At 66.1% G+C, this 55,802-nt stretch carries 54 protein-coding genes, 1 tRNA gene and 1 pseudogene; 22 read left to right on the top strand and 34 right to left on the bottom strand.

Annotated features, from left to right (window positions below; translation table 11 throughout):
• The first annotated feature begins 422 nt into the window (after positions 1–422).
• The 5 genes from recQ (at position 423) to AC5P5V_RS14565 (ending at position 6,243) form a co-directional block, all read left to right on the top strand.
• Positions 423–2,225, top strand: coding sequence for a DNA helicase RecQ (recQ, locus tag AC5P5V_RS14585; RefSeq protein ID WP_134969486.1), 1,803 nt, complete (start codon positions 423–425; stop codon positions 2,223–2,225).
• A gap of 170 nt (positions 2,226–2,395) precedes the next feature.
• The gene (locus tag AC5P5V_RS14580) at positions 2,396–2,776 is read left to right on the top strand and encodes a CopL family metal-binding regulatory protein (protein ID WP_231352260.1); all 381 of its coding nucleotides are present in this window, start codon (positions 2,396–2,398) and stop codon (positions 2,774–2,776) included.
• A gap of 75 nt (positions 2,777–2,851) precedes the next feature.
• Complete coding sequence (locus AC5P5V_RS14575; protein ID WP_061480341.1) at positions 2,852–4,663, top strand: copper resistance system multicopper oxidase; 1,812 nt, start codon at positions 2,852–2,854, stop codon at positions 4,661–4,663.
• Complete coding sequence (locus AC5P5V_RS14570; RefSeq protein ID WP_134968742.1) at positions 4,660–5,649, top strand: copper resistance protein B; 990 nt, start codon at positions 4,660–4,662, stop codon at positions 5,647–5,649. The genes AC5P5V_RS14575 and AC5P5V_RS14570 overlap by 4 nt, the downstream gene beginning before the upstream one ends.
• Positions 5,650–5,730: 81 nt before the next feature.
• Complete coding sequence (locus tag AC5P5V_RS14565) at positions 5,731–6,243, top strand: GNAT family N-acetyltransferase (RefSeq protein ID WP_134968743.1); 513 nt, start codon at positions 5,731–5,733, stop codon at positions 6,241–6,243.
• Positions 6,244–6,332: 89 nt separating this feature from the next.
• Here the strand turns inward: AC5P5V_RS14565 and AC5P5V_RS14560 are convergent, their stop codons facing one another.
• Positions 6,333–6,638 carry a TFIIB-type zinc ribbon-containing protein gene (locus AC5P5V_RS14560; RefSeq protein ID WP_134968744.1) on the bottom strand — a complete coding sequence of 102 codons (306 nt, stop codon included), beginning with the start codon at positions 6,636–6,638 and terminating at the stop codon, positions 6,333–6,335.
• Positions 6,639–6,787: 149 nt separating this feature from the next.
• Here AC5P5V_RS14560 and AC5P5V_RS14555 point away from each other — a divergent pair, with 149 nt between their 5' ends.
• Together AC5P5V_RS14555 and AC5P5V_RS14550 are read left to right on the top strand one after the other, a co-directional pair.
• Positions 6,788–7,555, top strand: coding sequence for a CPBP family intramembrane glutamic endopeptidase (locus AC5P5V_RS14555; protein ID WP_134968745.1), 768 nt, complete (start codon positions 6,788–6,790; stop codon positions 7,553–7,555).
• 93 nt (positions 7,556–7,648) lie between these two features.
• Positions 7,649–8,074: a response regulator gene (locus AC5P5V_RS14550; protein ID WP_061480336.1), complete on the top strand. Its 426-nt coding sequence runs from the start codon at positions 7,649–7,651 to the stop codon at positions 8,072–8,074.
• A gap of 37 nt (positions 8,075–8,111) precedes the next feature.
• On the opposite strand, the gene AC5P5V_RS14545 is transcribed toward AC5P5V_RS14550, so the two are convergent.
• Together AC5P5V_RS14545 and AC5P5V_RS14540 are read right to left on the bottom strand one after the other, a co-directional pair.
• On the bottom strand, positions 8,112–9,050 hold the full coding sequence (locus tag AC5P5V_RS14545; protein ID WP_134968746.1) for an alpha/beta hydrolase: 939 nt from the start codon (positions 9,048–9,050) through the stop codon (positions 8,112–8,114).
• Positions 9,051–9,132: 82 nt separating this feature from the next.
• Positions 9,133–9,981: an alpha/beta hydrolase gene (locus AC5P5V_RS14540; protein WP_134968747.1), complete on the bottom strand. Its 849-nt coding sequence runs from the start codon at positions 9,979–9,981 to the stop codon at positions 9,133–9,135.
• 1,033 nt (positions 9,982–11,014) lie between these two features.
• Between AC5P5V_RS14540 and AC5P5V_RS14535 the strand changes: the two genes are divergently transcribed.
• The 4 genes from AC5P5V_RS14535 (at position 11,015) to AC5P5V_RS14520 (ending at position 15,154) form a co-directional block, all read left to right on the top strand.
• Positions 11,015–11,371 carry a hypothetical protein gene (locus AC5P5V_RS14535; protein ID WP_134968748.1) on the top strand — a complete coding sequence of 119 codons (357 nt, stop codon included), beginning with the start codon at positions 11,015–11,017 and terminating at the stop codon, positions 11,369–11,371.
• Positions 11,372–11,802: 431 nt separating this feature from the next.
• On the top strand, positions 11,803–13,023 hold the full coding sequence (locus AC5P5V_RS14530; RefSeq protein WP_134968749.1) for a chymotrypsin family serine protease: 1,221 nt from the start codon (positions 11,803–11,805) through the stop codon (positions 13,021–13,023).
• A 410-nt stretch (positions 13,024–13,433) separates the two neighbouring features.
• On the top strand, positions 13,434–13,994 hold the full coding sequence (locus tag AC5P5V_RS14525) for a hypothetical protein (RefSeq protein WP_134968750.1): 561 nt from the start codon (positions 13,434–13,436) through the stop codon (positions 13,992–13,994).
• Positions 13,995–14,227: 233 nt separating this feature from the next.
• Positions 14,228–15,154, top strand: coding sequence for a 2OG-Fe(II) oxygenase (locus tag AC5P5V_RS14520; protein ID WP_134968751.1), 927 nt, complete (start codon positions 14,228–14,230; stop codon positions 15,152–15,154).
• Positions 15,155–15,883: 729 nt separating this feature from the next.
• On the opposite strand, the gene AC5P5V_RS14515 is transcribed toward AC5P5V_RS14520, so the two are convergent.
• On the bottom strand, positions 15,884–16,147 hold the full coding sequence (locus AC5P5V_RS14515) for a hypothetical protein (protein ID WP_134968752.1): 264 nt from the start codon (positions 16,145–16,147) through the stop codon (positions 15,884–15,886).
• 325 nt (positions 16,148–16,472) lie between these two features.
• Between AC5P5V_RS14515 and AC5P5V_RS14510 the strand changes: the two genes are divergently transcribed.
• A complete protein-coding gene (locus AC5P5V_RS14510) occupies positions 16,473–16,742 on the top strand; it encodes a hypothetical protein (RefSeq protein WP_134968753.1) in 270 nt (89 codons plus the stop codon).
• Between the two features lie 128 nt (positions 16,743–16,870).
• Here AC5P5V_RS14510 and AC5P5V_RS14505 read toward each other — a convergent pair whose 3' ends face one another.
• The 3 genes and pseudogenes from AC5P5V_RS14505 to AC5P5V_RS14495 all read right to left on the bottom strand — a co-directional run.
• Entirely contained in the window at positions 16,871–17,185 is a 315-nt protein-coding gene (locus AC5P5V_RS14505) for a HigA family addiction module antitoxin (RefSeq protein WP_111175729.1), read from the bottom strand.
• Between the two features lie 143 nt (positions 17,186–17,328).
• Positions 17,329–17,607 carry a type II toxin-antitoxin system RelE/ParE family toxin gene (locus tag AC5P5V_RS14500; RefSeq protein WP_111175727.1) on the bottom strand — a complete coding sequence of 93 codons (279 nt, stop codon included), beginning with the start codon at positions 17,605–17,607 and terminating at the stop codon, positions 17,329–17,331.
• A 196-nt stretch (positions 17,608–17,803) separates the two neighbouring features.
• Positions 17,804–18,172: pseudogene (locus AC5P5V_RS14495) on the bottom strand (DNA methyltransferase); the annotation flags it as partial.
• A gap of 83 nt (positions 18,173–18,255) precedes the next feature.
• On the opposite strand from AC5P5V_RS14495, the gene AC5P5V_RS14490 reads away from it, so the two are divergent.
• On the top strand, positions 18,256–18,468 hold the full coding sequence (locus tag AC5P5V_RS14490; RefSeq protein ID WP_369333468.1) for a DUF4224 domain-containing protein: 213 nt from the start codon (positions 18,256–18,258) through the stop codon (positions 18,466–18,468).
• Positions 18,468–19,520, top strand: a complete 1,053-nt coding sequence (locus AC5P5V_RS14485; protein WP_134968755.1) for a tyrosine-type recombinase/integrase — start codon at positions 18,468–18,470, stop codon at positions 19,518–19,520. Before AC5P5V_RS14490 ends, AC5P5V_RS14485 begins: the two co-directional genes overlap by 1 nt.
• Before the next feature lie 60 nt (positions 19,521–19,580).
• Here the strand turns inward: AC5P5V_RS14485 and AC5P5V_RS14480 are convergent.
• Positions 19,581–19,656 (bottom strand) — tRNA-Lys (locus AC5P5V_RS14480).
• A gap of 168 nt (positions 19,657–19,824) precedes the next feature.
• Here AC5P5V_RS14480 and AC5P5V_RS14475 point away from each other — a divergent pair.
• A complete protein-coding gene (locus AC5P5V_RS14475) occupies positions 19,825–20,778 on the top strand; it encodes a DUF2268 domain-containing putative Zn-dependent protease (protein WP_134968754.1) in 954 nt (317 codons plus the stop codon).
• 97 nt (positions 20,779–20,875) lie between these two features.
• Here AC5P5V_RS14475 and queC read toward each other — a convergent pair whose 3' ends face one another.
• The 18 genes from queC to aspS all read right to left on the bottom strand — a co-directional run bounded on the left by queC (position 20,876) and on the right by aspS (position 37,043).
• Entirely contained in the window at positions 20,876–21,541 is a 666-nt protein-coding gene (gene queC / locus AC5P5V_RS14470) for a 7-cyano-7-deazaguanine synthase QueC (RefSeq protein ID WP_061480332.1), read from the bottom strand.
• A gap of 77 nt (positions 21,542–21,618) precedes the next feature.
• Positions 21,619–22,320, bottom strand: a complete 702-nt coding sequence (gene queE / locus AC5P5V_RS14465) for a 7-carboxy-7-deazaguanine synthase QueE (RefSeq protein ID WP_111175715.1) — start codon at positions 22,318–22,320, stop codon at positions 21,619–21,621.
• A gap of 176 nt (positions 22,321–22,496) precedes the next feature.
• On the bottom strand, positions 22,497–23,315 hold the full coding sequence (gene ybgF, locus AC5P5V_RS14460; protein WP_180867541.1) for a tol-pal system protein YbgF: 819 nt from the start codon (positions 23,313–23,315) through the stop codon (positions 22,497–22,499).
• A gap of 3 nt (positions 23,316–23,318) precedes the next feature.
• A complete protein-coding gene (gene pal / locus AC5P5V_RS14455) occupies positions 23,319–23,837 on the bottom strand; it encodes a peptidoglycan-associated lipoprotein Pal (RefSeq protein WP_005418510.1) in 519 nt (172 codons plus the stop codon).
• A 64-nt stretch (positions 23,838–23,901) separates the two neighbouring features.
• On the bottom strand, positions 23,902–25,221 hold the full coding sequence (gene tolB / locus AC5P5V_RS14450) for a Tol-Pal system beta propeller repeat protein TolB (protein WP_005418511.1): 1,320 nt from the start codon (positions 25,219–25,221) through the stop codon (positions 23,902–23,904).
• A 283-nt stretch (positions 25,222–25,504) separates the two neighbouring features.
• The gene (gene tolA / locus AC5P5V_RS14445) at positions 25,505–26,566 is read right to left on the bottom strand and encodes a cell envelope integrity protein TolA (RefSeq protein WP_495215920.1); all 1,062 of its coding nucleotides are present in this window, start codon (positions 26,564–26,566) and stop codon (positions 25,505–25,507) included.
• Complete coding sequence (gene tolR, locus AC5P5V_RS14440) at positions 26,556–26,984, bottom strand: protein TolR (RefSeq protein WP_005410751.1); 429 nt, start codon at positions 26,982–26,984, stop codon at positions 26,556–26,558. The genes tolA and tolR overlap by 11 nt, the downstream gene beginning before the upstream one ends.
• Positions 26,985–27,008: 24 nt before the next feature.
• Complete coding sequence (tolQ, locus tag AC5P5V_RS14435; RefSeq protein ID WP_005410752.1) at positions 27,009–27,788, bottom strand: protein TolQ; 780 nt, start codon at positions 27,786–27,788, stop codon at positions 27,009–27,011.
• A 10-nt stretch (positions 27,789–27,798) separates the two neighbouring features.
• Positions 27,799–28,230: a tol-pal system-associated acyl-CoA thioesterase gene (gene ybgC, locus AC5P5V_RS14430; RefSeq protein WP_134969345.1), complete on the bottom strand. Its 432-nt coding sequence runs from the start codon at positions 28,228–28,230 to the stop codon at positions 27,799–27,801.
• Complete coding sequence (gene ruvB / locus AC5P5V_RS14425; RefSeq protein ID WP_061480412.1) at positions 28,220–29,260, bottom strand: Holliday junction branch migration DNA helicase RuvB; 1,041 nt, start codon at positions 29,258–29,260, stop codon at positions 28,220–28,222. The genes ybgC and ruvB overlap by 11 nt, the downstream gene beginning before the upstream one ends.
• 331 nt (positions 29,261–29,591) lie before the next feature.
• A complete protein-coding gene (locus tag AC5P5V_RS14420; RefSeq protein WP_171953504.1) occupies positions 29,592–31,442 on the bottom strand; it encodes a potassium transporter Kup in 1,851 nt (616 codons plus the stop codon).
• Between the two features lie 118 nt (positions 31,443–31,560).
• Positions 31,561–32,154 (bottom strand): Holliday junction branch migration protein RuvA, encoded by a 594-nt coding sequence (ruvA, locus tag AC5P5V_RS14415; protein ID WP_005418517.1) that lies wholly within the window; start codon positions 32,152–32,154, stop codon positions 31,561–31,563.
• A gap of 13 nt (positions 32,155–32,167) precedes the next feature.
• Positions 32,168–32,689, bottom strand: a complete 522-nt coding sequence (gene ruvC / locus AC5P5V_RS14410; protein ID WP_005418518.1) for a crossover junction endodeoxyribonuclease RuvC — start codon at positions 32,687–32,689, stop codon at positions 32,168–32,170.
• 105 nt (positions 32,690–32,794) lie between these two features.
• Positions 32,795–33,526, bottom strand: coding sequence for a YebC/PmpR family DNA-binding transcriptional regulator (locus AC5P5V_RS14405; protein ID WP_005418519.1), 732 nt, complete (start codon positions 33,524–33,526; stop codon positions 32,795–32,797).
• A gap of 176 nt (positions 33,527–33,702) precedes the next feature.
• The gene (locus AC5P5V_RS14400; protein ID WP_032954421.1) at positions 33,703–34,335 is read right to left on the bottom strand and encodes an esterase/lipase family protein; all 633 of its coding nucleotides are present in this window, start codon (positions 34,333–34,335) and stop codon (positions 33,703–33,705) included.
• Between the two features lie 75 nt (positions 34,336–34,410).
• Positions 34,411–34,932 (bottom strand): GNAT family N-acetyltransferase, encoded by a 522-nt coding sequence (locus AC5P5V_RS14395; RefSeq protein ID WP_134968908.1) that lies wholly within the window; start codon positions 34,930–34,932, stop codon positions 34,411–34,413.
• 31 nt (positions 34,933–34,963) lie between these two features.
• Complete coding sequence (locus AC5P5V_RS14390) at positions 34,964–35,275, bottom strand: hypothetical protein (RefSeq protein ID WP_061480409.1); 312 nt, start codon at positions 35,273–35,275, stop codon at positions 34,964–34,966.
• 16 nt (positions 35,276–35,291) lie between these two features.
• Positions 35,292–37,043 carry an aspartate--tRNA ligase gene (gene aspS, locus AC5P5V_RS14385; RefSeq protein WP_088497145.1) on the bottom strand — a complete coding sequence of 584 codons (1,752 nt, stop codon included), beginning with the start codon at positions 37,041–37,043 and terminating at the stop codon, positions 35,292–35,294.
• Between the two features lie 158 nt (positions 37,044–37,201).
• On the opposite strand from aspS, the gene AC5P5V_RS14380 reads away from it, so the two are divergent.
• Positions 37,202–37,945 carry a DUF3011 domain-containing protein gene (locus tag AC5P5V_RS14380; protein WP_061480407.1) on the top strand — a complete coding sequence of 248 codons (744 nt, stop codon included), beginning with the start codon at positions 37,202–37,204 and terminating at the stop codon, positions 37,943–37,945.
• Between the two features lie 76 nt (positions 37,946–38,021).
• On the opposite strand, the gene AC5P5V_RS14375 is transcribed toward AC5P5V_RS14380, so the two are convergent.
• The 4 genes from AC5P5V_RS14375 to blaL2 form a co-directional block, all read right to left on the bottom strand.
• Complete coding sequence (locus AC5P5V_RS14375) at positions 38,022–38,666, bottom strand: hypothetical protein (protein WP_495215918.1); 645 nt, start codon at positions 38,664–38,666, stop codon at positions 38,022–38,024.
• A gap of 59 nt (positions 38,667–38,725) precedes the next feature.
• Positions 38,726–40,282: an ArnT family glycosyltransferase gene (locus tag AC5P5V_RS14370; RefSeq protein WP_061480405.1), complete on the bottom strand. Its 1,557-nt coding sequence runs from the start codon at positions 40,280–40,282 to the stop codon at positions 38,726–38,728.
• A gap of 104 nt (positions 40,283–40,386) precedes the next feature.
• The gene (locus tag AC5P5V_RS14365; protein ID WP_134968910.1) at positions 40,387–41,616 is read right to left on the bottom strand and encodes a cation:proton antiporter; all 1,230 of its coding nucleotides are present in this window, start codon (positions 41,614–41,616) and stop codon (positions 40,387–40,389) included.
• Positions 41,617–41,700: 84 nt separating this feature from the next.
• The gene (blaL2, locus tag AC5P5V_RS14360; RefSeq protein WP_134968911.1) at positions 41,701–42,615 is read right to left on the bottom strand and encodes a L2 family extended-spectrum class A beta-lactamase; all 915 of its coding nucleotides are present in this window, start codon (positions 42,613–42,615) and stop codon (positions 41,701–41,703) included.
• Positions 42,616–42,789: 174 nt separating this feature from the next.
• Between blaL2 and ampR the strand changes: the two genes are divergently transcribed.
• Positions 42,790–43,653 (top strand): LysR family transcriptional regulator AmpR, encoded by an 864-nt coding sequence (gene ampR, locus AC5P5V_RS14355; RefSeq protein WP_154351748.1) that lies wholly within the window; start codon positions 42,790–42,792, stop codon positions 43,651–43,653.
• Between the two features lie 114 nt (positions 43,654–43,767).
• On the opposite strand, the gene AC5P5V_RS14350 is transcribed toward ampR, so the two are convergent.
• Positions 43,768–45,633, bottom strand: coding sequence for an ABC-F family ATP-binding cassette domain-containing protein (locus AC5P5V_RS14350; protein ID WP_134969000.1), 1,866 nt, complete (start codon positions 45,631–45,633; stop codon positions 43,768–43,770).
• 335 nt (positions 45,634–45,968) lie between these two features.
• On the opposite strand from AC5P5V_RS14350, the gene AC5P5V_RS14345 reads away from it, so the two are divergent.
• Together AC5P5V_RS14345 and ybaL are read left to right on the top strand one after the other, a co-directional pair.
• Complete coding sequence (locus tag AC5P5V_RS14345; RefSeq protein ID WP_134968999.1) at positions 45,969–48,356, top strand: TonB-dependent receptor plug domain-containing protein; 2,388 nt, start codon at positions 45,969–45,971, stop codon at positions 48,354–48,356.
• Positions 48,357–48,566: 210 nt separating this feature from the next.
• Positions 48,567–50,264 (top strand): YbaL family putative K(+) efflux transporter, encoded by a 1,698-nt coding sequence (gene ybaL, locus AC5P5V_RS14340; protein WP_061480400.1) that lies wholly within the window; start codon positions 48,567–48,569, stop codon positions 50,262–50,264.
• Between the two features lie 274 nt (positions 50,265–50,538).
• On the opposite strand, the gene AC5P5V_RS14335 is transcribed toward ybaL, so the two are convergent.
• Entirely contained in the window at positions 50,539–51,825 is a 1,287-nt protein-coding gene (locus AC5P5V_RS14335; protein WP_231352262.1) for an O-acetylhomoserine aminocarboxypropyltransferase/cysteine synthase family protein, read from the bottom strand.
• 180 nt (positions 51,826–52,005) lie between these two features.
• On the opposite strand from AC5P5V_RS14335, the gene AC5P5V_RS14330 reads away from it, so the two are divergent.
• From AC5P5V_RS14330 to AC5P5V_RS14320, 3 genes are all read left to right on the top strand, one after another.
• Positions 52,006–52,743: a winged helix-turn-helix domain-containing protein gene (locus AC5P5V_RS14330; protein WP_134968998.1), complete on the top strand. Its 738-nt coding sequence runs from the start codon at positions 52,006–52,008 to the stop codon at positions 52,741–52,743.
• Positions 52,740–54,029 (top strand): ATP-binding protein, encoded by a 1,290-nt coding sequence (locus tag AC5P5V_RS14325; RefSeq protein WP_134968997.1) that lies wholly within the window; start codon positions 52,740–52,742, stop codon positions 54,027–54,029. Before AC5P5V_RS14330 ends, AC5P5V_RS14325 begins: the two co-directional genes overlap by 4 nt.
• Before the next feature lie 141 nt (positions 54,030–54,170).
• Entirely contained in the window at positions 54,171–54,971 is an 801-nt protein-coding gene (locus AC5P5V_RS14320) for a MipA/OmpV family protein (protein ID WP_495215917.1), read from the top strand.
• Positions 54,972–55,010: 39 nt separating this feature from the next.
• Here the strand turns inward: AC5P5V_RS14320 and AC5P5V_RS14315 are convergent, their stop codons facing one another.
• Both AC5P5V_RS14315 and AC5P5V_RS14310 read right to left on the bottom strand, forming a co-directional pair.
• Positions 55,011–55,595, bottom strand: a complete 585-nt coding sequence (locus AC5P5V_RS14315; protein ID WP_231352263.1) for a hypothetical protein — start codon at positions 55,593–55,595, stop codon at positions 55,011–55,013.
• A 54-nt stretch (positions 55,596–55,649) separates the two neighbouring features.
• Positions 55,650–55,802, bottom strand: a 153-nt coding sequence (locus tag AC5P5V_RS14310) for a ClpB D2-like domain containing protein (RefSeq protein WP_495215922.1), incomplete at its 5' end; no start/stop codon positions are given.

Genomic DNA, 55,802 nt, shown 5'->3' with positions numbered 1-55,802 from the left:
CTCGGTCGCCGCATCCATGCGGCTCACGCCCCCGCAACCGGACCCACCCCGCCTTCGACAGATTTCCGCGATCTGCCGGCAAAGCCATTGGGGTCAGATCCGTTTTCCGCAGGAAAACGGGATCTGACCCCATTTTGTTTGTCGATATCTGACAGATGTGTCGACCAAGGTCGACACCCACCAACGGCCGCGGGAAACTGTCGAAGGTGGGGCGGTGTCTGATTGCGGGGTGTCAGCCGCATGGATGCGGCTGCCAAGCCTACAGGGACGTACTTGCGGCGTCCCCGCAATCCGACACCGCCCCACCAAACCACGAATCACCCCAGAGCCGGCTGTTGCCTTTGACGTTGCACTGGCTTGCAGCGGGTGCAGGGCGCAGCCCTGCCGAACCCCTACCCCTCGCTCCGGAGTAAACTAGCCGGATGGCTTCCCGTCCCGCGCACGACCTGCTTCAACGCGTCTTTGGTTACGACGATTTCCGTGGTCCGCAGCAGGACATCGTGGAGCATGTGGCTGCCGGTCACGACGCCCTGGTGCTGATGCCCACCGGCGGCGGCAAATCGCTGTGCTACCAGGTCCCGGCCCTGCTGCGTGACGGTTGCGGCATCGTCATCTCGCCGCTGATCGCACTGATGCAGGACCAGGTCGAAGCCCTGCGCCAGCTCGGCGTGCGCGCCGAGTACCTGAATTCAACCCTGGACGCCGAGACCGCCGGCCGCGTCGAGCGCGAGCTGCTCGCCGGCGAACTGGACATGCTGTATGTCGCCCCTGAGCGGCTGCTGACCGGGCGTTTCCTGTCGCTGCTGTCGCGCAGCCAGATCGCCCTGTTCGCCATCGACGAAGCACACTGCGTGTCGCAGTGGGGCCATGACTTCCGCCCCGAATATCGCCAGTTGACCGTGCTGCACGAGCGTTGGCCGCAGATCCCCCGGATCGCGCTGACCGCCACCGCCGACCCGCCGACCCAGCGCGAGATCGCCGAGCGCCTCGATCTGCAGGAAGCGCGCCATTTTGTCAGTTCCTTCGACCGCCCCAACATCCGCTACACCGTGGTGCAGAAGGACAACGCCCGCAAGCAGCTGACCGACTTCCTGCGCGGCCACCGTGGCGAGGCCGGCATCGTCTACTGCATGTCGCGGCGCAAGGTCGAGGAGACCGCTGAATTCCTCTGCGGCCAGGGCTTCAACGCTCTGCCTTACCACGCCGGCCTGCCGCCGGAAGTGCGCGCCAGCAACCAGCGCCGCTTCCTGCGCGAGGACGGCATCGTGATGTGTGCCACCATCGCCTTCGGCATGGGCATCGACAAGCCGGACGTGCGTTTCGTCGCGCATACCGACCTGCCCAAGTCGATGGAGGGCTACTACCAGGAAACCGGACGCGCAGGCCGCGATGGCGAAGCCGCCGAGGCCTGGCTGTGCTACGGCCTGGGTGATGTGGTACTGCTCAAGCAGATGATCGAGCAGTCCGAGGCGGGCGAAGAGCGCAAGCAGCTGGAGCGGGCCAAGCTCGACCATCTGCTGGGCTACTGCGAATCAATGCAGTGCCGCCGCCAGGTGCTGCTGGCCGGCTTCGGCGAAACCTACCCCCAACCGTGCGGCAACTGCGACAACTGCCTGACGCCACCGGCCTCGTGGGACGCGACCATACCGGCACAGAAGGCGCTGAGCTGCGTCTACCGCAGCGGCCAGCGCTTCGGTGTCGGCCACCTGATCGACATCCTGCGCGGCAGCGAGAACGAGAAGGTGAGGCAGCAGGGCCACGACAAGCTGAGCACTTATGCCATCGGCCGCGACCTGGATGCACGCACCTGGCGCAGCGTGTTCCGCCAGCTGGTCGCCGCCAGCCTGCTGGAAGTGGACAGCGAGGGCCACGGCGGCCTGCGCCTGACCGATGCCAGCCGCGACGTGCTGACCGGCCGCCGCCAGATCAGCATGCGCCGCGACCCGGCCAGCAGCAGCGGACGCGAGCGCAGTGCGCAGCGCACCGGCCTGTCGGTACTGCCGCAGGACCTGGCCCTGTTCAACGCGCTGCGCGGCCTGCGCGCCGAACTGGCCCGGGAACAGAACGTACCGGCGTTCGTGATCTTCCACGACAGCACCCTGCGCAACATCGCCGAGCGGCGCCCGACCAGCCTGGACGAACTGGCCCGGGTCGGCGGCATCGGCGGTACCAAGCTGAGCCGCTACGGCCCGCGCCTGGTCGAGATCGTGCGTGAAGAAGGGTAGTGCCGGGCCAACCGTGCGCTGGTACCCCTGTAGAGCCGAACCCACGCTCGGCTACCGTTCCCGCAGAAGCAGCCGAGCGTGGGCTCGGCTCTACATTGGTGCAGGTCCAACCTTGAACCGGCCATTCAGCCGGAAGTGCATCCGCAGCCGCTTGCGGCTAGATTAGCGCCATGTCCCTCGCCTCGACCCTGCTCCGTGTCGTGCTCATGCTCAGCCTGTTGCTCAACGGGCTGAACGCGGCCATGGCCCGTGGTCACGAAGAAATGGGGCGGATGGCCCACGCGGTAGCCGCCCTTGATGGCGGCGATGCCGACTGCCACCACCACGTCGGCACGCAGGCCGACCCGGCCCCGCAGGCCAAGGCCCCGGCCCACGACGCCCACTGCCAGATCAAGGACTGCGTGCGCAGCTGCGCCCAGCACCCGCTGCTGGTGGTGCAGCCGTTGCCGTTCATGGCCGGCCCGGCACTGTCGCTGGCCCCGCAGCCGATGCCGGCCACCGGCCGGCCGGCGCCGCCGCTGCCGCCGATCTCACGCCCTCCCATCGGCTGATTCCACACGCACCGTGCGCCCTGCGCACCGCAGCCGGCCGCCTGCCGGCGTCTTTACGTGTCTGGAGTCACCACCATGAATACCCGCATCCCCCGCGGTCCGGGCGCTGTGCCCATGCCGTCGCGCCGCCTGTTCGTACAGGGCCTGGCCGCCGGTGGCGTGGTTGCCGGCATCGCCGCTGTCGGCGTGCCGCAGCGCGCGCTCGCCGCCGCCACTGCCGCCCCACGCCTGGCCGGCGCCCCCGCCGTGCTCAGCGACACCCGCATCGAACTGGCCATCGGCGAATCGCTGGCCAACTTCACTGGCCGCACCCGTCCTGCGATCACCGTCAACGGCTCGCTGCCCGCACCGATCCTGCGCTGGCGTGAAGGCCAGACCGTGGATCTGTTCGTGCGCAACACCCTGGACCGCCACCCGACCTCGATCCACTGGCACGGCATCCTGCTGCCGGCCAACATGGACGGCGTGCCCGGCCTGAGCTTCAACGGCATCGGCCCCGGTGAGACCTACCACTACCACTTCGAGCTGAAGCAGTCGGGCACCTACTGGTACCACAGCCACTCGATGTTCCAGGAACAGGCCGGCCTGTACGGCGCGCTGATCATCGATCCCGCCGAGCCGGCGCCGTACCGGCACGACCGCGAGCACGTGATCATGCTGTCCGACTGGACCGACATGGACCCAGGCGCCCTGTTCCGCCGCATGAAGAAGCTGGCGGCGTACGACAACTACTACATGCGCACGCTGCCGGATTTCCTGCGTGACGTGAAGCGCGATGGCTGGTCGGCAGCGCTGTCCGACCGTGGCATGTGGGGCCGGATGCGGATGACGCCCACCGACCTGTCCGACGTCAATGCCAATACCTACACCTACCTGATGAACGGCACCGCCCCGGCCGGCAACTGGACCGGCCTGTTCCGCAGTGGCGAAAAGGTGCTGCTGCGCTTCATCAACGGTGGGTCGATGACCTACTTCGACGTGCGCATCCCCGGTCTGAAGATGACCGTGGTCGCTGCCGACGGCCAGTACATCCACCCGGTGAGCATCGATGAGTTCCGCATCGCGCCGGCCGAAACCTACGACGTGCTGGTGGAACCGACCGGGCAGGACGCGTTCACCATCTTCTGCCAGGACATGGGCCGCACCGGCTACGCCGCCGGCACGCTGGCGGTGCGCCACGGCCTGCAGGCGCCGATTCCCGAGCGCGACCCGCGCGTGCTGCTGACCATGGCCGACATGGGCCATGGCATGGGCAGTGGTGGCCATGGTGGCCACGACATGGCCGCGATGAAGGGCATGGAAGGCGGCTGCGGCGCCAGCATGGGCCACGGGGCACAGGCTGGCGCCGATACCGCCAGCAAGGCGCCAAAGCACCCGGCCAGCGAACGCAACAACCCGCTGGTGGACATGCAGAGCTCAGCCACCGAACCAAAGCTGGACGACCCCGGCATCGGCCTGCGCGACAACGGTCGCCAGGTACTCACCTACGGCGCGATGCGCAGCCTGTTCGAGGACCCCGATGGCCGCGAGCCGAGCCGCGAGATCGAATTGCACCTGACCGGCCATATGGAGAAGTTCTCCTGGTCATTCGATGGCATTCCGTTCGCCAGCGCCGAGCCGCTGCGACTGAACTACGGCGAGCGCATGCGCATCGTATTGGTCAACGACACCATGATGCAGCACCCGATCCACCTGCACGGCGTGTGGAGTGATCTGGAGAACGCGCAGGGCGAATTCCAGCTGCGCAAGCACACCATCGACATGCCACCCGGCACCCGCCGCAGTTACCGCGTGCGTGCCGATGCGCTCGGTCGCTGGGCCTACCACTGCCATCTGCTCTACCACATGGAAGCGGGCATGATGCGCGAAGTGAGGATCGAAGAATGAGCCGCTCACTGCTTTCCCCCAGCCTGCTGGCCCTGGGCCTGGCCGCGGCATGGCCGGTGTTCGCGCAGTCGCATGCCGGGCATGACATGGCCGCGATGGATCCGACCGCGAAAACCGCGAAGTCTGCCAAGGCGCCGGTCGAACAGGTCGATCATTCGAAGATGGACATGGGCGCGGCGGATCACGCCGGCATGGACCACTCCACGATGGACCACTCGAAGAGGGATCATTCACAGATGGACCACGAGGCGATGGGTCACGGCACGCCTGCACCGATCGAACCGCGCGAGCCGATCCCGGTTCCCACCGATGCCGACCGCGCTGCCGCATTCCCACCGATCGCGCACGGTGCGATGGAGCATGCACCGCAGATCAACAGCCTGCTGCTGATCGATCGCCTCGAACACTGGGACGGCAAGAACAGCACCGGCCAGGCCTGGGAGGCCACCGGCTGGATCGGTGGCAACATCAACCGCCTGTGGTTGCGCACCGATGGCGAACGCAGCCGCGGCCGCACGGAGTCGTCGTCACTGGAAGCACTGTATGGTCGCAGCGTATCGCCGTGGTGGGACGTGCTGGTCGGCGTGCGCCAGGACTTCCGGCCGGCCGACTCGCGCACCTGGGCGGCCATCGGCATCCAGGGCCTGGCGCCGTACAAGTTCGAGAGCTCGGCCACGCTGTACATGGGTTCTGGCGGCCAGCTGCTGGCCAAGGCCGAGGTCGAGTACGACGTACTGCTGACCAACCGCCTGATCCTGCAGCCGCTGCTGGAAGCCACCATCGCAGCCAAGGATGAACCGGAGTACGGCATTGGTCGCGGACTGAACAAGGTCGAAGCCGGGCTGCGCCTGCGTTATGAGTTCAGCCGCCGTTTCGCGCCGTACATCGGCATCAGCCACGAGCGCACGTTTGGCGACACCGCCGACTACGCCGGTGACCACGCGCGCGACACGCGTTGGGTGGCCGGCGTTCGCATGTGGTTCTGATCAGCGGATTGTGAGCAACCGCCAGCCCCGGCAAACGCCGGGGCCGGCTACACTGCGCCACGTTCCAATGCAGGCTCCGCCATGTCGCTGCAGATCCGCCGCGCCACCCTGGCCGATGTCGATGCGCTGTCGGCCATCGCCATCGCCACCTACAACGAAACCTGGGGCGACTCGTATCCGGCGCAGGAGCTGCAGGATTTCCTGCAGGCGCACTACAGCAGCGAACCGCAGCGCGCCGAACTGTCCGACCCGCGCAGCGCGATCTGGCTGCTGATGGACCGCGACAACGTGGTCGGCTACCTGGCTGCCGGTGCCAACACCCTGCCGCATGCCGAGGCCTGCGAAGGCGACATCGAACTGAAGCGCTTCTACATCCTGGCCGACTACCAGAACGGCGGCCACGGCGCGCGCCTGATGGACGCGTTCATGGCCTGGCTGGACCAGCCGCAGCGCCGCACCCTGTGGGTGGGCGTCTGGGAGGAGAACTTCGGCGCGCAGCGCTTCTACACGCGCTACGGCTGCAGCAAGGTCGGCGAGTACGACTTCATCGTCGGGGATACGCGCGACCGCGAGTTCATCCTGCGCCGGCCGTGATCATGCGGCCCCTGTAGAGTCGAGCCATGCTCGACTATTGGCGGCAACAGCCAGTCGAGCATGGCTCAACGCTACAAAGAGCGAAGCGCCTAGAAATCGAACAGCTCCGACAGGAAGCTCTCCTTCTTCTTTTTCTTGTAGCCGTGGCCACGGTTGTCCTCGTAGCGCTGGCCGAGGTGGCGGGTATCACGGTGCATCACTGGTGGCGGCGCGGACGCCGGCTGAGCCTGCACGGCTGGCGGCGGTACGGCCGCACCGGCACCGGCACGTTCGATGATCTTGTCCAGCTCGCCACGATCCAGCCAGACACCACGGCAGCCAGGGCAATAGTCGATTTCGATGCCATGGCGTTCGGCCATCTGCAGGGTCTGGGTCTTGCACACGGGGCACAGCATCGGCATTGCTCCTCTCGGTCTGGTTTCGACTTTACCTGTCCTGTGATGACTGTGCGGCAACACATGACCGATGGCACAGGGACTTCCGGCGCGTGCCAGCGTGCCCGGTCCCTTCCACACTGCATGCTGGTTCCGCAGGGAGTGCGTGCATGACCGTCCTGTCCCGCCTGCCCAGCGCCGCGCGCCTGCTGCTGGTGCTGCTCGGCGTCGGCGTTGGCCTGAATCTGCGCGATGTCGCTGCGGCCGCAGGCGCGCCGATTCCCGCCTTGCCCATGCCCTACGGCGGCAGCCTGCTGGACAACGCACTGGCCGTGCTGCTGGCACTGCTGCTGGCCGCACTGCTGCGCCCCCATGGGGTAGGCCTGATGGCCAGCCTGGGGCTGCGCGGCAACGGCTGGAGCGGCCCGATGTGGGTACTGCTGGCCAGCCTGCCCTGCTGGCTGGGCCTGGCGCTGCTGGGCACGCCCAACACCGCACTGACCACCCTGGATGCAACGATGCTCGCCGTGCTGTTCCCACTGGCCGAGGAACTGCTGTTCCGCGGCCTCGGCTTCGTGCTGCTGGTGAAGCTCATGCGTGGCCCGTGGTCCCTGCTTGCGCTGCCGCAGGCGCTGCTGTTCGGTTGGGTGCACTGGCTGGGCTTCGGCGGCTTCGACGGCGGCGGCACTGCCCTGTTCGTCGGCGCGGTCATCGCACTGGGCGGCTTCATCTTCGCTTGGCTCGACCATCTGGACGGCGACACCCTGTGGTGCGGCCTGGTGCTGCATGTATCGATGAACATGGCGTGGAACGCGTTCAGCCTCGACGACGCCGTCGCGCTGGGCTGGCAGGCCACCAGCCTGCGTATCGGCACCGCGCTGCTGGCGCTGGCGGTGCTGGCCTGGCAGGTGCGCCGCCGGCAGCAGCATCGGCTGTAACGCCCACTTAGCCTGCCGTGCACGCCGGGATCACCCCCGGCTTGCGCATACTTGCGCGCCTTTTGCTCCCCTGTTGTCCGGAGTTGCCGCGTCATGTTGCTGTCCAAGCGCTTTGTGGAACCGCGCGTCCTGCTGATCGAGGACGCCGAGGAAACCCAGGAACTCAGCCGCCTCGCCCTGGAAAGCCAGGCCTGCCAGGTCACCGCTGTCAGCAGTGCAGAGGCCGCGCTGGGCCTGCTCAACGCCGGCGAGCCGTTCGACCTGCTGTTCACCGACGTCTGCCTGGGCGGGATCAGCGGCATCGAAACCGCCAACCGCGTGCGCGAGCATCTGCCGCAGCTGCCGATCCTGGTCACCTCCGGCATGGACCAGCATCATGTGCTGCCGCAGCTGCGCGCCGGCATCCACTTCCTGCCCAAGCCGTACAGCATGAGCGAGCTGCTCGATGCCATCCGCCTGTGCTTCCGCCATGCAGCGGATGCCACGTTGATGCCGCCGCCGCAGGCCAGCGCGGCCTGAGGCAATCATTCACGCATGGCGTGGATTGAACCTGCAATCAACCGCTGCTGTACGGTCCGGTACCCGGGAACACCTTCAGCAGCGCGCGGGTGATCATGTCCGGATACACGGTGAAGTGATCCTCGTCATCGATCACCATGTTCTCCACCTTCAACGATCGCCCGCTGCTGCGCAGCTGCTCGGCGAATTCTGCGTTGTGGCGCAGCATGTCGTTGCGGGTGAAATAACGCGGCTCCGGCTTCACCGTCTCGAAGCTGCCGATCGACAGCACCACCGTGGTCGGCTGCGTGGGCGCCTTGGCCTCGGCCTGCATGCGCGGCACCCGATGGTTGTCGAACCACAGCGACGGGCTTGACAGGATGTAGCTGTGAAACATGTCCGGGCGCGTGGTCAGCACGTAGGCACCGAACAAGCCACCATAGGAATGACCGGCATAGGCGCGCCGCGCCGGATCGGTGCGGTAGCGCGCATCGATCATCGGCAGCACCTGCTCAGCGAGGAAATCGCGGTAGTGCGCCGCGCCGCCGTAGCTGACGTCGTCGCTGTAGTCACGCGGATCGGTGCGCGCCGGATCGCTGGGCGTATAATCGCGCGAGCGGCTCTGCTTGGACGTCAGGCCTTCCTGCGGCGGCAGCCCGACCAGGATGAAATCCTCCAGGTTGACACCCTTCTGGCCCACCAGGTTGCGCACGCTGCGCACCAGCGGGAAGCTGTACAGCGCGTCGGTCACGTACAGCACCGGATAGTGCTTTTCCGGATGTGCGGCGTAGTCGGCCGGCAACGCCACCCAGACCGGATAATCGCGGCCGATCGGATCGTGCACGCGCAGCGCTTCGGTATCCGGCAGCACCACGCCCGACACAGCGGCGGCCGGGCTCTCCTTCGCTTCACTCTGCGCTGCCGGCGGCGCCACCGACATCGCACAGCCACTCACGGCCAGGCAGGCCGCCACACTCCATCCACGCATACGCTGCATCCACAGGCTCCCATTGCGGGCGGCGCACCGGATGGCGCCGCTGCCGCATCCTTGCATGGTGCGCAACCCGCTGCCAGTGCGGTCAGGGCGAGGCCGGCGGCGCCGGGAACAGTGTGCGCAGCGCCTGCAGTGCGGCTGGATGATAGATCGTAGCGTGGGTTTCTTCCGGCAACGGCAGGTACTTCACCAGCGGCGACGGCGAAGCCTGCTGCAGCAACTCGGCCAGTCGTGCAGTGGATGCGGCCAGCTCCGGCTGCCCACTGCTGGCCAGGAACACGTGCGGCTGCGCACGCGTCACCGCAGGCAACTGCTTGGCCACTCCGGCCAGCATCGCGCCGCGGTTCCACCACAGGCTGGGATCCAGCGCGATGTAGCTGTTGAACAGCATCGGCTCCTGCAGCAGTGTTTCCACCACGAACAGGCCGGCCAGCGACTCGCCGATCAGTGCGCGCTCGTCGGTGGTCGGGTAGCGCTGGCGGACCTGCGGCATCAGTTCATCGCGCAGGAACGCGCGGTAGTCCGCCGAACCACCGATGCGCGGGGCGATCTTCTGGTCCTGCGGATCGCTGCTGGGGCCGGTCATGTCGCGGCGGCGCTCGGTGTTCTCGATGCCGACCAGCAGGAACGGGCGCATGCTGCCGTTGCCGGTCAGCACCTGCACCAGCCCAGCCACATGCAGGAAGTCCTCGCCGATGCCGCCGTCGGGCATGTAGAGCACCGGCAGCGGCGTTTTCGGGTCCAGGCCCCAGGGCTGCGGGCGGTAGACATTGATGCGGCGGGTTTCACCCAGCGCCTTCGATTCGATGGTGAAGGTTTCGCCGATCACCAGCGGGGTTGCGGCCGCTGATTGTGCGGACGGCGCCGGTTCGGCGGCCATCAACGGCGCGACGGAGACGGCGGACAACAACAGCGACAGCATGATCAAGCGCATGGGGTGACCCGTCCTGGGAAAGAGGCCGAGCATAGCGCCCAGCGGCAGGCATTGGCGGCTTCTGCACGCTCAGCATCCCTGCCAGATGCATAGATCCATGCCATGCGGGGGATAACCTCCCCGCGCGCAACCGGGTACGGCTCGGTTTCCCATGCGAATCGCAGCCGAGCATGGCTCGGCTCTACAACAGTTCAACCGTCGCGGATGGGACGGATCACTGTAGAGCCGAGCCCACGCTCGGCTCAGCCCACCGCGCAAACCGCAGCCGAGCATGGCTCGGCTCTACAACAGTTCAACCGTCGCGGATGGGACAGATCTCTGTAGAGCCGAGCCCACGCTCGGCTCAGCCCGCCGCGCAAATCGCAGCCGAGCATGGCTCGGCTCTACAACAGTTCAACCGTCGCGGATGGGACAGATCTCTGTAGAGCCGAGCCCACGCTCGGCTCAGCCCGCCGCGCAAACCGCAGCCGAGCATGACTCGGCTCTACAGCACCTTGGACGTCGCAGATGCACCGATTTTTGAGTGCGTTACCCGCTGTTCCGTACCACCGCGGCTGGCAAACGTGGCGCCCACTTTCCACGTCCCCCATCACGGCAAACGTGCCGTCAGCGGCAGTTACCGACATTGTCCAACGCGACCGGCCAAGCGCCTGAGCACATGCGTCGCGCCCTGTCGCTTGCTGCGTCGGCGCGGCCTGCGCCACCATCGTCGCGCGCCCGGATTCCGCATCGTTCCTCGGAAAATCCCTCATTGAGCTCCAGGCGCAGGCGTAAACACCATGCAGCGCCACCGACAACGGGTGGCAGCGGGCCTGCAAGCCCGTGATGACCGTAAGCATGTTGTTTGCGCTCACCCGCCGACACTGTCTTTGGACCGTGTCGGTGGGTGATCCGCCGGCCTTCATGGCGGGCGCTGCGTGGGGGTCTTCGGACCCGCCGGTTACTGCGTGATGTCATTCCGGCTTGCAGCCACGCATCGCCCGCCACCCGCCCTGCGCGGTGGCACGCCCACTCCAGAGCCGAGGAAGCCGAGATGACCGACCGTCCGCCCCATGCTTCATACACCGCCAGCACCCACGATGACGACGACAACCCTTCCCCCGAACTGAGCACGTTTCTGGGCTGCCTCAAGCGCATCCGCGCGGGCGAAGGCGCCGATGGCCTGCCCTGGCCTGAAACCAGCGTTTCAACAGGGCGCGGGGTTGCCCTGTCGCGGGTGGAACGGGCCGCCATCGGCATGCTGACCGTGGCGGAAATGCTGCACGCCGCCGACCGCTGCCGGGCCATGGCCACGCCGGACCGGCATCTGGATGCCTGCGTGGTTGAAGGGCTGTTCTTTGCCTGCCGCAGTCTGGCCGAGCTGGTGTGCCGGGACGTGCGGCCGGAGTAGGCGCCGCTCTGCAACGAATCGACCGATGCTCGCCAGACCGGCTGCATCCGTACTGCGCGCCGATTGTCTGCGCGGCAACATTCAGCCCGGCGTGTCCGTTGGCGCTGTCCAACTTGTCTGTACAGCAGGCCTGTGCTGCAGAGCATCCCGGCAGCCTCCTTGTCTCGCTGGAACAGGAGCGCAGTCGACAGCCCGAATTCGGTGCCAACCGAGTCGCTGGTGCCCATCTCCGCATGCTCTTGACTGCCGCGTAGCAGGACATTCTGGCGCATTCATGCTGATCAGAATCTGCTCCGTCGGAAAATATCGCCATCCTCGCCACGGGGAATGAGAACCCGGACGCAAATCCGCGACAGGCGTCCGCATATTCTCAATACTCTTTCAAGAAACTGAGTGGCACGAATTCAATCCGTCCTCACAAGGAAGTTCAGATGAAATGGAAATCTCTCGCGTCCGTTGCAGCGCTCGTCATTGCCTCGGGAAATCTCTCCGCGCAGATGCCTCCCGCCAATTCGGATGCCGAAAAGGAAATGGAGACACTCGTTCATGCCTACACTGCAAAGCATCCTGAAGTTTCGGTGGACGCGGCGATTACACGCTTGGCAGTCCAAGGAGAACTCAATGAGACTTTCGAAAGTCTCAGCGCCGAGTTCGCGGACCGCCTGTCAGCAATATCACTGAGGCATACCCCCGATCAGCACATCCTGGTGGAGCTGACCGGAAACAGCCCAGTGCCCGATCGGTTGATCGGGACAGACAGCGGGACCACGCGCGTCACCTTCGAAACCGGCAACGTTCACACCGAGCGGGAGTTCTACCAGATACTCGAACGCCATACGCCACTGATCTACAGCCTGATCCCTGGGGTTACCGGCATCTCCGGCTTCCCGGGCGACAACCGCGTCGTGATACTGATTGAGGGAAACGCTGCACTTGCCAATAGTCTGAGGACGAACGTACGCAAGCTTGAGCGCGTCACAGGCTTCCAGATCATTCTTGAGGCGGACAATCCCAGATCGCGGAATGCCGCGTACGTGGTAGGCGGCGCGGTGCTTCAAAGCAACAATTCCTACTGCACGAGCGGCTTTCCTGTGAAGCACACCGCTACCGGGCAAAGGGGCATCACCACAGCCGGTCATTGTCCAAACGACTTCATCTACGGAAACTACGCCACTGGAACGGACAAGTACACGCTACCACTCACCTACGTCGACGGCATCGAGGATGCCAGTCACGATGTGCAATGGCATACGGTGGGCTCCCACACGACATTGAGAGAGGTCTATGGCACCTCCACGTCCGACTACAGCAGGCGGTCGATCATGTACATGTGGACCAACGCAAAGGTCGGCCAGGAGATGTGCTTCCGTGGAGTAAGAAGCGGCTACGGTTGTGGAGATGTGGTGGATATCAAGCACAACCCCGGCATCGCCTTCGGCCCCGGCGAGAACCTCCCCTGTGCCAATGCCTGGATACGAATCACAGGCAATCAGCTGGCGTGCGGAGAAGGTGACAGTGGCGCGGCCATCTTCCAGGGAAACAATGGGTACGGAATCGTGTCCAAGGCCAACTCCACTACCCCGTTGAAGGGCGATTGCAAGGGAGTTACTGCAATGCCATGGGGGGCGATCTCGGTGCTCGGCCCCGAATAGGGTTAACGGCCCCTCCTCGGCGCTTGATCGCGGATTCCCGGCAGAGGATTACATCACTGCCGGGATCCATCGCCATTCGCCTTGCAAGGGCGGCCTCCGTCCCGCATCGAAGTGTTCATGCTACGGTCGCATTGATCCTGCGAAAAGATCGGCGATTGCGGAAAAGAAGAGGGCTCCGGATCGCTCCGAGACCCTCGTCTCGCAATGGTGGGCCGTGAAGGATTCGAACCTTCGACCAGAAGATTAAAAGATGGCTAGGCCATCGTTTAGGATCAGTAGCCTACATCCGCGCTCTTTCCCGGCCGCATTCCGTGAAACGCCTGCGGTTGCTTATGGTCCGACTGAATTCTCCCGTCCTGGATCTCGCTGATCTGGCCGACACTCGCCCCCCCAATCTGGAACCAATCTTCATGGTCTATTTTTCTGCTGATCAAGATGACACAACCTCGATGAAGATCTATCGCGGCATGACCTCGCATCAGTGGGAGACTCGGCAAGGTGTTGCGCGAAAGGGCGAGGAACGCGAGGCACAGTTTCATGCAGGAGACACTCGGGTCTTTGCAGGAGACACTGACATCTACGTCGGCAGGTGCGTTCAGAACGCTCTGACCTTCACTGCGATGGACTCTTCCGGCTACAGGCACAGTTGGCTGAGCTTCACCAAAGACAAGTCCGTCGCTGCGTTCTTCGCGCTGAATGAGCTGGACGAGTTAGGTTCAGACCATGGAGTTGTTGTCGAGACGACCCTGGAAGCGCTTCGGGAACTTGGAATAGCCTGCGCGCAGAACGACATTCGAGTTCCATGGGAGCAAGAGATCAGCGTGGATCTCTACGACTCCCCCTACTTCCCGGAGTCAGCAATCATCCAAGTGCATCACGTGCCTTACTCGGAGCTCTGGAAGGTCGCATCGGACCTCCAGAGTCGCTGGGGAGGGACGGGAGCCTACACCCGGCATGCTTTCAGCTTATGACGGTCAGTGGCAAGGAAAAAGATCTGGTAACCACTCCGCTAGCGGTCTCGAGGTCTTTGTCCGCGCCTGCGACCGTCGCTTCCAGCATGCATCAGAACGAGGACAGGGTCTGCGAATCCCCAGCAAGTCATTAAAGCGTTAGGAATAGTTTGAAACTCTCCATTGCACCGCAGGGATCGCTGATCTGCACCACCTAGACTTCGCTTCCCAAAGGTGGCGTAGAGGCCAGGTCGATGCAGACAGGTACCTCCATATTGAATCCCAGCGTTGTTGCCAACGCGGAGAAGCTGCAGTCAGAGTTCCGATGCGGAGTCCCGTTCCCCCACCTGGTCATCGATGACTTCCTCGACCTGGACTTCGCGGAACTTCTCTCCGAGCAATTCCCGCCCTTTGATTGCGGCAACTCCATGGGAGACGACGGAACACCTGGCGGGAAGTCCACCGTCGAGGCCGTGCGCTCTCTGGGCGCCGCCTATCGTCAACTCGACGATTGCATCAGGAGCCCCGAGTTTCTGTTGCTGCTATCGAGGCTGACCGGGATTGACGGTCTGATCTACGATCCGTGGTACCTCGGCGGTGGAACCCATGAAAGCAGAGACGGGACCAGCCTCGACCCGCACATCGATGCCAATTTCCACCCCGTCGAACCCTGGCACCGTCGTCTCAACGTCGTCCTCTATCTGAATCCGTCCTGGGAAGCGGAATGGGGTGGCTCGTTTGAGCTGTTCCGTGATCCCTGGACCACGTCAAACGCCGAGAGGCAAGTGCCGCCAACGTTCAATCGTTGCGCGATCTTCGCGACCTCCGAACACTCCTGGCATGGCTTCAGCCAGGTTCGTCTACCGGCAGCACACGCTCAGCGCACCCGGCGATCGATTGCGCTCTTCTTCTACACCGAGGTTCGACCTGCCGCAGAAACGGTGGAGCGGCACACGGTTCACTACGTCAAGCGCCAGCTACCAGATTACTTCACCACGGGCTACGTGCTGAGCGCGCACGACGTCGCATGGGCCAAGGACGTGATCGCGCAACGCGATGCCCATATCCGGCAGCTCTATTCCGAGAATGCCGCCCTACGCAACGCCCAGGACTCTGGCCTGGGGGGCACGCTTCTCTACTGGGCAAAGCGAGCCTTCCTTCGTCTGCGCCACGCGCGGTAGCACCGGAAGTACCGAAGGCTCCTTCGCATCGCCCGCACCCGGCCGGGCCGGGAGGCAGCCTACTCCCCTGCCATCCAACTGAATGGCAGAACCACAGCGGTCCTGGCCAGCCTGTTGGCGCGCACCGCTTGGCGGTACTTGGTCAATGCAGCCACGTCGGAGCGGAGCCTTGCTTGATGCCGGGCAACCCACAGCTCCGCACCGGCCTGCCCCTGCTCAAAACTGCTGCAGCTCCGGGCAGAGCTGCCCGGACCATATCGGTGACGGTCGAGCGAAGCGAACCACGAGCCGTCGTCCACCCGTTGGGACATGCTGACGATCCACACGCCATCATAGGAAATGACGGTCTGCGGCTCCTCAGGCTTGCTGGCCGAGCGCGTTGTCCCAGAAGCCGTCGGGAAGTGCCATGACGTGCAGGATACGGCTGGCCGTCGCAGGGACTGGGATCACACAGCCAGGCAACGCAGGTAAGCGAGAGGGAAAGAGAGGAAGCGCGTGAGCGGATAGAGAGATGGGTACCCCGCCCTTATAGAGGGAAATTTTCAGATGCCCATCGGGAAGAGGCAATTTCTGTAACGCCCCAGCGAAAAGCACCAAATACCGTTCAAATTCATATAGTTATGAATCAGCTCCACTGGCAACTAATGAGCAATCAAACTGCAATCAGATTACTAAGAGACAGGGCAATCTTCCTCCTGAAATTTTTCTTTATGAATCAATAACATTGCATCAGCGCCCCGCACCGATTATCGGCACATTGCCTTCCCAAGCAACCTCAAATCCTTCTTCTAATTCAACGACATAGGTCGGCTCCAGCGAGATGGCCCAACAGATTGCCTGTTTCCGGTGGGCACATGAAGAATTCCGGCCGCTCATCAGCGACAGACCAGCAGTGCCCTGGCCGCACCAAAGCTGCCCGAGCGCAGGGATCTGCAGGCGGCGAACCATGCTGCCCATGGAACAGGAGCCCACGTAGGGCAGGACTTTCGGCAAGTTGCAGGGGCTGCAGGGAAACCGCCCTATCAAGCCCGCAGGCATGGCGGGGAGACGAGTGCGCGCGCGGGGCATTGAGCATCGCCTGACAAACCGCAGCTGGTTTCGGCGATCTTTGACTTCGTTGATGCGAATTCGTGTCGTACTCGTCCCACATCTACACACAGACCAGCAATGCCCCCTCCGGTCAGCCCAGCTCGCGTAGCCGCATATTCCGTGGCCTCCGGGAATCCCCATCCCTCATCTTTGGGCACTCAAGTTGCGGCCCGTCTCGCCGATACCTCACGCTCAGGGGGAATCCACAAATCTATTGAGGAAGGTGTGTATGTCTGATGGTCTCTCGTTGGGAATTTGGACCGGCATTGGTGCCGCCGGTGGCATCGCCGTTGCGCTCATCGGGGCCGGGCTGCGCCGGTTCGCCGGCTATATGAATGCCGAGGAGGTCAAGCCGCGCCCGCTCATGGCCTGGTGCATCATGTTGGCTATCGTCGGTGCTGTAGCAGGCACGGTGTGGCAGAGCATCGGGTTCGCAGAGTGCCGCGACGCGGGCTACAAGGTGGCAGAGTGCCTGTTGCCCTTACTGCGGCGGGACTGAGCAGTTGGCGTGCCCCACAGGCGGCAATCTCCCGGTGCATCAGACATAAGAAACCCCTGCCGCAAGGCAGGGGTTCCAGTCGCCAGAGGGTGCGGAAGACGCCGCATCTATGCCCTTGAGCCGGCAGATTACGCGGCCCTGGGGCTGATGTGGTCGATCACATCCGCCAGTTCCACGCTAACGGTCAACAGGTCGTACTGCGTTTGCAGGTTCAACCACAGCTGTGGCGTGGTGCCGAAGTAGCGTCCCAGACGAAGCGCGGTATCGGCGGTGATGCCGCGACGGCCGGCGATGATCTCAGAAACGCGGGCCGGGGTGACATTGATCTCGGCGGCCAGTGCGCGTGCGGACATGCCCAGCGGGACCAGGAACTCTTCGGAAAGGATTTCTCCCGGATGGATAGCGGGGAGCGCGATAGCAGTTTTTGCGTTGGCGCGTGTCATGTGCTTTGTAGTTCGCCGCAGGTTGTGGGTGCGGCGCCTCCTATTTGGTGGGCTTCTATATGGTGGAACGAACTTGAACTAATGCAGCGCCGGAACGTCTCAGGGCCGGAGCTGGCGCCAGGCATTCCCGGCGCCTTGTCAGATCAGTGGTAGTCGGTGATCTCTACATCGTAAACGTCGCCATCTTTCCACTTGAAACAGATCCGAAACTGGTCATTGATGCGAATGCTGTACTGCCCTGACCTGTCGCCTTTGAGGGCTTCCAACCTGTTGCCTGGAGGGGCCTTCAGGTCAAGTAGTGAAGTCGCAGCGTTGAGATAGACCAGCTTTCGTAGAATCTGTTTTTCCAGATTAGCCAGGGCTTTAACTTTCTTGCCGCTGGCTATTCGTTCCGTGTCCTTGTCTGCGTACGTTCGTATCAATGGCGGCTCCTTCGTTGGCGACTGGGTGTATCATATATCGATACACAGTACACTGCAAGCAGTTTTGGATACTGTTTCGGGATTCGGCAGGGACCTAGCCAAGGCCGTTCGTGCCAGCGGCCGGGAAATGAACCATGCTGCCAGATGCGAGAAAGCCGCCTGTCGGCGGCTTGTGAAGGGCTGGAATGTGGAAGGGTTACGGGCTGGGCAGTCGGGACCGAGCCACGTCGAAGTAGTGCCTCGTCATCTCGATGCCGGTCCAGCTGTAGCCCTCAAGATCCGCGGCCACCAGCGTCGTGCCAGAGCCGGCGAACGGATCCAGGATCCGCCCGCCTTCCTCACAGATCTGCACCAGCTGCCGCATCAGGTCGGTTGGCTTACCGGTCATGTGGTGCTTGTCGGCCTTCCTCACCTTCTCCCGGATGACCCCGGGCAGCACCGGCGCCCGTCGACCGAGGGGCATGTGGCCCTTGCTGCCCCAGACCACGTACTCGGCCTGATTCCGAAACCGCCCCAACTGCGGCCGCACACCTTCAGTCTTGTCCCATACGGTGATGCCGCGCCAGCCGACACTGCCAGAGAACGTGCTGCAGCTGCCGCTCCTGGCCTCGCATCGGGAGGTGCGCCGTGTCGGCGGCTGACAAGATTATGCGTCCTGGCGCACACGGCGATGTGGCCGAGCTAACAGGCGCACACACCAAGCGCAGGCAGATTCAGAACCTGGCCCGCAATGGCATCCCGCATACCATCAACGCGGCCGGATGGCCGGTGGTCATGTGGTCGGCAGTCGATGGCTCGGCGAAGAAGGCCCCCGAGGCAGATGGCGCTTGGTCAAGCAACGCTATGAGGTCCGCAGCGTAATGGGACGGCGCTCTAAGGATCCTGGTGCCATCCCACACATGCGAAAGCGCGTGCGGGGCAAGACCACGTATTACTTCTTCGACCACGGCGGCAAGCCGCGCCGCGAAACAGCACTGGGCAAGAGCTATCCAGAGGCTGTGCGCAAGTGGGCCGAGCTGATGGCGACCGAGGCAGCAGTGCCGGAAATCGTTACTTTTCGCGACGCTGCCAAGCGGTACAAGCAATTGGTCATCCCGAAGAAGCGCGCATCAACGGCCAAGGTCAATCTGGCGGAATTGGCGAAGCTCGAAGAATTCTTTTGCAATCCGCCTGCGCCACTGGCCAAGATCAGGCCGCTACACGTTCGTCAGTACCTTGACTGGCGAACCAAGAACGGGGCGGTGGCCATGGTCAGCGCCAACCGCGAGAAGGCGCTGCTGAGTCATCTGTGGAACAAGTGTAGGGAATGGGGCTTCACCGACGCGGAAAACCCTTGCAAGGGCGTGCGTGGTTACGGCGAAGCGGGCCGCGATGTGTACGTCGAGGACGACGTATACCGGGCAGTGTGGGATGCAGCAGATCAGCCGTTGCGCGATGCGCTGGATCTGGCTTACCTGACTGGCCAGCGGCCGTCCGATGCTCTCAGCATGGATCGGCGAGACGTGCGCGATGGCTTCCTGCATATCAGCCAGAACAAGACAAAGCACAAGCTGCGCATTGCCATCGAGGGTGAGCTGGCCGAGCTGCTGGTGCGCTTCAGCGCCAGGACGTTCAAGCGGCGCGGCAAGCAAAAGGGCGCGGTCATTGTGCACACGGCGCTGCTGCTGGACGAATACGGCCAGCCCCTCAGCAAGGGTCAGCTGCGGAGCCGGTTTGACGCAGCGCGCGAGCGCGCAGGCGTGCCCAAGGCGGCGTTCCAGTTCCGGGATCTGCGGGCAAAGGCAGGCACCGACAAGGCCGATTCGGCTGGCGATATTCGGAAGGCACAGCAGCAGCTCGGCCACCAGTCGGTGACCACGACAGAGATCTATGTGCGGAAGCGCCGCGGTGCGCTGACCAGCCCGACGAAGTGAATTGCGGAGCGGTCGATATTTTGCGGAGCGAGGGGGAAGGGCTGAAACCCTTGGTGCATATGGTGGGCCGTGAAGGATTCGAACCTTCGACCAAAAGATTAAAAGTCTTCTGCTCTACCGACTGAGCTAACGGCCCATTGCACTGCCCCAGCCTTTCGGCGGGGTGGGCATTCTACCCTACTTTGGCCGGTCGCGTGAAACCCCGGTGTGTCGAGGATGCCGGCCAGCGGCCGGCACTACCAGCGGGCTTAAACCTTTCGGGCCATTGTCGCATCCCATCTGTGATCCTTCCCCGGAGCCATGGATGCGCCTGATCGCCAGCCTGCTTGCCGCCCTGCTGCCCTGCGCAGCCCTGGCCGCCCCGCCCCAGGTCGTCACCGACGACATCGGCCGCTTCTGGGCCACCTATGACGCGGTGCGCGCCGAGCCCGACGTTGACCGCCAGGTCGCACTCGTGCAGGAGCGCTACATCGATCCAGGCAGCCCCGGCCTGCATGCGCTGATGCAGGTCCGCAACTACACCGCCCGCGAATACGCCGAGGCCATGCGTGCGTGGCCGCGCTTCTGGACGTCGGTTCGGCCGTTGACCGCCAACGCGCAGCAGGCCAGCGCCACCCTGGAACGGGATCTTTCCAGATTCCGGGCGCTCTACCCGGCCTTGCGCCCGGCCACCATCACCTACGCAGTCGGTGTGCTGCGCACCGGCGGCACCACGCTGGGTGACAAGGTGCTGATCGGTGCCGAGATGGCACTGGGCGATGAGCGCGTGGACGTGAGCGAACTGCCCGAAAAGATGCGCGACCGGCTACGGATCTTCTACGACAGCCGCCCCGGTGCGAACAACGCGCAGAACAACCTGCACGAGTACGTGCATACCCAGCAGCGCGAAACCAGCGGCAGCGTGGCCCAGTACGCGGTGCGCGAAGGCGTTGCCGAGTACGTGGCCGAACGGCTGAGCGGGCGTCGGCCGGCGTTGCCGATGTATCGCTACGGGCCCGCGCACGAAGCGGAAATCCGCACGCGCTTCATTGCCGAGATGGACGGGGACAACCTGGACAACTGGCTGTACAACAGCGCGCGCAATCCGTTCGGGGTGAGTGACTTGGGCTACTACGCCGGCTACCGCATTGCGCGGGAGTACATGCGCCAGCAGGCCGATGAGAGAGCCGGCATCGCGCGGATGATCGAGCTGGACTATGCCGATCCGAATGCGGTGCGGGCGTTTATTGAAGCGTCGGGGTGGTTGCAGCAGCGGTAGCGCCGGGACAGAGAGTGCGAACCAACGGTTCGCACCCACCAGGGAGACATTCGCACCCACAGGGAAGCCGGCCAGCGGCCGGCTCTACCAGGCGCGGTCAAGCGTACCGCGTCGGGTCCGGCACGCCGGCCTCGGCGAAGCCCTGCGCGCGCAGGCGGCAGGCGTCGCAGTGGCCGCAGGCGGCGCCGTTGGCGTCGGCGTTGTAGCAGGACACGGTCAGGCCGAAGTCCACGCCCAGGCGCACGCCTTCGCTGACGATCTGGCCCTTGCTGAGGAACTGCAGCGGGGCATGCACCTTGATGCCGGCGCCTTCCACGCCCGACTTTGTGGCCAGGTTGGCCAGCGCCTGGAACGCGGCCACGAACTCGGGGCGGCAGTCCGGGTAGCCGGAGTAGTCGACGGCGTTGACGCCGCAGAAGATGTCATTGGCACCGAGCACTTCGGCCCAGCCCAGCGCCAGCGACAGCATGATGGTGTTGCGCGCCGGCACGTAGGTGACCGGAATGCCGGCTCCGCCCGCCTCCGGTACGTCGATGTCGTCGGTCAGCGCCGAGCCACCGATGCTGCGCAGGTCCACGTCCACGGTCTTGTGCGCGACCACGCCTTGGGCCTTGGCCACGCGGGCGGCGGCATCCAGTTCGGAGGTGTGGCGCTGGCCGTAGCGCACGCTCAGGGCATGCACGGCAAAGCCCTGTTCCTGGGCCATGGCGATGACGGCGGCTGAATCCATGCCGCCGGAGAGAAGCACGACTGCCTTCTTCATGGGAAATCTTCCGGTTGGGAGGGGAAAGCCAGCACGCTGTCCCGCGCCGGAGCTACATCAGGGAACGCTGCGCCGGCTCATCGGCCCGGCTCGTCGTTCCACAGGATTTTATGCAACTGCATCTGGAAGCGCACCGGCAGCCGGTCTTCGACGATCCAGTCGGCCAACTGCCGCGCGCTGATCTCGCCCTTGCTCGGCGAGAAGAACACGGTGCAACGCTTCACCAGGCCGTGCTCGGCGACCATGGCCTTCGCCCAGTCGTAGTCCTCGCGGTTGCAGATGACGAACTTGATCTGGTCGCGGACGGTCAGCAGCGGCAGGTTTTCCAGGCGATTGCGGGCGGCTTCGGCCGAGCCCGGCGTCTTGATGTCAACCACGCGCGACACGCGCGGGTCCACTGCGCTGACATCCAGCGCGCCGGAGGTTTCCAGCGAGACATCCATGCCCGCATCGCACAGCTTCTGCAGCAGCACCAGGCAGCGCTTCTGCGCCAGCGGCTCGCCGCCGGTCACGCAGACGTGGCGGACGCCCTGGGCCAGCACCTCGGCCACGATGTCGTCGATGTCCCACCAGGTGCCGCCGTGGAAGGCATAGGCGGTGTCGCAGTACTGGCAGCGCAGCGGGCAGCCGGTCAGGCGCACGAACACGGTCGGCCAGCCGGCGGTATCGGCCTCGCCCTGCAGCGAGGTGAAGATCTCGGTGATCTTCAGGCGCGGCAGCGGCGACTGCACGATGTCGCTGGGGGTGGCGACGGCGTTTGACGGGGTAACGGCGGTCATGGCGGGTACTTCTTGGTGGGACACGTGGCGGGTGGGCTACCGTGGCCGGTAACGAAAACAGCCGAGCATGGCTCGGCTCTACAACAGCAACCGGACGGGTTTGCTGGTCCGGAAACGAAAGCAGCCGAGCGTGGGCTCGGCTCTACAGGGCACCTATTGTACGCCCGCTCAGCGGATCAGCGGATCTGCTTGCCCAGGCGGATGGACTGCAGACGGTCCTGCGCGGTGCGCGCGGCGTCCGAGCCGGGGTACTGCGCCACGACGGTCTCCAGCGTCTGCTGGGCCTGGTCGACCTTTCCCTCGCCGTACTGCGAGAGGCCGACCTTGAGCAGGCCGCCCGCGGCCTTGTCGTGGGTCGGATAGCGCGAGAGCAGCTCTCGGAACTGGGTCTCGGCCATCGGGAAATTGCGGGTGGCGTAGTAGCTCTCGCCCAGCCAGTACAGCGCATTCGGCGCGTAGACGCCGTTCGGGTACAACTCCAGGAAGCTCAGGAACAGCTGCGCCGAATCGTCGTACCTGCCGGCCTTCAACGCATCGAAGGCAACGTTGTAGGAGGTGCGCTCGTCGCCGGTGGCGGCAAGGCTGCCAGCATCACCATGGACGGAAGGCGGCCGCTCGGAAGTGGCCGCCGCTGCGGGTTTTGCCGGGGCCGGTGCGGCCTTCGGCGCGCTCGCCGGAACGGGCGGCAGGGCCGGGGCGGCGTTGCCCCCTTCCAACCGGTTCAGGCGGCTGTCCAGATCCAGGTACTGGTCCTGGGCGGACTGCTTGAGCTGGGCGTTGTCATGCTGCAACTGCTCGATCGAGGCCTGCAGGCTGGTGACCTGCTGCCGCAGCTGATTGATCTGGTTCAACAGGTCCTGGTTGGCACTGTTGTTGTACATCTGCTGCTCGAGCGCGCCGACACGGTCAGCCAGGCTCTGTCGCTGTGCGTGCGCCGGTGCGGCAGCCACGAGGGCTGCCGCAACGACCAGCATCAGTTTGATGCCAATGCGCATGGATTACTGCGCGGTGTAGACGATTTCGACGCGACGGTTCTGCGACCAGCAGGACTCGTTCGACTCGGTGCAGACCGGACGCTCTTCACCGTAGGACACGACGGTCAGCTGCGAAGCCGAACCACCGTTGGCCTGCAGGGCCGAGCTGACGCCGTTGCCACGACGCTCACCCAGGGCCTGGTTGTACGCGCGCGAACCGCGCTCGTCGGTGTGGCCCTGCAGGGTGATGCGCGAGGACGGACGGTCACGCAGGTACTTGGCGTGGCACGCCATGATGGCCTGGAATTCCGGCTTCACGTCTTCCTTGTCCAGGTCGAAGTACACAACGCGCTGGCGCAGGCAGGCGTCGGTGTCCAGGTCGCCCGGGCCGTACAGGCCGGAGGTCGACGGACCGGTCGGGGTGGTGGTCGAGGTGCCGGTGTCGACCGGGGCTGCCGGCTCTTCCTTCACCTTCTTCGAGCAACCGGCCAGGACGGCCACAGACAGCAGGGAAACAAGCAGAACGCGGGTGGACTTGTTCATGGCGATACCTTTGTGGCTCCTAAGCCGATGAGGGGTTCAAGACAACGAAAATATTAACACTCTTTTAGCGCTGGGTACGGTATGGGGACCATGCCGGTTCGCGCACATCACCGTCAGCCAGGACCAGGCGCTGGCGAACCCGCGCATCGGCCGAAACGGCATACAACACACCACGGCCACCTTCGCGGGCGGCGTACAGCACCATGCTTGCGTTGGGCGCAAAGCTCGGCGATTCATCCAGCGAACCCGGGGACAGCGTGCTCCAGCGCGGCGAGCCCAGCGAGCTGTCCATCATCGCGATCTTGTAGCTGTTGCCCGAGCCCTGGGCGACGGCGATCTTCTTGCCATCGTAGGACACCGACGGCTTGGCATTGTAGTTGCCCTGGAAGGTCACGCGCTCGGCGCTGCCGCCACCGGCACCGACCTTGTAGACCTGCGGACGGCCGCCGCGATCGGAGGTGAAGTACACCGCGCTGCCGTCCGGTGCCCAGGTCGGCTCGGTATCGATGGCGAAGTGGTTGGTCAGCTGGGTCAGCTGCTTGCTGCCCAGGTCCATCACGTAGATTTCCGGGTTACCGGAGCGCGACAGGGTCAGGGCCAGCTTGCGGCCGTCCGGCGAGAACGCCGGGGCGCTGTTGATGCCGCGGAAGCTGGTGACCAGCTCGCGCGCACCGGTGCCGATGTTCTGGATGTAGATGGCCGAATTGCCACGCTCGAAGCTGACGTAGGCCAGCTTGCTGCCATCCGGACTCCACGACGGCGACAGCAGCGGCTCGGCCGAGCGCACGATGGTCTGCGGGTTGAAGCCATCGGAATCGGCCACCATCAGCGCGTAGCGCATGGCGTCGCCCTTGCCACTGGCGGTCACGTAGGCGATGCGGGTCCAGAAGGCGCCGCGCACACCGGTGATCTTTTCGTAGATGGCGTCGGCCATCTGGTGGGCAACGTCGCGCATGGCGTTGCCACGGGCGGTCATCGCCAGGCCCAGCAGGCGCTCGCCCTTGGGCACGTCGAACAGTTCGTACTCGACGCGGTAGGCACCCGCACCGGCATCAAGCACGCGGCCAACCACGATGTAGTTCTGCTTCAGCGCGCGCCAGGTCGCGAACTGGATATCCCCCCCCCGCACGGGCTTCTCGACGATCTGCGCTTCCGGCAGCGTGCGGAACTGGCCCGAACGCTCCAGATCGGCACGGACCACGCCGGCGACGTCGGTCTGCGGAGCGGCCGACGAACCCTGATAGGGCATCGGCACGATGGTGATCGGCAGCGCGGAGGCATTGCCGCCGATGATGTCGATATCCAGCCCCTTCTGCTGCGCGACGGCAGCAAAGGGCAGCAACAGGGCCGCAAACACGGCAAGCCAGCGAGGCATCTTTTTCATGGAGCGCTCAATAAGGGGAAACCGGAACGAGGGATAACAAAGCGGGAGTGAACCGCTTCGCAATCATGAACCAAGGGTACGTGAATTCCGGGTCAGTTCCAGCCCGTCTTCTCACGCACCGTTAACGTCGTGGCTAACATCGCACCGTCTGCCCTGGTCACGCCGCCCCGGAGGACGGCGTTCGACAGCAGCCCACAGCCTGCCCGGTCGAAACCGAGCACACCAGAGGCAAGCGCGACAACCGTGGGCAGGAGTGGCCCGAGGCCCCCCTGCCCTGCCCGCCTCAGCGATCCTGGGCAGTAAAGGTGAAGTTGAGCGTGCGTGCGAACACCGACTCGAAGCCACGGTACGGCAGGGGCTGCGCGTTGAGCACGGCGGCCTCGATCGAACGCTTGCCGGCCTCGTCGTAGGGGCAGTTCGGGCTGACCTTGGCCTGCATCACCGTGCCACCCGGAATCTGGGTGATGGTGATCTGGCAGCGCTGGCCCAGCGGCACCGTGTCCGGCCGCACCCACTGCGACAGGACCTTGGCCTGGATCGCCGCGGCGTACTTGGCCGAAAGATCATCGCTGTTGCCACCGCCACCGGCGGCCGGCTGGGACGCACCGCTGGCACCGGCGGCGGCACTGCCCGCGGCATTGCGCGCGGCGGCGACCTGGCGCAGCTTCTGCTCGGCCAGCTTGGCTTCCTTTTCGGCCTGCTCGCGGCGGGCACGGATCTCGGCGATCTTCTTCTGCTTCTCGGCCTCGGCCTTGTCCGCGGCCTGGCGCGCCTGATCGGCCAGCTTCTTCTTCGCGTCTTCTTCCTGCTGCTTGGCCAGGCGCAGCTTCTGCTCGGCCTCTTCCTGGCGCTTGCGTTCGGTCAGGTCGATCTGCTCCTGGCGGCGCTTGGCTTCCTGCTCCTGCCTGGCCTTCTCCTGCGAGATGGCCAGCGCGCTCACTGCTTCCTGGTCCTTGGTATCCGGCTGCGCGACACGTTCCTGCGCCTGTTGCTGCTGTGGCGTGGGGGCGTCCTGTGGGCGCGGCTCGGGAATCGGCTGTGGCGGCGGAATGGTGTCTTCCGGCACCGGAACCGGCTCGGCCACCGGCGGCGGCAGGTCCTCCAGCTTTTCGGACTGGCGCAGGGCCTGGCGGGCGGCGGACGCCTCGGACGCGGACAGCGCCAGGCTGGCCTCCACCGACGGATCACCGGCGGCGGCGTCGGTGTTGCGCTCGGGCGACCAGAACCAGGCCACGATGAAGACCAGCGCGACCAGCAGGTGCACCAGCAACGCCAGCGCCAGGGGCAGGGGCAGGCCCCAGCCGGGTTCGCGCTGCTGCGGAGGTGGCAGGGCGTCAGCGTGCATCGGTGGCCAGGCCTACCTTGTCTACCTTGGCGCGCTTGATCACATCCATCGCGGCGATGACCTTTTCATAGGCCACGGCACGGTCGGCGGCGACGATCACGCGCACGCCCTTGTCCTGGGCGGCGATGCCGGCCAGGCGGCCCTCCAGTTCCTCGGCCGACACGGCGGTCGGTTCCTTGGCGTCGGGCAGCTTCAGGCTGAGCTGGCCGTCCTGGCGCACCGAGACGATCACCGGGTCCTGCTTGCTTTCCAGCGCCTTGGCGTTGGATTGCGGCAGGTCGACGTCGAAGCTCAGGGTGAGCAGCGGCGCGGTGACCATGAAGATGATCAGCAGCACCAGCATGACGTCGATGTAGGGAACGACGTTGATTTCCGATTTCAGCTTGCGGCGCTTGCGGCGACCGATGGCAGCGGACATGGCTTGGACTCCCGGGTCAGGCGCTTACTCGTCGCCAGCGCTCTGGCGCTGCAGGATGGAGCTGAACTCTTCGGCGAAGGTCTCGAACCGCACCGACATGCGCTCCACGCGGGTGGTGAAGCGGTTGTAGGCCCACACCGCCGGGATCGCCACGAACAGGCCGATGGCGGTGGCGAACAGGGCTTCGGAGATGCCTGGCGCGACGGCGGCGATACCGGCCTGCGCACCGCTGCTGATCATGTCGTGCATGGTCACCATGATGCCGAACACGGTACCGACCAGGCCCACGTACGGGGCAGTCGAACCGATGTTGGCCAGCAGTTCCAGGTTACGCTCAAGCTGGTCCACTTCGCGGGTGTAGGTGGTGCGCATGGCACGCTGCGCGCCTTCCAGCTGCGCACGGCCATCCAGGCGGCGCTTGTCGCGCAGGCGGGTGTACTCGCGGAAACCAGCTTCGAAGATGGCTTCCAGGCCGGTCACGCTGCGGCTGCGGTCGGTGGCGGCGCTGTACAACTTGCCCAGGTCGGCGCCGGACCAGAAGCGGTTCTCGAACTCGTCGGCTTCGCGGGTGGCCTGCTTGAACACGCGGGCCTTGCGGAAAATGATCACCCAGCTGACGAACGAGCCGACCAGCAGCAGCAGCACGATGATCTTCACCGGCAGGCTGGCCTTGGCCATCAGTTCGAGGTAGTTGATGCCGCCGCCGGTGGTGGCCTGGGCAAGGGTCTGTGTCGCGGCGTTGCTGACGTCGGCCGGCAGTGCCTCGGTGACCGTGGCCTGCAGGGCCAGGAGCGTTGCGATCATCCGTTGTTCCTCAGTGTTCGGATTCGGGGTGGAGGTGGGGTTGCAGCATGGCAAGGACGGCCCCGTCCATGCCACGCGGGCGGAAACTGGCCGCTTCCAGTGCGGCGATGCGGACCTGGGCCGACAGCAGCAGCTCGCCGTCGCGCAGGATCTGCTGGTCGAAGACCATGCTGGCCTTCTTCAGCTGGACCAGGCGGGCGCTCACCTGCAGGGTGTCATCCAGCCGTGCCGGCTTGATGAAATCCATCTGCATCGAGCGCACCGCGAAGACCATCCCGTGCTCGGCGCGCATGCGCTCCTGGCCGTAGCCGAGCGCACGCATCCATTCGGTCCGGGCCCGTTCCATGAAGGCCACGTAGCGGGCGTGGTAGACCACGCCGCCTGCGTCGGTATCTTCCCAGTAAATGCGTGTCGGCCAACTGAATAGTGGCTCAACCGACATCGGGAACCTCCGCGAACAGGTCCTGCGGCGGGTTCTTCGGCTTCAGGCCCATGTGCCGGTAGGCCTTGTGGGTGGCCATGCGGCCGCGCGCGGTGCGCACCAGGAAGCCCTGCTGGATCAGGTACGGCTCGACCACGTCTTCCAGCGTGCCGCGTTCCTCGGACAGCGCCGCGGCCAGCGACTCGATGCCGACCGGGCCGCCATCGAAGTAGTCGACCAGGGTCTTGAGCAGGCGCCGGTCGAGCTCGTCGAAGCCTTCCGGATCAACCTTGAGCATCTTCATCGCGGCCTGCGCCACGGCCTCGTCGATGTGGCCGCCCGCCTTCACCTGCGCGTAGTCGCGCACGCGGCGCAGCAGGCGGTTGGCGATACGCGGGGTGCCGCGCGCGCGCCGCGCGATCTCGCCGGCGCCGTCGGGGGTGCAGTCGATGCCGAGGATGGTGGCCGAACGGCGCACGATCCGGGTCAGCTCCTCGACGCTGTAGAACTCCAGCCGCTGGACGATGCCGAAGCGGTCGCGCAGCGGCGCGGTCAGCAGGCCGGCGCGGGTGGTGGCACCGATCAGGGTGAACGGCGGCAGGTCGATCTTGATCGAACGGGCCGCGGGGCCCTCACCGATCATGATGTCGATCTGGAAGTCTTCCATCGCCGGGTACAGCACTTCCTCGACCACCGGCGACAGGCGGTGGATCTCGTCCACGAACAGCACGTCGTGCGGCTGCAGGTTGGTCAGCAGTGCGGCCAGGTCGCCGGCCTTTTCGATCACCGGGCCGGAGGTCACCCGCAGGGCCACGCCCAGTTCGTTGGCGATGACGTGGCTGAGCGTGGTCTTGCCCAGGCCGGGCGGCCCGAAGATCAGCACGTGGTCGAGCGCGTCGCCGCGCCCCTTGGCCGCTTCGATATAGATCTCCATCTGCTCGCGCACCGGGGCCTGGCCGAGATAGTCGGCCAGGCGCTTGGGGCGGATGCTGGCGTCGGCGGCGTCATCCTCGCGGGTGGCGCCGGCGCCGATGATGCGGTCGTCGGTCATGTGCTGATTATGCGGCAAAAGCGGGGTGATTCGGCCGGGCTGCGCCCGGCACCCGCAGAGGCAACGGCAACATCCAGAGCAACAGCCGAAGCGGGCTTCCTGGGGGAATGGCGGGGTGGGTCCGGTTGCGGGGGACGCCGTAAATACGTCCATGTAGGCTCGGTCGCGCCATCCATGGCGCTCACGCCCCCGCAACCGGACCCACCCCGCCTTCGACAGTTTCCTGCGGTCTGTCGGAACGGCGTTCTGCTTTGGTGGGTGCCGACCGTTGGTCGGCACGGTAGATCCACGCCATGCGTGGACGGATCTCTGGAGGAATCGACGGTGGAGATTAAATCTCCACCTGCGCGCCGAGTTCCACCAGCCGGTTACCCGGAATCCGGAAGAAGCCGGTCGCCGGCGCGGCATTCCGGTGCATCAGCGCGAACAGCTTGTCGCGCCAGATCGGCATGCCGCGGTTGGCGGTGGCCACGATGGTTTCGCGGCTGGCGAAGAAGGTGGTGTCCATCGGGTCGAAGTAGATGCCACCGTGGTCACACGAGCGCATCAGCGCCAGCGGCACGTCCGGGGTTTCCATGAAGCCGAAGCGCACATAGACGCGGTAGAACTCGTCGCCCACCGATTCGATCTTCAGCCGCTGCCCTTCCATCGCATACGGAATCGGCAGGGTTTCCACGTGCAGGAACACGTTGCGCTCGTGCAGCACCTTGTTGTGCTTGAGGTTGTGCATCAGCGCATGCGGGGCCACGGTCGGGTCGGCGGTGAGGAATACCGCGGTGCCCGGCACGCGTACCGGCGGTGCCAGCATCAGGCCCGGCAGGAAGGTATCCAGACGGATGCCGTCCTTGCGGATCTCATCGCGCAGCAGCTCGCGGCCACGGCGCCACGTGCGCATCATGGTGAACAGGAAGATGCCCAGCACCACCGGGAACCAGGCGCCCTGCAGCAGCTTGGCACCGTTGGCGATGACGAAGCCCAGATCGATGATGAAGAACACCACGCACAGCGGCAGCAGCCAGGCGCGCGCCTTCGGCCACAGCGAACGGGCCACCAGGGCCAGCAGCAGGGTGTCGATCAGCATGGTGGCCGACACCGAGATGCCGTAGGCCACCGCCAGGTTGGACGAGCTGCGGAAGGCCAGCACCAGGCCGATCACCATCACCGCGATGCCCCAGTTGATGCCCGGGATGTAGATCTGGCCGATGGTGTCGTGCGAGGTGTGCTTGATGCGCATGCGCGGGATGTAGCCCAGTTGCATCGCCTGACGCGAGACCGAGAACGCGCCGGTGATGACCGACTGGGACGCGATCACCGCCGCCATCGTGGCCAGGATGATCATCGGGTACAGCGCCCACGACGGCACTGCCTCGAAGAACGGGTTCTTCAGCGCCTCGGGGTGGTTGAGCACCAGTGCGCCCTGCCCCAGGTAGTTCAGCACCAGGCACGGCAGCACGAAGAAGTACCAGGCGTGTCGGATCGGCTTGGCACCGAAGTGGCCCATGTCGGCGTAAAGCGCCTCGCCACCGGTCACCGCCAGCACCACTGCGCCGAGGATGAAGATCCCATGCCAGCTGTGCTCCATGAAGAAGCGGATCGCCCACCACGGGTTGAATGCCTTGAGCACTTCCGGCGCATCGACGATGTTGTAGATGCCGATCGCCGCCAGCGAGATGAACCAGACCGATGTGATGGGGCCGAAGGCCTTGCCGATCTTCTCGGTACCGAAGCGCTGCGCCGCAAACACCATCAACAGCACCACCACCGTGATCGGCACGATGAAGGCATGCAGGCCCGGCGCGGCCACCTCCAGGCCTTCCACCGCACCCAGCACCGATATCGCCGGGGTGATCACGCCGTCGCCGAAGAACAGCGAGGCACCGAAAATGCCGAGGATGCCGACCACGTAGGCCGAGCGCGAGCCGTTGCGCAGCGTGCGCTGGGTCAACGCCATCAGCGCCATGATGCCGCCCTCGCCGTCGTTGTCGGCGCGCATGATGATGGTCACGTACTTCAGCGTGACCACGATGTTCAGCGCCCAGAACGCCAGCGACAGCACGCCCAGCACGGTGTCGTGGTCACTGTTGAGCCCGTAGTGCGGCGAGAACGCCTCCTTCAGCGTGTACAGCGGGCTGGTACCGATATCGCCGAACACCACGCCGATCGCACCGATGATCAGCGCCATGCCTCCTGCTGGAGGGGCGTGACCGTGGCTGCCGGAGGCAGCTGCGTGCGGGGTTTGACTGCTGGACATGGGACTCCTGGCGATGCTCAGGCGGTTCGTTGAAGGAAAGGGACGCGGCTCAGCGCAGCGCCGACTGCAGCGCCTTGCGGATCACGGTGGCCACTTCGTCGCCTTCATTGAAGGCGTCGCGGGCCATGCGTGCCGCTTCGGCCGGCTTGTAGCCCAGCTGCTGCAGGGCCACGGTGGCATCGGACAGCGGGTCGGCCGGGGCCGGGCCGCTGCCGGTGGGCAGCGCGCCGCCGGCGCCGAACTGGGCGGCGCGGTCACGCAGTTCCAGTACCATGCGCTCGGCAGTCTTCTTGCCGATGCCGGGGATACGGGTCAGCGCGGTGATGTCACCGGCCTGGACCATGCGCGCGAACTCCTCGACGGAAACGCCGGACAACACCGCCAGCGCGATCTTCGCGCCGATGCCACTGACCTTCTGCACGTCGCGGAACAGGCGCCGCTCACCCTCGCGCAGGAAGCCGTACAGCGAAACGCTGTCTTCCTTCTGCGCGTAGTGGGTGTACAGCGTGACCTCGCGGCCGAGCTCAGGCAGGTCGTAGAAGGTGCTCATCGGCGCCTCCAGTTCGTAGCCCACCCCGTTCACGTCCACCACCAGCCACGGCGGCGCCTTGTAGGCGACGATGCCGCGCAGTCGTCCGATCATTGCGTGCAGCTCCTCATTTTCGGCCCCACGCCTGGCGGGCACTGAGCCCCAGGCGGTTGGCCGTTGCCCGTACGTGGGCATGGGTGATCGCCACTGCCAACGCGTCGGCCGCGTCGGCCTGCAGCTTGGTTTTCAGGTTGAGCATGAGCCCGACCATGTGTTGAACCTGTTGCTTTTCGGCGCCACCACGGCCAACCACGGCGAGCTTGATCTCGCTGGCGGCGTATTCGTGCACCGGCAGGTCGCGCAGCACCACGGCCGAGATCGCCGCGCCCCGGGCCTGGCCCAGCTTCAGCGCCGAATCGGGATTGCGGGCCATGAACACCTTTTCAATGGCCACTTCCTGCGGCTGGTACTCGCGGCACAGGTCGGCCAGGCCCAGCACCAGCAGCTTCATGCGCTGCGGGAAGTCGTCGGCGCCCAGCAGCACCAGTGGCTGGTGGTGCACGTAGGTGACGCGGCCGGCGGCATCGACATCGATGATGCCGACCCCGGTCCGCTGCGAACCGGGGTCGATGCCGAGGATGCGGGTCATGCTGCACTCCTGGCGGGGCGGAACGGGATGCGCTGGCAGGCGTATGGGCTCATGACTGTCCGCGGTGACCGTTCAACGGCCCGCGCCCAGGCCGTCGAAGACGGCTCAGGCGTAGGCGTCGGCGCCGAGTTCGGCGTTGGAATACACGTCCTGCACGTCGTCCAGGTCTTCGAGCATGTCCAGCAGCTTCTTGACCTGCAGGGCGACGTCGCCTTCAACCTTGATGTCGTTGTCCGCGCGGAAGGTGATCTCGGCGTGGTCGGCGACATGGCCGGCGGCGGCCATCGCATCCTTCACCGCGTTGAACGCGTCAGGGCTGGTGACCACATCGATCGAGCCGTCATCGGGGTAGACCACGATGTCATCGGCACCGGCTTCAATGGCCGCTTCGGTGATGGCTTCCTCGTCGGCCCCTGCGGCGAAGCTGAGCACGCCCAGGCGCTTGAACATGAAGGCCACCGAGCCCTCGGTGCCCATGTTGCCACCGCACTTGCTGAACGCATGGCGGACATCGGCCACGGTGCGTACGCGATTGTCGGTCAGGCAGTCGACGATCACGGCCACGCCACCCGGGGCGTAGCCCTCGTAGCGGACTTCCTCGTAGTCGACGCCTTCCAGCTCACCGGTCGCCTTCTTGATGGCACGCTCGATCACGTCCTTGGACATGTTCACGGCCAGGCCCTTGTCCACGGCCACGCGCAGGCGCGGGTTGTTGTTGGGGTCGCCTCCACCGCCGCGCGCGGCAACGCCGATCTCGCGGATGATCTTGGTGAAAATCTTGCCGCGCTTCGCGTCGGACGCGTTCTTGCGGGCTTCGATGGAGGGGCCTCTACCCATGGGTGCTACCGTCTGGCTGCTTCAGGATCAAGGCGCGGATTCTACCTGATCGGGCGCTGCAACCGTGTCTAGGCCCGTATTGTTGTAGAGCCGAGCCCATGCTCGGCCCAATGGGCCCGACGGAATGCAGCCGAGCATGGGCTCGGCTCCACAGGGCGGCCCTGCCTCCCCTGCCCCTATGCTGCCGCCGCGTCGCGGCTGTGGTCGAACTTGCCATGACGCAGGAAATGCGCGGTCTGCCGCGCGGCGTCGGGCGACACCACCAGGCCGCTGTGGCTGGTGCGGACCACGCAATGGTCGGCCAGGCCCGGCAGCCGGGTCTCGGCCAGTGCCACGGTGCCGTCGGAGGCATCGTCGATGGCACCCAGCAGGCTGCCCAGCCCATGCGGCACCGAGCCGGCGATCAGGCCAACCTCGGCCCTGCCCTGCCAGTCCGGCAGGCCATCGAGCAGCAGCTCGCTGCTGCGTCCCAGCGCCAGGCCCCAGCCGTGCTCGGACAACGAGCGTGCGGTGCCACTGCCGCGCAGCGGTGAACCCAGGCAGACCACCCGCTGCACCGGCAGCTGCGGATTGCGCCGCAGCGCTTCCAGCGCCAGCAACCCGCCCAGGCTGTGGCCGACCAGCGACAACGGCCCGGCGTCGGCCAACCGTTCCAGCAGCTGGGGCACCGCCACGTCGGGACCACCGAACACCGAGGAGTAACCGAACGCATGCACCTGGAAACCACGCGCGCGCAGGCGCCAGGCCAGCGGCCCGACCCAGGCGCGGGCATTCCAGATGCCATGCAGCAGCAATACGGGGGGAGTCATGCAAACAGCCTGGCGGTCAGCGGGGCAGGAACGTGAGGTGATTGAACACGCGCGCGCAGCAAGCGGCGGTGAACGTCAGGCCGCGCGCGGTGCGCGGCGCAGGATGAATTCAAGATCGTTGGTATCGCCGACCGGGAACAGGTACTCGCCGGCCTTCTCGAAACCATAGCGGGCGTAGAAGCGTTGCGCGCCGAAGTTCTCCGACCACACACCCAGCCACAGCGTGCGCGGGCCTTCGCGCTCCAGCCAGGTCAGCGCGGTTTCCAGCAGGCGGCTGCCCCAGCCGCAGCTCTGCTGCGTCTTGATCAGGTACAAGCGCTTGAGTTCGCCGTCACCGGGTTTCACATCCGGATGCGGCAGGCCACAGGGGCCGGCGGCGGCATGGCCGACCGCCTCCCCATCCAGTTCCAGCAGCCACACCGCGTAATCGGGGTGGGCCAGGATCACGCGCTGGCGCTCGACCGTGTAGGCCTCCTCCAGGAAGGCCTGCAGGTCCTGCGGCGGGTACAGATGGCCGAAGGTTTCGGTGAACGTGCGGGCGGCCAGCGCCGACAGGGTCGGCGCGTCGTCCACAGTGGCGCGGCGGATCGAATACATGCAGGAAGTTGACGCCAGGGCGAAGCGGGGGTCAAGCCTTTTCAGGCGACTCCGCTTCTTCTTCCTCGTCCTCTTCCTCGTACTCCTCTTCGTCCTCGTCCTCTTCTTCCTCGTCCTCTTCGTACTCTTCCTCTTCGTCGTCCTCGTAATCCTCGACGCCGAAGTCTTCACCGTCCCAACGGCCTTCGCCGTCGGCGACGAAGGTCAGGGCCATCGCCGCCGGGTTGGTACCGACGCGGACCAGCCAACCACCGAACACGCGTGCACGCTCGGTGACCAGGTTGGCCTCGGAGCCTTCATTGCCCAGCTTTTCCCACTCCAGCGAAAACGCAAACTCGGTCATTGCCTGGATCTCCTGATCAGTTGGTCTTGGGGCGAACCTGGATGTGCACTTCGGCCAGCTGCGCGTCGACGATCGGCGACGGCGCGTCGGTCATCAGATCCTGTGCACCGGTGGTCTTCGGGAACGGGATGACGTCGCGGATCGACTCGGTGCCGGCCATCAGCGCGGCGATGCGGTCGATGCCGAAGGCGATGCCACCGTGCGGCGGCGCGCCGTAGTTCAGCGCGTCGAGCAGGAATCCGAACTTGGCACGGGCCTCTTCGGCGCCGATGCCGAGCAGCTCGAACACTGCGCTCTGCATGTCCGGACGGTGGATACGGATCGAACCGCCGCCGATTTCATTGCCGTTGAGCACCATGTCGTAGCCGCGCGAGACGGCGGTACGGGCGTTGGCGCGCAGGTCGGCGATGTCATCCACGGCCGGTGCGGTGAAGGGGTGATGCAGGGCGACGTAGCGCTGTTCTTCCTCGTCCCATTCGAACATCGGGAAGTCGGTGACCCACAGCGGCGCCCAGCCATCGGCGATCAGGCCGAAGTCCTTGCCGGCCTTCAGGCGCAGCGCACCCATGAAGTCGGAGACCTTGTTGTAGCTGCCGGCGCCGAAGAACACGATGTCGCCGTTGCCGGCGCCAACATGGGCGACCAGCGCAGCGAAGGAAGCCTCGCTGAAGAACTTCTGGATCGGCGAGCTGACTTCGCCGTTGTCGGCGATCTTGATGTAGGCCAGACCCTTGGCACCGTACTTGGCGGCATGCGCGGCGTACTCGTCGATCTGCTTGCGGCTGAGCGCTGCACCGCCCGGGATGCGCAGCGCGGCAACGCGGCCTTCGGCATCGTTGGCCGGGCCGGTGAACACGGCAAATTCGCTGTCCTTGACCAGTTCAGCCACGTCCACCAGCTCCAGCGCGATGCGCAGGTCCGGCTTGTCCGAACCGTAGCGGCGCATCGCCTCGGCCCAGGTCATGCGCGGGAAGCTGGCATCCAGCTGGACGTCGACCACTTCCTTGAAGATGGCGCGGATCATGTCTTCGACGAAGTCCTGCACGTCGCGCTCGCGGACGAAGGCGAATTCCATGTCCAGCTGGGTGAATTCCAGCTGGCGGTCGGCACGCAGGGCTTCGTCGCGGAAGCAGCGCGCGATCTGGTAGTAACGGTCGAAGCCGGCCACCATCAGGATCTGCTTGAACAGCTGCGGGCTCTGCGGCAGGGCGTAGAACTCGCCCGGGTGCATGCGCGCCGGCACCAGGAAGTCGCGGGCGCCTTCCGGGGTGGCCTTGGTCAGGATCGGGGTCTCGATGTCCTGGAAGCCCTTCTCGTCCAGGTGGCGGCGCAGGGCCTGCACCAGCTTGATGCGGGTGCGCTGCATGCGCTGCATTTCCGGACGGCGCAGGTCCAGGTAGCGGTACTTCAGGCGGGTTTCCTCGCCCGGGTTCTCGTGGGCGTGGAACGGCAGCGGCGCAGCCTTGTTCAGCACGGTGATGGCGGTGGCGATCACTTCCACCTTGCCGGTGCGCATCTTGTCGTTCACCGCGTGGCGGGCGCGCACGACGCCCTCCACCTGCAGCACGTCCTCGTAGCCCAGCGAAGCGGCCACGGCGAACACTTCGGCGTTGTCGACCTCCACGGTCACCTGCACGATGCCTTCATGATCGCGGAGATCGATGAAGCAGACGCCGCCCTGGTTACGGGCCACGTCGGTCCAACCGGCGAGGGTGACAGTCTGGCCAATCAGGGTCTCGTCGACCAGGCCGCAGAAGTGGGTACGCATTGGGGGAAGCTCCGCTGGAGAACGCCGGCACCGGATGGGGGCCGGAAAGCCTCGTATTCTGCGGCCGAGGCCCCGGCCGGGGCAAATCCGGCCAGTCACACCGGCTTGATCATCCCCCTCCCTATAGTCAGGCACCTGCCACCGTATGGGATGCCGCCATGAATCCGCTGTCCCTGGCCCGCCTGGCCGTGACCCTGAGCCTGGGCACCATCGCCACGCTCGCCCTGCCCTCCGCCCCGGCCGCCGCGCAAAGCGGGGTGATCCGTTGCGAGAGCCAGAACAACCGAGAACGCGTGTGCAATACAGGCTGGCGCAATGCGCAGCTGGTCCGCCAGCTGTCCGGCAGCGCCTGCGACGAGGGCCGCACCTGGGGCAGCCGCAATGGCAGCATCTGGGTCAGCAATGGCTGCCGCGCCGAATTCGTCGAGGCCCGTGGTGGCTGGGGCGGCGGCAACGGCGGTGGCTGGGGCGGCAACAACGGCCGGCCCGGCGAAACCATCCGCTGTGAGAGCCAGAACAATCGCGAACGCAGCTGCCCGGTCGGCTGGCGCAATGCCCGCCTGGTCCGCCAGCTGTCCGGCAGCCCCTGCGACGAAGGCCGTACCTGGGGGGTGCGCAACGGCGCGGTGTGGGTCAGCAACGGCTGCCGCGCCGAATTCGCCGAAGCTCGCGGCTGGGGTGGCGGGGGCGGTGGCTGGGGCGGCGGCAACAGCAACTACTCCATCACCTGCAGCAGCAACAACAACCGCACGCAGAACTGCGACTGGGATGAGCGCCAGGGCCGGCCGGTGCTGCAGCAGCAGCTGTCCGGCAGCGCCTGCCAGGAGGGCCGCAGCTGGGGCTACTCACGGGGCCAGGTGTGGGTGAGCAACGGTTGCCGGGCGCGCTTCGGTACGCGTTGAGGGGTAGCGCCGGGCCATGCCCGGCGAGCGCAGTGGCGCGGTCAACTGCAGAAAACCCGCCGGGCACGGCCCGGCGCTACCGGGCTGGCTGCGCGGCCTCGTCACCCCACGGCGGCGGCGGCAGATCGACCGGCTTGCTCAGGTCGAACTTCACGCGGAAGCGGCGGCCGTCCGGGCGGGCCAGCTCGTAGACGAAGGTCTGGTCCGGGTCGATCTCCATCGCCCAGGTGTTGTGCGTGGACGCAAGCATGTCGGCACGACGGAACATCGCCACCGAATCGGTGTCCGCCGGGAACTGCTGGCGCTCGGCGGTGCCCGGCGGCGTGCTGTCGCCGCCATAGAGGGTGATCGCATCCGCGCTGCCATCCGGGTGGCGATGGTCGTGCTTCAGGCGCAGGCCGTTTTCGGTGCGGGTCAGCACCCAGGTGCGCGAGTGGTCATCCCCCACATGGACGGGAATCCGCAATTCATGGGCAGGATCGGCACAGCCGCGCACATGCATGACCAGGCGCTGCCCGGCGAACGGGTCCTTGCCGGTCGGCGCCGGCGTGTCCTCCACCACCCGGCCTTCATAGGCCTGGCCGCAATGCGCGGCGACGGCCGCCATGAAGGCATCGGCCGGTGCGGTCGCCAGATCATGGGCGACCGAATCGGAACGCTGCGAGCAGGCAGCGAGGCTGAGCAGGAGGGCGGAAGCGGTAACTACGGCAGGCAGTCTCATGCCCCAACCCTAACGACCCGGGCCGGTGCGCGCAAACCCTGCGCACCGGCCACGTCACCTCATCGGTGCAGCCAGACCTCGCAACCGCCGACGTCCTGCTTCTGGCCACCGGCGGCATAGCGGCGGATGATCTCCGCCTGCCACTGCTCGCGCTCGGGGCTGCTGCCCACCTGGCTGGGGCAGTTGACCAGTGCGGCCAGCGGCAATCCACCCAGTGCTGCGTCATCTGCAGCCAGCGATGCGAGCACGTCGTCCGATGCCCAGTCCGGAATCATCACCGCGCGGCGGCCGGAGAAATACGGCAGCTCGGAGGACCAGTCCTGACCGAACGCGACCACCACACCCTGCGCCGGGGTGCCGGTCCGGATGGCCTCGGCGATCTGCGAAACCGGTGTCGGCTCGCGTGCCTCCTTGATGTCCTTCAGCGACTTCACCAGGCCAAAGCCCACCGACAGCACGCACAGGAAGATCGCCAGCGCAACGCCACGGCGCGGCTTGCCCGCCGCTTCGGCCGCCAGCACCGTCGACCACAGCACCAGGCCGATGATCGACGTGGCGAACACGATATTGGCCGCCTGGTAGTAGGGATGGGCGATGTGCAGGTTGGTGAAGACCAGGAACGGCGCCAGGTAGGCCAGCAGCAGGACAGCCACCGCCGTGCGCGTGCGCTTCTGCCACAGCCCGGCGATGACGAAGATCAGGAAGATCCAGTTGGAGCCGATCGCACCGGAGAAGCGCTTCTTGAACACCGTGCCCCACCAGGTAGCCGGATCCAGGCGCTGCTGCAGGGTGCCGTAATTCCAGGTGGACAGAGCATCGGAGGTGATCTGCCGGCCCAGCGCCGACTGCGCCTTCAGCGCATCGGCATGCTGCAACCACAGGCTGAGCGTGGCCAGCACGGCAAGCGCGGACAGGCCACCCCAGAACAGCAGCTGCCAATGCTGCTGCAGCCACCGCGGACGCCAGCCGTGCTCGCGCAGGGCCAGCCACAGGAAGGCCAGTGCAACGAACGCGGCAAAGCCGAAGAACGAAGTCACCTTGATGGCCGCCGACAGCACCGCCGCGACGACGGCAACCAGGCCCACCCACGCGCGCGGCTGGCTGCGCAGGCGTGCCATCGCCCAGACAAAGAGCAGGCCAAAGAACACCGCGCTGGATTCCATCATCACCGAGCGCCCCCAGAACTGCGCGTACGGTGAAACGGCGAAGGCGCCGGCCACGGATAGCGCCAGCGTGCGATCAGGGCGCCATGCCAGCAGCGTGCGGTAGACCAGCCAGATGCAGCCGGCATGGAAGACGGTGGAGACCAGCCGCCCGCTGTTGTCGGCACTCATGCCGGTGACGCTGGACAGCAACGCCGCCAACCACTGGTAGAACGGGAACTCGAACGGGATCGACCAAGGCGCGCCCAGCACCGGGGTCACGTAGTCCAGCCAGGGACCGCCGCGCAGCAACCAGTCGATCGACAGAGCAGTCTGTGTCTGCCGGAAACCGGAGGCATCGACCGGGGGCATCGACCAGCTGCAGCCCAGCAGGACCAGCAGCGCGACCGCCGAGAACCACAACAGGATCTTGCCCGGCAACAGGCTGCGGTCTGGGTTGCTTTCCTGGGTCACGCCTGTTGCTCCTGGCTGTGGCCGCCCACGACAGGGCGCGCTTCACGGGCGCGCAGTGTCTGTGTTGGCACGCGGGAGTGCAAGCCGCTGCACGCGTCCGCGGCTCAGCCCTGCGGTGGCAGCGGCGCCTTCGGCGGCTCGGCGTGGCTGACCTCGGTGGCCGCTACCGGTGCGGCCTCGCCCTCGCCCGCCGGTTCCTGCTCCACCGGATCGACGTCGAACGGCGTGCGGAACACCAGCGACGGCAGCAGCGTGGTCAGTGCGGCGTACAGCAGCAGCGCGCCGAACAGCACCGCCGGAATCTGGAAACGCTCGCGCATGATCGCCGCCAGCACCAAGGTGAAGATCAGGGTCGGAGCCAGCGCCAGCGAGACGCGCAGGCTGCTGCGGAAGCTCTCGCCGAACATCACCCGGCGCTGCAGCCAGACCACGCCGATGCGCAGCGGCAGCACCACCAGGGTGATCACGATGCCCAGCCCCAGCGCCTCGAAGCTCAACGCTTCGCTGGGCACCTTGGTGCCCGCGTTGAAGAAGTAGAACGGCACGAAGAACGAGGCGAACAGGCGCAGCGCGTGCAGGTTCTCGTGCGAGGCCAGCAGCGGCATGCGCTGGTGCAGCAGGCGCGCGACCAGGCCGGCGATGAACGCGCCCACCAGGTAATACACGCCCAGCAGGTAGGTGATGTAGGCCGCCACCATGCCGACCATCACCAGCAGCGAGAACTCCGAGCCCGGCGCGTGCGGCGCCACCCAGCGGCCCAGCGCGATGAACAGCAGCGGCAGGCCGACCATCATCGCCAGCAGCGCCAGGCTGGACAGCGCCATGTGGCCCGGATCGCCCGCCTGCAGCACGATGAACAAGGCAGCCAGCGCCAGCAGCTCACCGGCAATGGCCTTGCTGGTGACCCAGAACCGTTCGTCCTCGCTCAGGCCCAGCCGCGACAGCGAGTCCATGATGAAACCGGTCGAGGGCGTCAGCAGCGCCAACGCCAGCAGCCCGGCGGCCTGCCATGGCAATCCTGCGTAACGCCAGGCCAACCAGCCGACGCCGAACAGCGTGCCGGTACGGATCACCAGATGTGCCAGCAGCGGCCACATGCCCCGGCGCAGCGCCTGCAGATCCACTTCCAGGCCGGCGAACAGGAACAGCGAGGAAATGCCCAGGGTGGCCAGCAGTCCGATCACCGCATCATGTGCCTGATCCCCCAGCCAGAGCATGGCGATGATGCCGAACAGCAGGCAGGTCAACGGGGCAGGCAGGCTGAAACGCTGCAACGCGCGTGGGATCACCAGCAGCGCGAAGATCAGCAACAGGTAGATCAGTTCATGGCTCATGGGGTCTTCCGTGGGGTTGGAACGCGCGCAGGATGCGCGCGCTGAACCGATCCGGCAAGCCGTTTTCGAATGACCCCGGTTACCTCATCCGATCATCGCGTCGGCCAGCGCCCCCACCCGTGCAAGCACCGCTGCGCGCTGGTCGTCATCGACCGACGCGCCCTGCAGATAGGCGGTGACCACCCACGCTGCGCCGCCCGCATGCGGCCACAGCACGGCGATGTCGTTGCGCGTGTCATCACCGTTGCTGCCGGTCTTGTCCCCCACTCGCCAGCGCTTGCCCAGCCCAGCGCGCAGGCAGGCATCGCCGGTCTGGTTGTCGATGAGCCAGTCAGTGAACTGCTGGCGCGATGCCGGCTGCAGGCCATTGCCCACCGCGAAGCGGGCCAAGCTGGTGGCCATCGCGGCCGGGCTGGTGGTATCGCGCGGGTCTCCCTTCGCGAACAGATTCACGTCCGGCTCGTTGCGGTCATTGCGGGTAACGCTGTCGCCCTGCCCGCGCAGGAATGCCGTCAGCACCGACGGCCCGCCCACCACCTCCAGCAGCAGGTTGGCCGCCGTGTTGTCGCTGGTGGTCAGCGTGCCCCGGCACAGGTCGCGCACCGTCAGGTCCTTGCCCACATGGCGGCGCGCCACCGGGGCGTAGGACAGCAGATCCTTTTCGGCGATGGGCACACGTGTGTCGAGCGAAACGCGGCCTGCATCGGCAAGGCTCAGCACATGGGCAACCAGCATCGACTTGAACGTGCTGCACATCGGGAAGCGCTCGTCCTGACGATGTCCGCCGATGCGACGGCCGTTACCGGTGTTCAGCACGGTGACGCCCAGTCGGCCACCGCTGGCTTTCTCCAGCGCGGCGAAATCGGCGGCGTCGGCAATGGCGGCGTTCGCGGCGGATATGCCGGACGATGGGGAAACAGCTCGCGCCAACGCCGGGGCAAGCAGCGAGGAAGCAACGGCAGCACCACTGAACTGCAGGAATCGGCGACGGGCGAGCATAGGGGTTCTCCTGGTGACCACTCGATTATTGGCGCTTCCCCTGCAGCCGACCAGCGCGAAAAATCAAGGCAAGCCATAAGTTGAACTCATGCCTGTCGTAACCAACTTGTTGAGATTTACGAAATTCCTTATTGAACGGTAGGATCAGCCATCACCATGGCTCACGGCTTTCCGATGCTGCACCCGACCCTGCCGCTGAACGCGCTGCGTGCTTTTGAAGCCGCCGCCCGCCATCAGAACTTCACCCGTGCCGCGCTGGAGCTGTGTGTCAGCCAGGCGGCGCTGAGCCACCAGATCCGGGGCCTGGAAGACCGGCTCGGCATCCGCCTGTTCCATCGCCTGCCGCGCGGCGTGGCGCTGACCGATGAAGGCGCAGCGCTGTATCCGGTGCTCAACGAATCGTTCGAACGCATCTCGGCCAGCATCGCGCGCTACACCGGCGGGCCGGCCCGCGAAGTGCTGACACTGGGGGTGGTCGGCACCTTTGCCACCGGCTGGCTGCTGCCACGGCTGGCCGCATTCGAGGCCGCGCATCCGGACATCGAGCTGCGCCTGCAGACCCACAACAACCGCATCGACCTGGCCGGCGAAGGGCTGGATCTGGCCATCCGCTTCGGTGATGGCGACTGGCAGGGCCAGGCCTGCACGGCGATCCTCGATGCGCCCTTCGCGCCGCTGTGCGCCCCGGCATTGGCGCGGCGGCTGAAGCAGCCGCGCGACCTGGCCGCGCTGCCGTTGTTGCGTTCCTATCGCAGCGACGAATGGCCGCGCTGGCTGCAGGCGGCCGGCGTCAACGGCGTGGAAGCGCGTGGGCCGGTGTTCGATTCCTCGCTGACGGTGGCGATGGCCGCCGCCGGAGGGGCCGGCGTGGCCTTGCTGCCGCTGCGCATGTTCGAGCAGGAACTGGCCGAAGGCCGCCTGCTGCAGCCGTTCGGCACCACGCTGGAGCTGGGCCGCTACTGGCTGACGCGGCTACGCTCGCGCGCCGAGCGCGAGCCGGCCAAGCGCTTCCGCGAGTGGCTGCAGGCGCAGGCATGATGTAGCGCCGAGCCCACGCTCGGCTGCTTCATGTGCGAACCCGCGCTGCGCGCATAAGCCGAGCATGGCTCGGCTCTACAGAGAAGGCAGCTGGCCAGCGGCCGGCACTACCGATTACGACTCCAGCAGCTCCATCCACGCCGCTTCAGCCTTTTCCAGCTGCGCGGCGGCGGTTTCCCGATCGCGGCCGAGCACGGCCATGCGGCTGGCATCGGCATAGTTGGCCGGATCGGCCAGCTGGCGATCCAGTTCGGCCAGCGCACTTTCCAGCTCGGCCACCTTGGCTTCGGCCGCGGCCAGCTTGTGCGGGTTCACCGGCTTTTTCTGCACCACCTGTGCCACCGGGGCGGTCTTGACCACCACCGGCTCTTCCACCTGCTCCATGCGGGCCTTCGTGCCCTGCGCCTGCGGACGGGTGCGCAGCCACGCGGCGTATGCATCCAGGTCACCGTCGAACGGCTCGACCACGCCATCGGCCACGCGCCAGTAGGTATCGCAGACCAGGCCGATCAGGTGGCGGTCATGCGAGACCATCACGATCGCGCCTTCGAAGGTGGCCAGTGCTTCGGCCAGCGCTTCGCGCATTTCCAGGTCAAGGTGGTTGGTCGGTTCGTCCAGCAGCAGCACGTTCGGCTGCTGCCAGGCGATCAGCGCCAGCGCCAGGCGTGCGCGCTCGCCACCGGAGAAACCATCGACCGGCTCGAACGCGCGGTCGCCCGGGAAATTCCACTTGCCAAGGAAATCGCGGAACGACTGGTTCGGCGCATCCGGGGCAATCTCGCGGAAGTGCTCCATCGGCGACTGGCCTTCGTGCAGCGACTCCACCGTGTGCTGGGCGAAGTAGCCGATCTTCAGGTCCGGGTGCGCCATGCGCTCACCGACGATCGGCGCCAGTTCACCCACCAGGGTCTTCACCAGGGTGGTCTTGCCGGCGCCGTTGGGGCCGAGCAGGCCAATGCGCTGGCCCGCTTCCAGGCCGAAGCCGACGTTGTGCAGGATCACCGCATCCTGGCCGTAGCCGGCCTCGACGTGGTTCAGGCGGATCAGCGAGAACGGCAGCTTGGCCGGCGGCGCGAACTCGATGCGGAACTCGCGTTCGGCGCGCACCGCTTCGGTGCCGGCCAGCTTGGCCAGGCGCTTCATGCGGCTCTGCGCCTGCGCGGCCTTGCTGGCCTGCGCCTTGAAGCGGTCGATGAAACTCTGCAGGTGGGCGCGCTCGGCCTGCTCCTTCTCGTGCGCGATCTGCTGCTGGCGCAGCTGTTCGGCGCGCTGGCGCTCGAAATCGGTGTAGCCGCCCGGGTAGAGCTTGGCGCCGCCGCCGTGCAGGTGCAGGGTGTGGGTGGCCACGTTGTCGAGGAACTCGCGGTCATGCGAGATCAGCAACAAGGTGCCTGGGTACTTCAGCAGCCACTGTTCCAGCCAGTACACCGCGTCCAGGTCCAGGTGGTTGGTCGGTTCGTCGAGCAGCAGCAGGTCGCTGGGCATCATCAGCGCACGGGCCAGGTTCAGGCGCACGCGCCAGCCACCGGAGAACGAGGACACCGCACGGTGGTGCGTCTCGGCGGGGAAGCCGAGGCCGTGCAGCAGCTTGCCGGCGCGCGCTTCGGCGTCGTAGGCGCCCATCTCGGCCATCTTGGTGTGTGCGTTGGCCACCGCCTCCCAGTCTTCGCGGGCGGTTGCCTCGGCCTCTTCGGCCAGCACCGCGGCCACCTCGGTATCGCCGCCCAGCACGAAGCTCAGCGCCGGGTCCGGCAGCGACGGGGTTTCCTGGGCCACGCTGGCGATACGGACCTTGCCGGGCAGGTCGACGTCACCCTTGTCGGCCTCCAGTTCGCCCTTCACCGCCGCGAACAGGCTGGATTTGCCAGCACCGTTGCGGCCGACCACACCTACCCGGTAACCGGCGTGCAGGGTCAGGTCGACATTGGACAACAGCAGCCGCTCGCCGCGGCGCAAGGCGAAATTACGAAGGGAGATCATCGGGGAAGGGGTCCATATAACCGGATGGAATGTGCTGGTGAGCACTATTCCTGCGACGCAATTCTAGCGTTAACGAATACTTGACGCGTCCCGGGATGCGCAGTGGCCGACGTTCCTCTCTCCCACGTCCCCGCCGCGCGCGTCCCGGGTCTCCTCCCCGCCGATGCCTGTCCGGGCTAAATGGTTGCTGCTGCAACGTTTTTTCCGATGACCGGCATTTGACAGGCACTGAATATCCCGTTAATTGCTGTATTGCGCACCGCAACAACCGCCGTCCGCCTCACCCCCGTGATGTCGATTCCGGTGCCGCCCCCGCCAACCGGAGCCCCATCCCGATGACCCGCAAGACCAGCCTGATCGCCGCCGCCGTCGCTGTCGCACTCGGTGGCTCTCCGTTCGTCGCCGCCGCCCAGCAGGCCGGCACCGCCGCCAACACCCTGGACACCGTGATCGTCACCGGCACCCGCGTGGCCGACCGCACCGTCGCCGAATCGCAGTCGCCGATCGACATCATCACCCCTGAAGTGCTGCAGTCCACCGGCACCAGTGAACTGGCCACCGCCCTGTCACGCGCCCTGCCCTCACTGAACTTCCCGCGCCCTGCCCTGACCGACGGCACCAGCGGCGTGCGCCCGGCGCAACTGCGCGGCCTGTCACCGGACCAGGTGCTGGTGCTGGTCAACGGCAAGCGGCGCCACACCTCGGCGATGATCAACGTCAACGGCAGCATCGGCCGTGGCTCGTCGGCGGTGGACATCAACGCGATCCCGATCGCCGCGATCGAGCGCGTGGAAGTGCTGCGCGACGGCGCGTCGGCGCAGTACGGCTCGGACGCCATCGCCGGCGTCATCAACATCGTGCTCAAGGGCAGCGGCCGTGGCGGCAGCCTGGCCGTGGACTACGGCCAGTACTCCGCCGGCGACGGCAACAAGTACCAGCTTTCCGGCGATATCGGCGTCGAGTTCGGCAACGGCCGTGGCCGCGTGCACGTGGCCGGCCAGATCAGCCAGCAGGACGAGAGCAACCGCGCCGGCCCGTACCGCGGCACCACGCCGAATACCGGCAACTTCCCCAGCATCGGCCAGAAGACCTTCATCGTCGGCGACCCGCGCGTGGATGCCACTGCTGCGTCGGCCAACGCCAGCTTCGATTTCAGCGATCACGTAACCGGCTACGCCAGCGCGCTGCTCAGCAACCGCGACATCACCTCGTTCGCGTTCTACCGCTCGCGCAACCACAGCGGGCAGAGCGCGCTGCTGGCGCAGACCTACCCGGACGGCTACGTGCCGCAGATCAACCAGTATTCCAAGGACCGCTCGCTGGTGGCCGGGGTCAAGGGCAACACCGACAGCGGCTGGACCTGGGACCTGAGCCTGAACCACGGCGAGAACACCCTCGATTTCCACACCCGCAACAGCATCAACTACAGCCTCGGTGCGACCAGCCCGCGCTCGTTCTACGACGGCACGCTGAAGTACCAGCAGGACATCTTCAACGCCGACCTGACCAAGTCGCTGGACTGGGGCCTGGCCTACCCGGTCACGCTGTCCTTCGGCGGTGAGTACCGCAAGGAGAAGTGGGACCAGAATCCGGGCGAACTGAACTCGTACACCGGCAGCGGCGCGCAGGGCTTCGCCGGCTTCACCCCGACCAATGAAGTGCATGCCGACCGCCACAACTACGCGGTCTATGCAGGCCTGGAAGCCGACCTGACCGAGAAGTTCTCGGCCGGCATCACCGGCCGCTACGAGGACTACTCGGACTTCGGCGACCGCTTCTCCGGCAAGCTGTCGGCGCGCTATGCGTTCACCGACAAGGTCGCGCTGCGTGCCACCGCCTCCAGCGGCTTCCGTGCACCGTCGCTGGCGCAGCAGGGCTACCAGGCGGTCACCAGCCAGTTCCTCAATGGCGTGTTCGTTGAACGCGGCACCTTCCCGACCACCAGCCCGGCCGCGCAGGCGCTGGGCGCCTCGCCGTTGAAGGCCGAAACCTCCACCTCCTACAGCCTGGGCCTGGTGCTGCAGCCGGTGGACCGCCTGTACATCACCGTCGATGCGTACCAGATCGACATTGATGACCGCATCGCGCTCTCGTCCAGCATCACCACCAACGCCGCCACCAGCGCGCTGCTGGGCACCCTCGGCCTGCCGCAGGTGACCGCGTTCTCGTACTTCACCAACGGCCTGGATACGCGCACCCGCGGCGTCGACTTCGTCTCCAGCTACACCGTGCCGTTCAGCGCCAGCAGCCTGGAGCTGACCGCCGCCTACAGCTACAACGACACCGAAGTGCGCCGCGTCGGCGGCACCCCGGCGGTGTTTGGCACGCTGGGCCTGACCCAGTCACTGATCGGCCGAGACGAGATCGGCCGCATCGAGGACAGCTACCCGCGCGACAAGGCGATCCTGAGCGGCACCTGGCGTTCGGACCACTGGGAACTGGGCCTGGCCGCGACCCGCTACGGCAAGTTCACCGTGCGCAACTCGGCCACCGCGCTGCGCGACCAGACCTACGGCGATGCCTGGGTGGTGGATGCCTCGGCCAGCTACAAGCCGAGCAGCAACTGGACCCTGACCGTGGGCGCCGACAACCTGCTGGACAAGTACCCGGACCGCACCGAAGACCTGCAGAACTCCACCTTCGGCATGCTGCCGTACAGCAACTACTCGCCGTTCGGCTTCAACGGCGCGTATGTGTACGGGCGGATCAAGTACACCTGGTAAGCGAGGCTCTGGTAGTGCCGGCCGCTGGCCGGCAACCCCGGGCCACATCTGGAGGAGAGCCCCTTCTTGTTGAAGGGGCGCGCCGAAGGCGGGGGTAGAGGAGAAATGCGTGGGCAAGCCCGCCGGCCACGGCACGTGGACGGCGGGTTTGCCGTATCTGGCCTCGTCGGTGAAAATCGGGGTATCCCCCCCGATTTCCTGCGAGTGCCGATGCACCATGACACCGACCTGATCAACATCGTTGCCGTTGGCCTGGGGCTCGCCTTCATCTTCGGCGCGCTGGCCAACAAGCTCCGCTTGTCTCCCCTGGTCGGTTACCTGGTTGCTGGCATCTGCGTAGGCCCGTTCACCCCCGGCTTCGTCGCCGATCAGGCGCTGGCCAACCAGTTGGCCGAACTGGGCGTGATGCTGCTGATGTTCGGCGTCGGCCTGCACTTCTCGCTGAAGGACCTGATGGCGGTCAAGGCCATCGCCATCCCCGGCGCCATCGGCCAGATCGCGGTGGCCACCCTGCTCGGCTGGGGCGTGGCCTCGCTGATGGGCTGGCCGGCCATTCATGGCGTCATCTTCGGTTTCTCGCTGGCCACGGCCAGTACCGTGGTGCTGCTGCGGGCAATGGAGGAACGGCGCCTGCTGGAGACGATGCGCGGCAAGATCGCGGTCGGCTGGCTGATCGTCGAAGACCTGGCCTGTGTGCTGGCGCTGGTGATGATGCCGGTGATGGCCGGCGTGTTCGGTCCCGACGCGGCCAAGGAGTCGCACTCGCTGGGCAGCGTGCTGGCCGACATCGGCTGGACCTTCGTGCAGCTGGGCCTGTTCGTGGCGGTGATGCTGGTGGTCGGGCGCCGGGTCATCCCGTGGATCCTCGAACGTATCGCCGGTACCGGCTCACGCGAACTGTTCACCCTGTCGGTGCTGGCAATTGCGCTGGGCGTGGCCTTCGGCTCTGCGATGCTGTTCGGTGTCTCGTTCGCGCTGGGTGCGTTCTTCGCCGGCATGCTGCTCAACGAATCGGAACTGAGCCAAAAGGCCGCGCATGATTCGCTGCCGCTGCGCGATGCGTTCGCGGTGTTGTTCTTCGTTTCGGTCGGCATGTTGTTCGACCCCAACATCATCGTGCAGCACCCGTGGCAGGTGCTGGCCACGGTGCTGATCATCATGTTCGGCAAGTCGGCCGCCGCCTTCTTCATCGTGCGTGCGTTCGGCCATCCCACCAGCACCGCGTTGACCATCTCGGCCAGCCTGGCGCAGATCGGTGAGTTCGCCTTCATCATCGCCGGGCTCGGTGTGGCGTTGCAGATCCTGCCGAAGGAAGGCCAGTCGCTGGTGCTGGCCGGTGCGCTGGTGTCGATCATGCTCAACCCGCTGGTGTTCGGCCTGCTCGACCGATGGCAGGCCAAGCAGGAAACACAGCCGCAAACGCCGGAGCCGGAAGAGGCGACCGGCCCGTCACGGGACCTGCATGACCACGCCATCGTGATCGGCTATGGCCGGGTCGGCAGCGAACTGGCGCAGGTGCTGAGCGACCGTGGCGTGCCGGTGCTGGTGATCGATGACAACAAGGAACACGTCGAGTCGGCGCACGCCAAGGGCCTGGCGGCGATCCGCGGCAGTGCGGCGGCCGACCGGGTCCTGGCCGAGGCCCATCCTGAGCGGGCGAAGATTGCGGTGCTGGCGATTCCGCAGCCGCTGGAAGCCGGTGAGGCGCTGGCCAAGCTGCGTGCGATCAACCCGGACCTGACCCTGCTGGCACGTGCGCACAGCGATGCCGAAGTGAAGCATCTGCTGGAGCATGGTGCCGATGGCACGGTGATGGCCGAGCGCGAGCTGGCCTATTCGCTGGCGGAGATGATCATGTCCACGCCGCCGTACCGGAACCTGAGGCAGCACAACATTCCTGTTGTATGAGGGGTGTGCTTGCGGCAGGGCTTGCAGCCCTGCACCTGCCGAGGCAACGGCAAAAGCAAGGCTGACTATCCGTGGGATGGCGGGGTGGGTCCCCGCTGCTGTTGGTGGGTGTCGACCTTGGTCGACACGGCGACACAAAAAAATCCCCGGTCGACCCGCATCGACCGGGGATCTGGATCGCCACGTTGCCACGCCTTGGAGAGGCAGTTCCACCGTAGCGCATCGCGTGGCCGGCGGTGATCGCCTGTGGCGATATGCACCAAGCGCGCGGCTATCAGGCGGCGGCCAGGGCCTGCTCCAGGTCGGCGCGCAGGTCACCGATGTGCTCGATGCCGATCGACAGCCGCACGGTATCTTCGCTGACCCCGGCCTTGGCCAGCTCTGCCGCATCCAGCTGGCGATGGGTGGTCGAGGCCGGATGGGTGGCCAGCGACTTCGCGTCGCCCAGGTTGATCAGGCGGGTGAACAGCTTCAGCGCATCGAGGAAGCGCGCGCCAGCCTCGCGCCCACCCGGCAGGCCGAAGGTCAGCACGCCCGAGCCATGCCCGCCCAGGTAGCGCTGCGCGGCGGCATGCTCGGGGTCGTCTGCCAGTCCCGCGTAACGCACCCAGGCGACCTTGTCGTGCGCCTTCAGGAACTGCGCGATGGCCAGTGCATTGGCGTTGATGCGTTCCATGCGCAGGGCCAGGGTCTCGATGCCCTGCAGGATCAGGAACGCATTGAACGGCGACAACGCGGCACCGGTATTGCGCAGCGGGACCACCCGCGCGCGGCCGATGTAGGCCGCCGGCCCCAGTGCTTCGGTATAGACCACGCCGTGGTAACTGGGGTCGGGCTGGTTGAGCCGCGCGAAGCGCGTGGGTTGCGCCGCCCAGTCGAAGCGGCCCGAATCGACGATCGCGCCGCCCAGGCTGGTGCCGTGGCCGCCCAGGTACTTGGTCAGCGAATGCACCACGATGTCGGCGCCGTGCTCGAATGGGCGCAGCAGGAACGGCGTGGCCACGGTGTTGTCGACGATCAGCGGCACACCCGCGGCATGCGCCACCTCGGCAATGGCGGCGATGTCGGTGACGTTGCCGCGCGGGTTGCCGATCGATTCAACGAACACCGCCTTGGTGCGCTCGTCGATCAGCGCGGCGAACGCAGAAGGATCGGCCGGGTCGGCGAAGCGCGCCTGGATGGCATACTGCGGCAGCGTGTGGGCCAGCAGGTTGAGGCTGCCGCCATACAGCGCGCTGGAGGCGACGATGTTGTCACCGGCCTCGGCGATGGTCTGGAGGGCATAGGTGATCGCGGCCTGCCCCGAGGCCAGCGCCAGCGCACCGATGCCACCTTCCAGTGCGGCCAGGCGTTGCTCCAGCACGTCGGTGGTAGGGTTCATGATGCGGGTGTAGATGTTGCCGGGCACCTTCAGGTCGAACAGGTCGGCACCGTGCTGGGTGTCATCGAAGGCATACGCCACGGTCTGGTAGATCGGCACCGCCACCGCGCGGGTGGTCGGGTCGGGTCGGTAGCCACCGTGCACGGCCAGGGTTTCCAGTTGCCACTGCGGTTCGCTCATTGCACCAGGCTCCATCCGGGGAAACCGCCACCATAGGCCAGCTGGCACACGCCGCTGAAAGCTACTGGCGATGACGCCCGTACCGGCGGTTATCAGGTTGGCCGCGATTCAGGCAGTCGTCATGGGGCGTTGCTAGGCTGCGCCGCCGGGCGCTGCTGCCCGGGCACGGAGGCCCCACCCATGCAGCCATCGCCCTGGCATCCCACCACCAGCAGTTCGCCTACGTCGGTCATGCTGGTAGAGGACGACCGTCGCCTGGCCGAACTGGTGAGCGACTACCTCCACCAGCATGGCTTCGCCGTGCAGCACATCGCACGCGGCGACCTCGCCGGCGCCGCCTGCCGCCAGCACGCGCCGGAGCTGGTGGTGCTGGACCTGATGCTGCCCGGCCTGGGCGGCATCGACGTGTGCCGGCAGATCCGCAGCTTCTCCGATGTGCCGATCCTGATGCTGACCGCCTGCGAGGACGACATCGAACAGGTGCTGGGCCTGGAATCGGGCGCCGACGACTATGTGCACAAGCCCATCGAACCACGCCTGCTTCTTGCCCGGCTGCGCGCCCTGCTGCGCCGCCGCCACGGCAGCGGCAATACCGGCACGCCCAGCCGGCTGATGCACGGTGAACTGCTGATCGACCGCATGCAGCGTGAGGTACACCTGCACGGCGCCACGGTGGACGTGGGCACCACCGAATTCGAAATCCTGTGGCTGCTGGCCAGCCAGCCCGGGCAGATCCTGTCCCGTGACCAGATCCTGCAGGCGGTGCGCGGTATCGGCTTCGACGGCCTGGACCGCAGCGTTGACGTCTGCATCGGCAAGCTGCGTCGCAAGCTCGGCGATGATGCGCGCGAGCCGCGGCGGATCAAGACCGTGTGGGGCCGCGGCTACCAGTTCAATCCGTCGGCCTGGACGGCATGAAGCGGCTGTTCCTGTGGTTGTGGTTCATCACCGGCGCCTGCTTCCTGGTGTCGGTGTTCTTCCTCAACCGGGTACTCGACAGCATCTATACGCCCGTGCAGGATCGCGTATTCGTCCAGCAGGTGCGCGGGCAGGTGTACGCCCTGCGCAGCGGCCTGGCCGGCCTGGACGGTAGCCAGCAGCGCGAGCGCCTGCAGCAGTGGCAACCGCACTATGGCATCGCATTGACCCTGCTCGACACGCCTCCCGCGCTGGCCCCGCAGGAACAGGCAGCCGTGCAGGCCGATGGCTTCATCGTGCGCGATCAGTACCAGCAGGTCCTGCTGCCGATCGAAGGCATCGACGGTCGCTGGTTGCACCTGCGCCTGCCTGGCGCGGTGCAGATGACCACGTACATGACCATCGCGGCCTACCTCAGCATCCTGCTGCTGGTCGGCGCCAGCCTGTATGCCTGGGTTCGCCTGCTCTGGCGCGATCTGGAGGCCCTGCGCGTGCATGCCGACCGCATCGGCGCCGGCGATCTGCAGGCACGCGCGCAGGTTTCGCCACGCTCGCAGATCCGGGTCATCGTCGATCACTCCAACCGCATGGCCGCACGCGTGGCCGAACTGGTGCAGCGCCAGCGCGACCTGACCCATGCGATCTCGCACGAACTGCGCACGCCGATCGCGCGCGTGGCCTTTGGCCTGGACCTGATGCAGGACAGCGATGACCGCGAGCGCCGCGAACGACTGGCGCAGGGCCTGCATGGCGACTTGGCCGAGCTCAACCGGCTGGTCAGCGAACTGCTGGCCTACGAACGGCTCGAGCATCCGGGCGAGGGCGAACCGATGCAGCGGATCGAAGCCAACGACTGGCTGCAGGCCTGCCTGGCCGATGCCCGCCGCGATGCCGAACGTGCCGGCCTGGTGCTGCGCGTGCAGCCCAGTGCCCTGCCTCGGCTGGACGCGGAACCGCGCCTGCTGCAGCTGGCGCTGAGCAATCTGGTCGGCAATGCCCTGCGCCACGCGCGCTCGCAGGTGGACGTGTCGCTGGTGAGTGTGGGCGGGCGCGCCTGCCTGCGCGTGGACGACGACGGCCCCGGCATCGCCGAAGCTGACCGCGAAAAGGTGGTCCGCCCGTTCACCCGCCTGGATGACAGCCGCAGCCGCGACACCGGGGGCTTCGGCCTGGGCCTGGCGATCGTCGGCCGCATTGCCGCACGCCACCACGGCGAACTGCGCATCGGTCGCGCCGCCCTCGGCGGCGCACGCCTGGAAATGCACTGGCCGCTGGCTGCCAGCTGAACGCCCACGGGCGCAATTACAGTTGATTACAACTCCCGCACAACTGCGGACGGATCGGTCGCCGGCGTATCGCCACGCTAGCGACCCTGCAGCACTCGCCGGATGCGCGCGCTGCTTTTCCTCCCATTGTCGAGAGTTTCCATGTCCCAGCTTCGCCGTTCCCCCACCCTGCTCTGCCTGGCCCTGTTGCCACTGTTCGCTGCCCCGATCGCCCACGCCAAGGACGACCACTGGACCTTCGAGCTCGCCGCCGGTGGTGGCGTGGCGCCGCGCTACAGCGGCAGCGAGGAGTATCGTGCGACGCCGTCGTTGTCCTTTGATGTCACCTCGCCGGGTGGATGGTTTCTGGGCACCAGTGGCATTGGCTGGGGCACCGCCATCGGCGAGCACACCCGCGTGCGCGCCTATGTCGGTGCCAGCGGTATCCGCAAGGACAAGGATTCGCTGCTCGGCGGTTCGGACTTCCTGTGCGGCATGGGCGATATCGATACCCGTCCCCTGGTCGGTGTCTCGGCTGGATATACGCTGGGCGAAGCCGTGCTGAGCGGTTCCTGGCAGTTCACCCGCAAGGACGAGGACAAGGCTGAGAACGGACTGGCTACCCAGCAGATCCACCTGAACCTGAGCATGCCGCTGTTCGACCTGGCCGGTGGCGTGGTCAGCGGCAGCGTCTCCACCGACTACGGCAACCGTGGGTACATGCAGACCTGGTACGGCGTCAGTCCGGAACAGGCCGCGCGCACCGGCTTTGCCGAGCACAAACCGAAGGCCGGCCTGGTCAGCGCCGGTGTGGGCCTGAAGTGGAGCCACCGCGTGGGCCGTAATGGCAACTGGTACATCTCGGCCGAAGGCACGCGCCTGCTCGGCGATGCGGCCAACAGCCCGATCGTGCAGAAGGCCAACCAGTTCGGCGTGATGAGCGGCTATACGCACCGCTTCTGATGCATGAAGGACGCCGCTGGGCGCCCTCTTTCGCTTCGATCAGTGGCAGGCTTGTGCGGCGCCGCTGCCGCACAAGCCGACCTCGCGCAGCCAGCCGATCCACTGCACGACGTCGTCCTTCTCCGGCTCGGCGCGGAACGACTTCTGCACGGTGTGGAAGCCCTGCCTGCCCTGCATGCCCTTGATCCAGGTGAACTCCGGTTTGCCGGTGCCGGGGTTCAGCGGGCAACTGAGCATCAGCAGCGCGAATGGCCGTCCGCCCTCCTCGCCTTCGCGGATCCAGTGGCTCTGCGCAGCCGGACAGGCCATGCGCCACCCCGCCTCGATGATGCCGAGGAACTCGCGCGGACTCACATGGCCACTGTTCGGCGCATCATTGACGGTAACCATGTCGGTCCAGTCCTGCACGGTCTGGCCCTGCGGCACGTACTCGGTGATGCGGTTGCCTTGTGCGTCGGTGCTCTGGTGGGCCTGCTGGTAACCCTTCATCGGCGGCAGCTGGACCTGTTCGACGGCTGCGGCGTGTCCAGCAACTGCAGCGAGCGCCAGCGCCACGCAGAGTGAAACCCTGCGGGTAACGTCCATGCGGTTCTCCTCGTCCTTGCGAAAGTGAAACGGGATCATTGTGCCTTGCTGAGGCTTTGGTGGCGCGCCAGCCATGGCAGGCGCGCCACCGGTTCAGGCCTTGGCGAAGACCAAATGCCCACCCTCATTGCCGACTTCGATGGTGTCACCGTTGACGAACGCGCCGGACAGGATCTGCTGCGCCAGCGGATTCTCCAGCTGCGACTGGATCGCGCGCTTCAGCGGCCGCGCGCCATACACCGGATC

It is taken from the genome of Stenotrophomonas sp. YJH_SMC_130, from assembly GCF_059369035.1.
Note: the sequence above shows the minus strand (reverse complement) of the source record. Positions and strands in the feature narration are given on the sequence as shown.

Bases quoted from the DNA above. Each gene is read 5' to 3' on its own strand.
- ampR (WP_154351748.1), top strand. From the start codon at position 42,790: ATGCTGCACCCGACCCTGCCGCTGAACGCGCTGCGTGCTTTTGAAGCC.
- AC5P5V_RS14400 (WP_032954421.1), bottom strand. From the start codon at position 34,335: ATGACTCCCCCCGTATTGCTGCTGCATGGCATCTGGAATGCCCGCGCC.
- ruvA (WP_005418517.1), bottom strand. From the start codon at position 32,154: ATGATCGGACGACTGCGCGGCATCGTCGCCTACAAGGCGCCGCCGTGG.
- AC5P5V_RS14475 (WP_134968754.1), top strand. From the start codon at position 19,825: ATGCGCCTGATCGCCAGCCTGCTTGCCGCCCTGCTGCCCTGCGCAGCC.
- tolA (WP_495215920.1), bottom strand. From the start codon at position 26,566: ATGCACGCTGACGCCCTGCCACCTCCGCAGCAGCGCGAACCCGGCTGG.
- tolR (WP_005410751.1), bottom strand. From the start codon at position 26,984: ATGTCCGCTGCCATCGGTCGCCGCAAGCGCCGCAAGCTGAAATCGGAA.
- AC5P5V_RS14350 (WP_134969000.1), bottom strand. From the start codon at position 45,633: ATGATCTCCCTTCGTAATTTCGCCTTGCGCCGCGGCGAGCGGCTGCTG.
- AC5P5V_RS14505 (WP_111175729.1), bottom strand. From the start codon at position 17,185: ATGACACGCGCCAACGCAAAAACTGCTATCGCGCTCCCCGCTATCCAT.
- AC5P5V_RS14525 (WP_134968750.1), top strand. From the start codon at position 13,434: ATGGTCTATTTTTCTGCTGATCAAGATGACACAACCTCGATGAAGATC.
- ruvC (WP_005418518.1), bottom strand. From the start codon at position 32,689: ATGACCCGCATCCTCGGCATCGACCCCGGTTCGCAGCGGACCGGGGTC.
- AC5P5V_RS14380 (WP_061480407.1), top strand. From the start codon at position 37,202: ATGAATCCGCTGTCCCTGGCCCGCCTGGCCGTGACCCTGAGCCTGGGC.
- AC5P5V_RS14565 (WP_134968743.1), top strand. From the start codon at position 5,731: ATGTCGCTGCAGATCCGCCGCGCCACCCTGGCCGATGTCGATGCGCTG.
- AC5P5V_RS14485 (WP_134968755.1), top strand. From the start codon at position 18,468: ATGGGACGGCGCTCTAAGGATCCTGGTGCCATCCCACACATGCGAAAG.
- tolB (WP_005418511.1), bottom strand. From the start codon at position 25,221: ATGAAAAAGATGCCTCGCTGGCTTGCCGTGTTTGCGGCCCTGTTGCTG.
- AC5P5V_RS14365 (WP_134968910.1), bottom strand. From the start codon at position 41,616: ATGAGCCATGAACTGATCTACCTGTTGCTGATCTTCGCGCTGCTGGTG.
- AC5P5V_RS14315 (WP_231352263.1), bottom strand. From the start codon at position 55,595: ATGATCCCGTTTCACTTTCGCAAGGACGAGGAGAACCGCATGGACGTT.
- AC5P5V_RS14395 (WP_134968908.1), bottom strand. From the start codon at position 34,932: ATGTATTCGATCCGCCGCGCCACTGTGGACGACGCGCCGACCCTGTCG.
- AC5P5V_RS14325 (WP_134968997.1), top strand. From the start codon at position 52,740: ATGAAGCGGCTGTTCCTGTGGTTGTGGTTCATCACCGGCGCCTGCTTC.
- ybgC (WP_134969345.1), bottom strand. From the start codon at position 28,230: ATGTCGGTTGAGCCACTATTCAGTTGGCCGACACGCATTTACTGGGAA.
- AC5P5V_RS14570 (WP_134968742.1), top strand. From the start codon at position 4,660: ATGAGCCGCTCACTGCTTTCCCCCAGCCTGCTGGCCCTGGGCCTGGCC.
- AC5P5V_RS14330 (WP_134968998.1), top strand. From the start codon at position 52,006: ATGCAGCCATCGCCCTGGCATCCCACCACCAGCAGTTCGCCTACGTCG.
- AC5P5V_RS14405 (WP_005418519.1), bottom strand. From the start codon at position 33,526: ATGGGTAGAGGCCCCTCCATCGAAGCCCGCAAGAACGCGTCCGACGCG.
- tolQ (WP_005410752.1), bottom strand. From the start codon at position 27,788: ATGATCGCAACGCTCCTGGCCCTGCAGGCCACGGTCACCGAGGCACTG.
- AC5P5V_RS14545 (WP_134968746.1), bottom strand. From the start codon at position 9,050: ATGCAGCGTATGCGTGGATGGAGTGTGGCGGCCTGCCTGGCCGTGAGT.
- AC5P5V_RS14375 (WP_495215918.1), bottom strand. From the start codon at position 38,666: ATGAGACTGCCTGCCGTAGTTACCGCTTCCGCCCTCCTGCTCAGCCTC.
- AC5P5V_RS14390 (WP_061480409.1), bottom strand. From the start codon at position 35,275: ATGACCGAGTTTGCGTTTTCGCTGGAGTGGGAAAAGCTGGGCAATGAA.
- ybgF (WP_180867541.1), bottom strand. From the start codon at position 23,315: ATGCGCATTGGCATCAAACTGATGCTGGTCGTTGCGGCAGCCCTCGTG.
- AC5P5V_RS14335 (WP_231352262.1), bottom strand. From the start codon at position 51,825: ATGAGCGAACCGCAGTGGCAACTGGAAACCCTGGCCGTGCACGGTGGC.
- blaL2 (WP_134968911.1), bottom strand. From the start codon at position 42,615: ATGCTCGCCCGTCGCCGATTCCTGCAGTTCAGTGGTGCTGCCGTTGCT.
- AC5P5V_RS14420 (WP_171953504.1), bottom strand. From the start codon at position 31,442: ATGGCGCTGATCATCGGTGCGATCGGCGTGGTGTTCGGCGATATCGGT.
- AC5P5V_RS14560 (WP_134968744.1), bottom strand. From the start codon at position 6,638: ATGCTGTGCCCCGTGTGCAAGACCCAGACCCTGCAGATGGCCGAACGC.
- queE (WP_111175715.1), bottom strand. From the start codon at position 22,320: ATGACCGCCGTTACCCCGTCAAACGCCGTCGCCACCCCCAGCGACATC.
- AC5P5V_RS14580 (WP_231352260.1), top strand. From the start codon at position 2,396: ATGTCCCTCGCCTCGACCCTGCTCCGTGTCGTGCTCATGCTCAGCCTG.
- aspS (WP_088497145.1), bottom strand. From the start codon at position 37,043: ATGCGTACCCACTTCTGCGGCCTGGTCGACGAGACCCTGATTGGCCAG.
- recQ (WP_134969486.1), top strand. From the start codon at position 423: ATGGCTTCCCGTCCCGCGCACGACCTGCTTCAACGCGTCTTTGGTTAC.
- ybaL (WP_061480400.1), top strand. From the start codon at position 48,567: ATGCACCATGACACCGACCTGATCAACATCGTTGCCGTTGGCCTGGGG.
- AC5P5V_RS14320 (WP_495215917.1), top strand. From the start codon at position 54,171: ATGTCCCAGCTTCGCCGTTCCCCCACCCTGCTCTGCCTGGCCCTGTTG.
- AC5P5V_RS14540 (WP_134968747.1), bottom strand. From the start codon at position 9,981: ATGCGCTTGATCATGCTGTCGCTGTTGTTGTCCGCCGTCTCCGTCGCG.
- AC5P5V_RS14550 (WP_061480336.1), top strand. From the start codon at position 7,649: ATGTTGCTGTCCAAGCGCTTTGTGGAACCGCGCGTCCTGCTGATCGAG.
- AC5P5V_RS14510 (WP_134968753.1), top strand. From the start codon at position 16,473: ATGTCTGATGGTCTCTCGTTGGGAATTTGGACCGGCATTGGTGCCGCC.
- AC5P5V_RS14555 (WP_134968745.1), top strand. From the start codon at position 6,788: ATGACCGTCCTGTCCCGCCTGCCCAGCGCCGCGCGCCTGCTGCTGGTG.
- pal (WP_005418510.1), bottom strand. From the start codon at position 23,837: ATGAACAAGTCCACCCGCGTTCTGCTTGTTTCCCTGCTGTCTGTGGCC.
- AC5P5V_RS14535 (WP_134968748.1), top strand. From the start codon at position 11,015: ATGACCGACCGTCCGCCCCATGCTTCATACACCGCCAGCACCCACGAT.
- AC5P5V_RS14520 (WP_134968751.1), top strand. From the start codon at position 14,228: ATGCAGACAGGTACCTCCATATTGAATCCCAGCGTTGTTGCCAACGCG.
- AC5P5V_RS14490 (WP_369333468.1), top strand. From the start codon at position 18,256: ATGCGTCCTGGCGCACACGGCGATGTGGCCGAGCTAACAGGCGCACAC.
- AC5P5V_RS14530 (WP_134968749.1), top strand. From the start codon at position 11,803: ATGAAATGGAAATCTCTCGCGTCCGTTGCAGCGCTCGTCATTGCCTCG.
- AC5P5V_RS14345 (WP_134968999.1), top strand. From the start codon at position 45,969: ATGACCCGCAAGACCAGCCTGATCGCCGCCGCCGTCGCTGTCGCACTC.
- AC5P5V_RS14575 (WP_061480341.1), top strand. From the start codon at position 2,852: ATGAATACCCGCATCCCCCGCGGTCCGGGCGCTGTGCCCATGCCGTCG.
- ruvB (WP_061480412.1), bottom strand. From the start codon at position 29,260: ATGACCGACGACCGCATCATCGGCGCCGGCGCCACCCGCGAGGATGAC.
- queC (WP_061480332.1), bottom strand. From the start codon at position 21,541: ATGAAGAAGGCAGTCGTGCTTCTCTCCGGCGGCATGGATTCAGCCGCC.